Below are 57,671 nucleotides of genomic sequence, written 5' to 3'. Positions count from 1 at the left end.
CCTCGATTTTCTCCTCGCTTCCGATAACGCAGACCTGGTCCGCGGCCAGCATGGCTTCCACCACGCCGGCCAGGGCACGGATATCCTCCTGGGTGGCGTCCAGCACCTGAGCCCGCTCCTGGCGGATCATGTCCGCGCTGACATGGTTCATGTAGAGGTTCATGGACCGGTCGCCTCTGGAAGCCGGGGTCATGGGCTGATCCAGGTTACTGATGGTTCCGATAATGTACTTGTTCATATCCCGGTCGCTGACCGTAAAGCTCTTCAGATAGGCCACAACGCCCTCGTACACGTCCATGGTTCGCTTCAGGTGGGGATCCCGATAGGAGACGAGATACCCCTCCCCGATCCGGTTGAAGTTGCTCATGCAGCCGTAAGCGCCGCCCTTGACGCGGATATTCTGCCACAGATAGTCGTAGCTTAAGATCACCTTCAGGATCTGCAGGGCTCCTGTGTAGGACGCGCCGTGGTCGATGAAGTTGCCTGTGCGGGCCACATACTGGACCTTGGAGGCTGTCTTGAAGCCCTCGTTCTTCTTCTGGCAGTGGATCACACAGGGCGTCTCCGGCGCCTCGCCTGCAAAGAGGCCCTCCTTCATCTCCTTTACCAGCTCCTCCAGGCCGTCCAGCCCCTCCCGGGAGGCTGTGTAGCTGACCATCATATTGTCTCCCCGGAAGATCTGCCGGCCAAGCGCCTCAAGGGCCCGGGTCAGGTCCTCCTTTCTCTCCTCAAAGTGGTCTGTCAGGTCTGCCACGAACTGATAGAACTCAATGCCACCTGTCATGTCCTTGAATTTCGCCGAAGGCGAAGCGTAGGACAGAGCCCGCAGGGCAGCCGTTGTGTGCCCTGATGACTGGAAGCGCATGAGCAGGCGGGATTTCAGCATATCAAGGATCTCCCTGATCCGCTTTGTATCTCCCAGCTTTGACCTGGTGAGGATCTCCTTCATCATCCGGAAGGCAAAGGGAAGCTGGCCGTACATGGCTCTGGCCTTGATCTCAAAGGTAGCACGGAAGGCCTTCTCCTCCACCCTCGTCACGTCGTTGTAGAGCTCCAGTAAGGTGCCGATACCGCCGGTGTGACTGTTGATCTCATTGAACAGCTCCCCGTACTCATAGTTCTCTGTGTCGATAATGCCCAGCACGGACTGAAGGATGCCCACATAGCCCAGCATCTCCTCCGGCACGTCCGACAGGTCAAACATCAGGTCCACGTAGCCAATGCCGTTGGTCCATGTCTCGTGGAACACAGCTGGCACATCCGCCAGCGTCATCTCCTCATTGATGATGGGCGCAATATCCCGGGAAATATCTGTCCGCTTCAGCACCGGGATTTTCTCAATGTCCGACTGCCTGTCGGGCTGGGACTGGTAATCCTCCAGTTCCTTTGTCCGCTCCACCATGCGCTCCTTCTCGGCGTCGCTTAAGCTCTCCTTGTAGGCTTCAAGCTTCTCCTCCAGCTCACGGTCCATCCTGGCGGTGCGGCCCCGCTCCGGCTTCACCACGACGATGGCTCCGTGGGTGTTGTCCAGCAGGTATTTCCGGATCAGCTCTTCATAGTAGCCTGTCCCCACCTGCTTTTTCAGGAACTCAAAGGTAGCAAGGGCGTCAATGTGCATAAAGGGCTCATTCTCATCGTAGAGCCAGCTGTCCATCATCTGCAGCCCGTACATAAGTCCCTTTGGATAGCTGCCAAAATCCGCCTCCCTGTAGCGGAACTCATGGTAGTTGATGCCCGCCTCCAGGGCCTTCCTGTCCAGTCCCCTGTCCGCTATGCCGGTCAGCACGTCCTCGATAATGCGGACAAATTCTTCCTTCTGCTCCACGTTGGCATTTTTGGCGATCACAGAGAAGATAGGCTGGTAAATACCGTTGTCGTAGGAGCCCATAATGTCCTTTCCTATCCCGGCATCTGTCAGCGCCTTCTTAAGGGGCGCTCCCGGCGCAGACAAAAGGGCGTAGTCCAGGATCTGGAAGGCCAGATACAGCTCCCGGTCCAGGCTGGTGCCAATAACTTTATTGTAGGAGAGATAAGTGTTGTCCTCCTCCGGCTCATCGCTTGCTATGGAGTAGGGAATCTCCTTTTCCGCCATACTTGTAAAGGGCTTCTGCAGACGGATGGCAGAGTCCACCGGCTCATTTTCATACCGGCACAGGTACTCCTCATCCAGCCAGTTCAGCTTCTCCTCCATGTCCATATCCCCGTAGAGGTAAATGTAGCTGTTGGACGGATGGTAGTATCTCCGGTGAAAATCAAGAAACTGCTCATAGGTCAGCTCCGGGATCACGTCCGGGTCCCCGCCGGACTCATTTGCGTAGGAGGTGTCCGGGAACAGAGTGTTCAGCACCACTCTGTCCAGCACGCCCTCGGGGGAGGAAAAGGCCCCCTTCATCTCATTGTACACGACCCCGTTGTAGGTCAGCTTTCCGTCCTTCTCCTCCAGGTGGTAGCTCCAGCCCTCCTGGCGGAAGATCTCATCGTGCTCGTAAATGTTGGGGTACAGCACGGCATCCATGTACACATGCATTAGGTTCTGGAAATCCCTGTCATTGCAGCTGGCCACCGGATAGACCGTCTTGTCCGGGTAGGTCATGGCATTTAAAAAGGTATTCAGGGAGCCCTTCACCAGTTCCACAAAGGGATCCTTGGCCGGGAAATGCTTTGACCCGCAAAGAACCGAGTGCTCCATAATATGAGGCACTCCGGTGCTGTCTGAGGGGGGCGTTCTAAAGGCGATGCTGAACACCTTGTTGTCGTCGTCATTTTCAATGAGGACCACTCTGGCGCCGCTCTTTTTGTGTCTTAAAAGGTAACCTGTGGATTTGATCCCGTCCAGCTCCTCCCGGCGGATCAGCTCATAGGCTTTGCAGTTGTTTATCTCCATACTATCTATCCCCGTTTCTTTCTTAATCTCTTTTTATCTGAACATATATTATAGCAGTTTTCCCGCAAATAAGAAAGCTAATCATCTCTTTTTACCAGTCTGACAGGATGAAAAAAATCCTGGTATGTGTTATAGTCAATACATACTGCCAAAAAAATGATCGGAGGATACAAAAAATGACCACATTCAGACATTCCACCCCGGAGGATATAGAAGAAATCATGGAGATCATCGAGCGGGCCCGTGCCTTTCTCAGGTCTCAGGGGCTGGACCAGTGGCAGAAGGGTTACCCGGACCAGCAGATCTTCCTCTCCGACACAGCCACAGGCCTTGGCTATGTGCTGGAGGAGGAAGGGCGTATCGCGGCTGTGTGCGCCCTCACCTTCACGGAAGATCCATCCTACGGAAATATTTACGGCGGGCAGTGGCTGACCGAAAATAAAGGCGGCGCAGCCCCCGCCTACGCCGCCATCCACCGCATGGCTGTAAACGCCGCCCTGCGGGGAGAAGGGTACGCGGGCAGGCTCTTTGAAGAGGCCGCCGCCCTGGCCCGGGAGAGGGGTATGGAGAGCATCCGCATCGACACACACGCAGGCAACCTGCCCATGCAGCGGGCCCTGGAGAAATCCGGATTTTCCCGCTGCGGTACCATCTATCTGAAAGGCGGGGCCGAGGACGGGGATGCGAGGATCGCCTTTGAAAAAATCCTGTAAAATCCTTTACCCATAGCCCCGGAAACATATCCCCGGAACCGCAAAGGGAACCCGGAAGAGCTGCTCGCAGCCCCGCCGGGTTCCCTTTTCCTTTCACACTGCCAGTCGCTATTTTACTGCCAGGATTTTAAAGTCGTCTGCCTCTTTGCCGATCTGGCAGAGCAGACGGCGCATATTGCTCTCCTTCAGATTGCCGTCCAACGTCATGGTGATCTTCTGGAGGCCATCCTCTGTCGCCAGGTTCATGCTGTCTATGGTGATCTTGTTCAGCTTTGTCATATTGACAAAGAGATTGAGATCGCTTGTGGCAGAGGGACAGGTAAAGGAGATCTCTACCTGTGTGTGATCCGTATTCTCGTCCACGCCTGCCGCCTGCGCCGCGCCGTCCACTACCGTGTCCTGCATGGCTGTCAGCTTGCCGTACTGATACCTTCTGCTGACGCTCATGAGATGGCGCAGAAATGTGACATACTCATCATAGACCTCCTGATCCACGTCTCCGGCTCTCTTCTCGATAATGGAAAGCTCTCTCTCCAGGACGAACACATCGCCCCCTGTCTCGGCCTTCACCTCGGCCACCTTTTTGGCACATTCCATTCTCTTTAAAAATAAAGGTTTCATCTGTGTGTCCACAGCGTCAATATCCGCGCGTGCTTCCTCAAGTGTCATAATCCGTCTCCTTCCCTGTCTCTTTTACAAAATTTCCTAATGCCTTACAGCCGTGCTACAGCAGCGCTCCCTGCTTCCTGAGCTCCTCCCGGACAGTGTCTGCTTCCGCCTGTCCCCGGAGCGCCTGGCAGGCCGCCGCGACGCCTGCCGCATGTCCTGTGGCAAAGCAGGTTCCCATGACCCGGACCGCCGCGTGGGCCGTCTGCTCAGAGGACACCATCCTGCCGGCGCCGTAGAGATTGTCCAGGCTCTCGCACTGGAGCGCCCCCAAGGGCACGTCAAACCAGCTGCCCTCGGACACCTCGATGTAGGTTCCCATCTTGTTGGCGTCCATGTGGATCTCCGGCTTCCAGCCGGCTCTCGCCACACCGTCGGGCCGTTTTCTCCTTCCCAGCACATCCTGTGCGGTGATGATCTCTTTGCCCTTCATCCGCCTCGTCTCACGGAAGCCGATGGCCGGGCCGATGACTGTCAGCTCACAGTTCTCCATGCCGTGGAGATATTTCTTAAAGGCCTCCACATAGTAGAGCACCTGTCTCCTCGTATCCAGCTCCATTCTGGTCAGCTCCTGGCAGTCCAGGCCCGCGGGGATGGTGCTGGGAAGAAGGACTGCCACCTGATCCGAGCCCTCTCTTTTCAAGATAAAGCCTTTCTCCTTTGTCAGGTGGGGAATTCCCTCCTCCTTTGCCCGGATGACCGCCTTCTCAACAGCCTGGGGCGTCAGGTCACAGGAAGTGTCCACGCCGCTCAGCCGGAAGGGAAGAGTGGCCGCCTGCACGTTTCCGTTCTCATCTCCCCAGAGAGTAGGCGCGCCCGCCAGATGAACTACATTGGCATCTCCGGTTGTGTCCACAAAGGCCTTTGCCTCCACCAGAAAGCGGCCCTCATCGTCCACGCACTCAAGGGCTGTCACTGCCCGCCCCTCTGTGCGGACGCCGGTAATCCTCGTGTGGAAAAAGCAGGTGACACCTGCCTTCTCCAATACATTGTCCATGGCGCATTTCAGATACTCGGGATGAAAGTTAATATTTTTATTCCCAGTGGCAGACACCACATAGTTCCAGGAGGACTCGCTGAGGGCCTTCATCTCCTTCAGGATCAGCTCCCCCGCCCCCTCCACGACCCGCACAGGGTTTCCCCCGCAGGTGAAAAATCCGCAGAAGGCGGCCACGCCGGAGTGGGTGGCCTCCCCTCCCAGGTAAGGATTTCTCTCGATGAGCAGTGTCTTCGCCCCTGTCATGGCCGCACCGGCGGCAGCGGCCACACCGGCCGTGCCCCCGCCTGCCACAACAACATCATACTGATATTTTCTTTCCACGTGTAATTTCTCCTCTCACACAATAGACCAATAAACTGTCATCCGTATCTATGAGATGAACAGAGATCCAAGCGGGTAAGCGATAAAGCTGAGCACCAGGATACCCGCGATGGCAAACAGCGCGCCCCATACAAACATGGACTTGGTATCCGTCCATCCGGAACCAATGGCAACCGTGTTGACCGTACTCTGTCCTGCCGGTGTCATGTTGCAGATAGCAGCCGCAAATCCAACCATGCAGACTACAGCTCCCACATTGACAGACCCTGCTGGCAGAGCTGTCAGAACGGACAGGGCAACCGCACTTACTACTGTCGTGGTAACAATGTTGGATGAAAAGTTTGTCTCAATAACAGCCCATGTCATGAAGAACAGGATCAGGCCGATCACCGGGAGATTGGCTGTCAGCGGCTCCAGCGCGCCTGTCAGCCAGGCGCTGATGCCCACATCCTCGTTTGTCAGGCAGGTGCCAAGCTGTGTGGCTGCGGCTGTCATCAGCACGCTGCCCCAGAGCACGCCCTTGCTGACTGTCTCCTTGAAGTTCATGATGCTCTCGCCATCTGCCCGTACAACGAACAGGATGATACATCCGAGAAGCGGAGGCATAGCTGTGGACCAGCTGTTGACTGTGGCATAGAAGTCAGGCAGCACGTTCTGCACAAGGCTGGGAGCTACCCAGAGGAATACAGTGAGGGCCATAACGCCCAGGATCACCTTCTCCTTGAAGTCCGCTGCCGGAACTGTGCCGCGAAGGCTCATGGCCCTCTCAGGCTGGATATCCTTGATATCGTCCGGACGGTAGATAAATTTGAAGATCAGGATCAGGATCACGATCAGGATGATACCTGTGGGGATACCCATAGCCATGTACTGGAACTGGTTTACGTCATTTCCTGTAGCTGCTGTGTAGTATCCGATAGCCATTGTGGGCCACACATGTCCGATGGCTGTCATACCGGAGGAAAGGCTGATACAGAAGGCGGAGCCCATCATGATCATATTTCCTGCCTTGCCGCCCTTCTTCAGGCCGAGAACCTGGTAGATATCCTCCAGGAAGGGCATGAAGGCCACAAACAGTACGGACGGGGAAATGAAAAGTCCCATGAATGTCACGGCCGCAAGCAGGAAGCACACAAAATACCAGGGGCCTTTCCTTGCTATCCTGTTTGTGATAAAATAGATGGTACAGCGCCGCACAAAGTTTGTCTTTGACAGCGGGTATACCAACATGAAGGTAAACAGCAGGAAGGCCACGGTGGTATTTCCGAAGGCTCCCGCAAAGGTGCTTGAAAATCCGAATAACGGAAGCAGACCAAGGGCCAGCAGAGTGATCATACTCGGCCAGTCAATGGAAATCGTGATCCACATGATCAGTGAACCGAAGAATACGCCCAGCACAGCCCACGCGTCCTTGGAAAGTCCGCCCATCGCCGGCATGAACCGGGAGCCGATGATAACTACGAGGGCAAGTACCAGAAATGCTGTGTCTTTTACACTTTTCTTGTTTTGCATTTTCTTTCTCCTCTCATTCCTTTTACTTTATTACTTTGATGTGTTAAATCGCTCTATCATTATATACAATTTAATGCTATTTGTAAAGAAATAATATGTTATAATGTCTATAGGTTTTTCTTATATCATCTATCATTTATAGCAGGAGGTCATCCATATGCAGATCCAACAGATGCGCTACGTTCTGGCCGCAGCGGAGAAAAAGAGCTTCTCAGCCGCAGCCAAGGCCCTTTTCCTTTCCCAGCCCTCTCTTTCCCAGCAGATCCTCCACCTGGAAAAGGAGCTTGGCGTTCCCCTTTTTGTCCGCCACTCCAAGTCCGTCACCCTGACCGAGGCCGGTGAGCAGTTCGTCTCCTCAGCCCGCAGAATTCTCAATGAAGTGGACCAGCTCTCGGAAAACATGAAAAAGTACAGCGTTCTGGAGGCGGGAACGCTCCGCGTAGGTATGCTCTGGATCGCAGGGTATCTGCGGCTGCCAAGGGTCATCACGGACTATCACCGCCTCTTCCCGGGGATCCGGTACCAGCTCCACGTGGAGGGAAGCAACACCCTGCTTGCCATGCTGGACTCCCGGCAGATCAACGCCGCCTTTGTCATCGGCTCAGACACCATCTCCGCCCGGGAGGAGTACGACTGCCACAAGCTCATGGACGACTATTACGTGGCCGTCATGTCCAGAGAGCATCCTCTTGCCGGAAGACCGCTGCTGTCCATCAGCGATCTGGACGGCAAAGACATCCTGATGCCGGCAAAGGAGTCCGCCTTCCGCAGGGACATTGAGCAGGTGTTTTCCGACCACCACATCGTACCTAACGTCATCTGCGAGACAAGCCAGTCCGATATTGTCATGCAGCTGGCCTCCCAGAACCTGGCAGTGGGCTTTTCCTCCCGCTCCATCGCGGAGAAGTTGCTGATGCCGGAGTGCTGTATCGTGCCGCTGGAGGTAAGGCTGTCCCGCCCGATCTACTATGTGACCCTGCGGGAGCTGATGGACGTTCCCGCCGTCAGGTCCTTCACGGAATTTGTCCGCACATACCATTTTTAAAGCGGCAGAGCCTCGCAAAAAGAGACAGGCGTGTCCGGCACGGACACGCCTGTCTCTTTCTATTTTTCTCTACTCTTCTTTTCCATATATGTTCCTGAGCACCAGCAGCACCCCAAGGGTGATCACAATACCCACAGGCAGCGCGATCCACGCCGTCTGGACAAATCCCGCCACAATATATACCACAAAGGATATGGCCGCCACAGTGATGGCGTAGGGAAGCTGAGTCGTCACGTGGTTCACGTGGTTGCACTGAGCTCCCGCCGAGGACATGATGGTTGTGTCCGAGATGGGCGAGCAGTGGTCGCCGCACACAGCCCCTGCCATGCAGGCGGAGATGGAGATGATCATCATCGTCTCATTCTGTCCCTGGAATACCGCCACCACAATGGGGATCAGGATACCGAAGGTTCCCCAGGAGGTCCCTGTGGCAAAGGCCAGACAGCATCCCACCAGGAAGACAATGGCAGGCAGGAAGTTCATCAGGCTGCTGGCGCTGGACTGTACCAGATCAGCCACAAACACATCCGCCCCCAGGCTGTCCGTCATGGCCTTCAGTGTCCAGGCAAAGGTGAGGATCAGGATAGCCGGCACCATGGCCTTAAAGCCGTCCGGAATACAGCTCATGCACTCACTGAATTTGGTGACACGGCGGATAAGATAGAAAACAATGGTGATCACGTAGGCGCAGAAGCTGCCCAGCACCAGTCCCACAGAGGCATCGCTCTGGGAGAAGGAGGTGACAAAATCTGTCCCCGAGAAAAATCCTCCCGTGTAGATCATGCCGATGATACAGCAGATGATCAGCACAATAATGGGAAACACAAGGTCAATCACCTTCCCTTTTCCTGTCACAACCTCTTTTTCCGCATCCGCGTAGGGGCGGTCCGGCGTCGTGTAGATATCGCCCTTGATAGCGTTCAGCTCATGGGTGCGCATGGGGCCGTAATCCACCTTCAGCACCGCGATGCCAATCATCATGACGATGGTCAGCAGGGCGTAGAAATTGTAGGGGATGGCCCGGATAAAAACGGAGAACCCGTCCTCTCCGGGAACAAAACCGGTCACAGCCGCGGCCCAGGAGGAGATGGGGGCGATGATGCACACGGGGGCTGCCGTGGCGTCGATCAGGTAGGACAGCTTGGCCCTGGAGATGTTGTGCTTGTCTGTCACAGGACGCATAACGCTCCCCACTGTCAGGCAGTTAAAATAGTCGTCGATAAAGATCAGCACGCCCAGAAGGATGGTGGCAAGCTGGGCCCCTGTCCTCGTCTTGATGTGTTCCTTCGCCCACTCGCCGAAGGCGGCAGAGCCTCCCACCTTGTTCATCATGCAGACCATGATGCCAAGGATGACAAGGAACACGATAATCCCCACATTGTAGCTGTCGGAGAGCACAGAGATGATGCCTCCCTGGAAAACGTGAGTGATGGTTCCCTCAAAGGTAAATCCCGAGTAAAAAATGCCGCCGATCAGAATTCCGATAAACAGGGAGCTGTACACCTCCTTGGTGATCAGGGCCAGCACGATGGCCACAAGGGGCGGCAGCAGCGACCAGGGTGTGGCAAACATCCGGGGGACGTACTCTGTCTCCTCCCCAGCCGCAAAGCACAGGAGCGGACTGCAGGCCACAAAGAGCATGACAGCAGAGAGCGTCCACAAAACTTTTCTCTTTACATTCCTCATAAGTACCTTCCTCTCTTATACAAAGATAAATAGTAAAAGCCATGAACAAGCGCCGGGCGCACTCATTCATGGCATGTCATTCTCAAACGGTATACACTGCCTCTCCCTCCGGCCGGCAGTGTCATCCCCTCCTCATTCAACACTATGATAGCGCTCCACAGTTGTGACAGTCCACAGGATATTCTCACTGTGTCCCAGGGTACAGCTCCGGGTTCGTCTGTTCCCTTCGGCGGTCTTCCCTTTCCTCTGCGCGGCAGTCCTCCCGGGGACTGTGGCCGCGCGGTACTGATGAACACCGCGCCTCTATCCAGTCTTACTTATTCATATATACATTTCTATCATCTTTGGGTACGAAAGTCAACCGTTATTTATATATCAATATCCTCTGTCCGACGGTACCTCTCATAATAACAGGAGATCCCGCAGGCACATATGCACCTGCGGGATCTCTCTTATATCTTCCGGACTTCCTCTGTCCTGAAAATCTTTTATTCCTCTGTTCCGTAGAGAGTTACGAGCTTCTTCAGATAGTTGTATCTGTCTTTTGCCTCCTGCTCGTTCTTTGCGAACAGAACCTTTGCCTTCTCCGGGTTGGATCTTACAAGTGAATTGTAACGAACCTCGCCGTTCAGGAACTCCTGATAGCCATCCATCTTAGGCTCTTTGCTGTCCAGAGTAAACTTCGCGCCCTCTGCTGCCGGGTTGAACCGGAAGTTGTTCCAGTATCCGCACTCTACAGCCAGCGCTTCTTCCGTCTGAGCCTTGCTCATACCCTTCTTGATACCGTGGTTGATACACGGAGCGTATGCGATGATGAGTGACGGTCCCGGATATGCCTCAGCCTCGGAGATTGCCTTTACAGTCTGGTTGTAATCAGCACCCATAGCGATCTGAGCGACATATACGTAGCCGTAGCTCATTGCGATGCCGGCCAGGTCTTTCTTCTTTGTCTCTTTTCCGCCTGCAGCGAACTGAGCAACCGCACCGGTCTTTGTAGCCTTGGAGGACTGTCCGCCTGTGTTGGAGTAAACCTCAGTATCGAATACCATTACGTTGATGTCCTTGCCGCTTGCAAGCACGTGGTCAACGCCGCCAAATCCGATATCGTAAGCCCATCCGTCACCACCAAATACCCACTGGGATTTCTTGGCCAGGAAGTCCTTGTTGTTTACGATGTCCTTGCAAACCTCGCAGTCGCATCCTTCCAGAGCTTTTACAAGGTTGTCCGTAGCCGTTCCGTTTGTAGCGCCGCAGCTGTATGTGTCAAGCCACTCTTTGCAAGCAGCCTTCACTTCCTCAGAAGCCTTGTCAGACTCCATCACAGACTCAACCTTTGTCTTCAGGCCTGCTCTGATGGTGTTCTGAGCCAGCAGCATACCATAGCCGAACTCTGCGTTGTCCTCAAACAGAGAGTTGTCCCATGCCGGTCCCTTGCCCTCCGGTGTTACCGTGTAAGGTGTGGACGGTGAGGAGTTACCCCAGATAGAGGAGCATCCTGTAGCGTTGGCAATGTACATTCTGTCGCCAAACAGCTGTGTGATCAGTTTTGCGTAAGGTGTCTCGCCACATCCTGCACATGCGCCTGAGAACTCAAGCAGCGGCTGTTTGAACTGAGAACCTTTCACTGTATTTTCTTTGAATTTTGCAACTACTTCCGGTTTTACAGGAATCTCTCTTCCGAAGTCGAAGTATACCTGCTCGCCTGCGTTCTCCTCCATATTGCCCATAACGAGAGCCTTCTCGCCCTTCTTGCCCGGGCATACATTCGCACAGGAACCGCATCCTGTACAGTCATATGCGGAAACTGTCATTGTGAACTTCATGCCAGGCATACCGATCATATCCAGAGTCTTCAGTCCCTCCGGAGCCTTTGCAGCCTCTTCCTCTGTCAGGGCTACAGGACGGATAACTGCGTGCGGACATACATAGGCACAGCGGTTACACTGGATACAGTTGTCCGGATTCCAGATCGGGATATCTACCGCGATACCGCGCTTCTCGTATGCGGATGTACCGGACGGAGTGGAGCCGTCTACGTAATCCTTGAAAGCGGATACAGGCAGAGTGTTTCCTTCCTGAGCGTTTACCTTGGACTGGATATTCTTAACGAAGTCAACAACATCCTCTCTTCCGCCTTTGACCTCAGGTGAGAATAATCCCTCATCCTGGCAGTCTTTCCAGCTCTCGGGAACTGTCACTTCATGAACCTGTTTTGCTCCTGCATCGATGGCGTCGTAGTTCATCTGTACGATCTTGTCACCTTTTCTTCCGTAGGTAGCCTTTGCAGCGGCCTTCATCAGGTCGATGGCTTCCTCCTCCGGAATGATAGCTGCCAGCTTGAAGAATGCAGACTGAAGCACTGTGTTGATACGTCCGCCAAGTCCGATCTCCTTACCGATCTTGATACCGTCGATTGTATAGAATTTGATATTGTGGTTTGCGATAAATGCCTTTACCTGTCCCGGAAGGTGTTTCTCCAGTCCTTCCATATCCCACGGGCAGTTCAGAAGGAATGTTCCTCCGTCTACCAGCTCCTGTACCATGTTGTACTTGTTGATGTAGGACGGGTTGTGGCAGGCAACAAAGTTAGCCTTCTTGATCAGATATGTGGATTTGATCGGCTTCTTACCAAAGCGAAGGTGGGACATTGTCACACCGCCGGACTTCTTGGAGTCATAGTCAAAGTAAGCCTGTGCGTACATATCTGTGTTGTCGCCGATGATCTTGATGGAGTTCTTGTTTGCTCCTACAGTACCGTCAGCTCCAAGTCCCCAGAATTTACAGTTGATGGTTCCTTCCGGAGTTGTAACAAGCTGCTCGCCCTCCTCGAGGGAAAGTCCTGTCACGTCATCTACGATACCGATGGTGAATTTCTCTTTCTCTGTGTTATTGTATACAGCAACGATCTGAGCAGGTGTTGTGTCCTTGGAGCCTAATCCGTAGCGTCCGGAAAGGATCGGAACAGCGTCGAATTTTGTTCCCTTTAAGGCAGCTACAACATCCAGCCACAGAGGCTCACCGAGAGCTCCAGGCTCTTTTGTCCTGTCTAATACGGAAATTGTCTTAACTGTGTCAGGAATTGCGTCGATCAGTGCCTGTGCGCTGAACGGTCTGTACAGACGAACCTTTACAAGTCCGACCTTCTGTCCTGCTGCAAGGAGGTAGTCAACAGTCTCCTCGATGGTATCACATACGGATCCCATAGCGATGATAACCTTCTCTGCGTCCTCTGCTCCGTAGTAGTTGAACAGCTTGTAGTCTGTACCGATCTTGGCGTTAACCTTGTCCATGTACTCCTGAACGATAGCCGGCATAGCTGTGTAGTAGGGGTTGCTTGCCTCTCTTGCCTGGAAGAAGATATCCGGGTTCTGAGCGGAACCTCTCTGGCACGGATGGTTCGGGTTCAGGGCATGCTTTCTGAACGCGTCGATGGCATCCATGTCTACCAGGTCCTTCAGATCCTCGTAATCCCATGTCTCGATCTTCTGGATCTCGTGAGATGTACGGAAACCATCAAAGAAGTTGATGAAAGGAATACGTCCCTTGATCGCTGCACAATGTGCAACCGGTGTCAGGTCCATAACCTCCTGCACGCTGGACTCGCAGAGCATTGCGCATCCGGTCTGACGACAGGCATAAACGTCTGAATGATCACCGAAGATAGAAAGCGCATGGCTTGCAACTGCACGCGCGGATACGTTGAACACGCCCGGGAGCTGCTCACCGGCAATTTTGTAAAGGTTGGGGATCATAAGAAGCAGACCCTGGGAAGCTGTGTATGTTGTAGTCAGGGCACCTGCTGCCAGAGATCCGTGAACGGCACCTGCTGCGCCGGCCTCTGACTGCATCTCTGTCACCTGTACTTCCTGTCCAAAGATGTTCTTTCTTCCCTGTGTTGCCCACTCGTCTGTGGCTTCTGCCATAACGGATGAAGGCGTGATCGGGTAAATAGCCGCAACATCTGTATACGCATATGACGCGTGAGCTGCTGCATGATTACCATCCATGGTCTTCATTTTTCTTGCCATTTTCTTGTTCCTCCTTAGATTTTTGAAAAATAATAATTTAATTTTTCACATATATTAATATTATAGCCCGTGCCATTTTAAAAGTCCAGATTTTACTCTGTTTTCTTTTGTTTCTTTTTCGGTACAAGCCCCTTTCTCCCGCACACGATCCAGATCACGGACACCACCACCAGCACGCCTGCCAGCACCTGGGACACCGGGATTTCCGTGCCCGGGATCCACAGCTGGTCCGTCCGCAGGCCCTCGATCCAGAACCGGCCCGCGCCGTAGCCCGCCAGGTACAGAAGGAAAACCTCCCCCTCGAACTTCTTGTGGGTTCTGTAGAGGAGCAGGAGCACCAGCACCATGAGGCACCAGAGGGACTCGTAGAGAAAGGTGGGATGGACCTGGATGTAAGACACCCCGTCCACCACGTCGATGTGCTCCCGGATCTTCTCCGTCACGTCCGAGCTGCGCACCGCGTCCAGAGGCAGCCGCATGGCCAGAAGCCCATTGGTGTAGTCCCCGAAGGCCTCCCGGTTAAAGAAGTTGCCCCATCTGCCGATCATCTGCCCTGTCACAAGTCCCAGCACCGCCGTATCCAGCAGTCGGGTCACAGGCAGCTTTTTCACCCTCGCCACCACAAACACAGTGATCACCGCCGCTATGACGCCGCCGTAGATGGCCAGTCCCCCGTGGCGGGTGTTGAAGATCTCCAGCAGGTTGTCCTTGTACATATCCCAGGCAAAGACAACGTAGTAGATCCTGGCCCCGATAATACCGAATATGATGGCAAAGATGGCCAGGTCCAGGTAGTCCTCCTGGTTCTGGCCTGTTCTTTTCGCCTCCATCATGGCCATGCCAATGCCCGCCAGCATGCCGATGCCGATGACAATGCCGTAGTAGGCGATGTCAAACCCAAACACAGTCAGGGTCTTGCCCACATTTTCCAGATGGATGCCGATATTTGGGAATTCAATTGAAGTATGCATGACTTGTCCTGTCCTTTCCCGTCTCTTTTTCTGTCTATACGTTGAAGCGGAACAGCATGATGTCTCCGTCCTGCACCACGTAGTCCTTTCCCTCCAGGCGGATCAGCCCTTTCTCTTTCGCCGCATTGTGGGAGCCGCAGGCGATCAGGTCGTCGTAGGACACCACCTCGGCCCGGATAAATCCTCTTTCAAAGTCTGAGTGGATCTTTCCCGCCGCCTGGGGCGCCTTTGTTCCCTTTTTGATCGTCCATGCCCGCACCTCCGGCTCGCCTGCCGTCAGGTAGCTGATCAGTCCCAGGAGACGGTAGCTGGCCTTGATGAGCTTCTCAAGACCGGACTCGGAAAGCCCCAGATCCTCCAGGAACATCTTCTTCTCATCATCGTCCAGCTCCGCGATCTCCTGCTCGATCTGAGCGCATACGACAAACACCTCAAAGCCCTCCTTCGCCGCGTACTCCCGGACCGCCTGCACACCGGGGTTGGAAGCGCCGTCATCGGCCAGGTCGTCCTCCGCCACGTTGGCGGCAAAAATCACCGGCTTCCCGGTGAGAAGATTGTAGCTCTCCAGCCACGCCTGCTCCTCCTCGTCCTCGGCCCCGTCAAAGCTCTTGGCCAGCCTGCCCTCCTCCAGATGGGCCTTGATCTTCTCCAGAAGCTTCAGCTCCTTGGCCGCTGTCTTGTCATTTCTGGCCACCTTTGTGGTCTTGGCGATGCGCCGCTCCAGGATCTCCAGATCCGAGAAGATGAGCTCCAGGTTGATGGTCTCGATATCCCGCATGGGGTTGATGCTGCCGTCCACGTGGACAATGTTGCTGTCCTCAAAGCACCGCACCACATGAACGATGGCGTCCACCTCCCGGATGTTGGCCAGGAACTGGTTTCCGAGGCCCTCTCCCTTTGAGGCTCCTTTGACAAGCCCCGCGATATCTACAAATTCAATGGCTGCCGGGATGATCTTCTTTGTGTGGTACATCTCTCCCAGCACGTTCAGGCGCTCGTCCGGCACGGTCACCACGCCCACGTTGGGGTCGATGGTGCAGAAGGGGTAGTTTGCCGACTCCGCCCCTGCCTTTGTCAGTGAATTAAAAAGTGTGCTCTTGCCCACGTTGGGCAGGCCTACGATTCCTAATTTCATTTTATCCTCTACCTGTTCAAAAGCCCCTTCTCTCTGAGGGCTTCTGCCTTTCGTTATATTTACTGTGCGCTTTCTTTACTTCTGTTTTTCCTCTCTGTCCCGGGTCTCCATCAGGATGACGATCCCGCTGACGAAATCAATGACCACCTCGTCCTCCTCGATCTGATTGCTGACGCACAGGCTGTCGTAGGGGGTCAGAGTATGCTCTGTGAGGGGATATTTCGCTCCCCGGATGTTAAAGCCATAAACCACCTCGCCCAGAGGGAACACAGAAAAATAGTCCCCGAAGGCCTCCTCTTTTTTCAGATGGGTCTCCCCTCCGATGAGGCGGATACGGTTCTGCGGATCCAGGATCACCGCGTCCACCCCCGCCTTGAAGGGGATAGTCAGTGTCTGTATGTTCGCCCACAGGTGATCCACCCTGCTCCCGGTAGCGCCCAGGATCACCATCTCGTGGCACCCCAGGGTGATGGCAAGCCGAACCGCGATCTCTGTGTCCGAGGCATCCTTTACCGGATTGAACTCCCGCACGGAGACATGAGTCTCATTCTTATAGTAGTCTACGATCTCGTGGGACAGGCTGTCAAAGTCGCCCACGATATAGCTGGGCCGGATTTTGTGATGATACAGAAATTCCACCCCTTTGTCCACGCCGATAATGCATGGATCTTCGCACTCCCTGATGGTCTTTTCTATCAGCTCCTCATACAGAGTTCCCCCGCTGATGATCACTGCTCTCTTACTCATAGCTCTTAAGTATCTCCATGAAATTCTTTGTATTTTCTGCCGCACTGCCGTTAAAGACAGCAGAGCCGGCGACGATCACATTCGCCCCTGCATCCAGCACCTCACGGACGTTGGTCAGATACACGCCGCCGTCCACCTGGATATTCAGATCCATCCCTCTTTCCCGGGCCATCGCCCGCACAGTCCGGATCTTGTCCAGAGACTCAGGGATGAACTTCTGTCCGCCGAACCCGGGATGCACACACATGATGAGGATCATCTCCACATCGTCCAGGTATCTGTCCACCTCTTCCGCCGGCGTCTCCGGGCAGATGGAGAGCCCCGCCTTCATGCCGCACGCATGGATCTTATCCAGGGCTGCCTTCACGTCCGGGCAGGCTTCCAGGTGAACGGTCACGCCGTCCGCCCCCGCCTCCTGAAAGGCCTCCACATAGCGGATCGGATCCTGCACCATGAGGTGGGCGTCCATGAACTGCCCTGTGGCGTGGCGGATGGATTTCAGCACAGGCATGCCAAAAGAGATACTGGGGACAAACATGCCGTCCATGACGTCAAAATGGAGCCAGGCGGCGCCATTTTCCTCCGTCCTCCTGATCTCCTCTCCCAGCTCTGTGAAATCTGCCGCCAGAATAGACGGCGCCAAAATGTAATCCATATACTCAATACCTCCTCTTTGCCTTCAGCTCCTCATACATTTCCAGATAGCTGTCATACCTGGCCCTGTGGATCTCCCCTGACTCCACCGCCGCCTTCACGGCGCAGTCCGGCTCATGTACGTGGTCGCATCCATTGTATCTGCACTGCCCCTCATAGGGAAAGAATTCCGGGAAGCAGTGCTTCAGCTCTTCCTTCTCAAAATCATTGGTGTAGAGGGAGCTGAATCCCGGCGTATCCATAATATAGGAGTTCTCATCTATGGCGATGAGCTCGCTGTGGCGGGTGGTGTGCCGCCCCCTCTCGATCTTCTCGCTGATGGAGCCGGTCTCCATCTTAATCTCGCTCTGGAGAAGATTGATAAGGGAGGATTTCCCCACTCCGGAGGGACCGGCCACAGTGGTCGTCTTCCCCTCCAAAATCTCTCTCAGCTGCCGGATATTTTCTTTTTTCTCCGCGCTTGTAAAGAGGATCCGGCACCCGCAGTTCCGGTAAATATCCTTCAGGTCCGCAAGGCGCGGGTCATCAGCGATGTCCTTTTTGTTAAAGCAGAGCACCGCCGGAATGTCCTTTCTCTCCATCATGACGAGAAAGCGGTCCAGCAGATTCAGGTGGGGATCCGGCTTTGCCGCCGCGAACACCACAAGAGCCTGGTCCACATTGGCTACCGCCGGGCGGATCAGCTCGTTCTTCCTCGGAAGGATGCGGACCAGATTGCCCTCCATATCCTTCTCGTCCAGCACATCGATCTCCACGTTATCCCCCACAAGGGGCTTTTTGTTCTCTTTCCTGAAAATTCCTTTTGCCTTACATTCGTAAATACCGGATTCCGCTACATGGACGTAGTAGAACCCGGCAATACCTTTTATGATTTTTCCCTGCATGTATTACTGTCCTTCTTCTGTGTCCGGCTCCTCCGGCGTCTCAGTGCTGTCGCCTGGAGAAGACGACTGGCCCTGGCTTACCACGAGATTGACCGAAGCCCCCCTGGACACGCTGGCCCCCACGCCCGGGTCGCAGGAGATCACCTGTCCTGCCGGCGCGGAGTCCTCCCTGTAGGTCACGCTTCCCACGCTGAGCCCGGCGCTGGCAATCAGCTGGCGGGCGTTGCTCTCCGATACGCCCACGACAGAAGGCACGCTTACAGGCCTTGATCCAAGGCTCACCACGATATTGACGTTAGCGCCCGCGTCCACCTTTGTGCCGCCCGAGGGATCCTGGGAGATGACATTGCCCTGGGCCACGCTGTCGCTGTAGTCCGTGGTGACTGTCACATTCAGCCCGGCCCCTGAGAGGGTGCTCTTGGCTGTATTCTCATCCGTGCCCCGCACATCCGGGACGCTGATCTTCTGCTCTCCCTTGCTGACCTGTATGGTCACAGTAGAGCCCTTTGCGGCCTGGGTGCCTGCCTCCGGGTCGGTGGACACCACCTCGCCCTGGGGCTGGCTGCTGTAGACAGCGGCAGACTCTACCTTAAAGCCGGCGTCCTCCAGAGTCTTCTGGGCGTCCGCCTCGTCCTGGCCTACTACGTTGGGCACCTCCACCTGCTCATCCGTCTTGCCGGTGCTCACATCCAGAGTGATCTGCGTATTTTTCTTTACCTTTTCCCCGTTCTTCGGGTCCTGTGCCATGACATAGCCCTTCTCGTACTTGGCGGATTCCTCCTGCTTTCCAATTTTCCAGCCAAGTCCCGCGTTGTTCAGCTCTGCCTTGGCATCGTCTAGGGACATGCCCACCACGTTGGGCACCTTCACCTGGCCGCTGTCCTCCTCTTGTGTCGTTCCCGTGCCGCCAAACCGGAACAGTCCGGCCGCCCGGCCGATCACAAGGGCAAGCACCAAAATGATGATGACCGCCACGACGATGGTCATGATCTTGATGACCTTGTTCATGCGAGGATTGACTTCATCACTGTCGTGATCCTCCCCGTCCTCGTCATCTTCGTAATCCTCATCGTCTTCGCCGTAGTCGTCATCCTCGCCGTACTCATCGTCCTCGTCATCATCTCCATAGGAACTGCGGATATCGTCCAGATCATCCTCCGTGATGATCACTGTGTCCGCATTTCCTACAGGGACGATCTGGACGAAATCTCCGTCCGGATCCACAAGGGAGTGCTTCAGATCCTGGATCAGCTCGTCCACATCGCTGTATCTTCTCTCCGCGTTTTTCTGGGTACATTTCAAAATGATCTGCTCGAGACTGTAGGGGATGTCCGGCACCAGCTCGGAGGGAGGCGTGATCTCCTCCTGCAGATGCTTCATAGCCACCTCCACCGTAGTGTCCCCGTTGAAGGGAACCTGGCCTGTGACCATCTCGTACAGGGTGATACCGATGGAATAGATGTCGCTCTTCTCATCGCTGTAGCCGCCCCTCGCCTGCTCGGGAGAGGTATAGTGAACCGACCCCATGGCCACCGTGGTGGTGGTCTTGGAGGTCACCATCCTGGCGATGCCAAAATCCGTCACCTTCACTTTTCCATCGTTGGATATAATGATATTCTGGGGCTTGATGTCCCTGTGTATGATATGGTGCTTGTGGGCTTCCTCAATGCCCGAGCACATCTGGATCGCAATACTGATCACTTCTCTGGCGGAGAGGCGTTTCTTCCGGTCTATATACTCCTTCAGAGTGATGCCCTCCACAAGCTCCATGACCATATAGTAGAGTCCCCTGTCCTCCCCCACGTCGTAGACATTGACAATATTGGGGTTCAAAAGGCCGGCTGCGGCCTGGGCCTCGGAGCGGAACTTTTTCACAAAGGTCTCGTCCTCCCGGAACTCTTTTTTCAAAACCTTGATCGCGACGTAGCGGTTCAGCATTGTATCTCTGCCCTTGTAGACATCCGCCATGCCGCCTGAACCAATCTTCTCAATTACCTCATATCTGTTGCCTAAAAAAATACCATCTTTTACCATTTGCCTACCTCATCAGCGATGGGCTCCGCCATCACTACCCCTATATTATCTCTGCCTCCGTTTGCATTTGCCTTGTCGATCAGCATATGCACAGCCTCTATGATATCTCTGGAGCCCTTCACGATGCCGAACATGACTTCATCCTCCACCATGTTGCTCAGGCCGTCCGTGCACATCAGTATCTTGTCTCCCCTTCTGATGCGGAATTCATAGAAATCTGCCTCTGCCTCATCCTTTACTCCCATAGCCCTGGTGATAATGTTCTTGTCCGGGTGGTTCCTGGCCTCCTCGGCCTTGATCCCGCCCAGGCGCACCATCTCCTCCACCAGGGAGTGATCCTTGGACAGCTGCCGGATATTGTCGCTGATCAGATAGAGCCGGCTGTCTCCGATATTCGCAAAATGCAGTGTATTGTCAATGACCGTGGCCGCCACCAGGGTGGTGCCCATGCCCTCAAGCTTTATATCTCTTTGGGCCTCCTCGATCAGTCTGCGGTTGGCGGTGTCAATGGCAGCCTTGAAAATCTCATCCGGTCTGCCGGGCGCGCTTTTTTCCAGTTCTTTTTTCAGCGTCTCAACGGTAAATTTGGATGCGAAATCACCGGCCTTGTGGCCGCCCATTCCGTCCGCAACTACCAGAAGATTGGGGAACGGTCCGATGGGACTGTCTGTCGCGAACACATAGTCCTGATTTACCTCCCGTCTTCTCCCCACATCAGTCAGCGCGTAAAATTTCATCTGCCTTTTCCTTTCCCGCAGCCGCATAGCGTCTCCGTAATTGTCCACAGGCCCCGTCAATATCGGAACCTCTTTCCCTTCTTATAGTAACATTTATTCCGTTTTTTTCAAGTTTATTTTGGAATTTGAGGGCATTTTGACGGCTGGGACGCACATAGCTCCTCTCCCTCACCGGGTTCACCGGAATGAGGTTGATATGGCAGTTTCTGTGCCCTGCGATGCGGATCAGATCCGCCGCGTCCTCGTCCGTGTCGTTGACATCCTTCACCAGGCTGTACTCAAAGGTGATCCTTCTGCCCGTCTTCTCGAAATATGTATCGCAGGCCGCCAGCACCTCCGAGAGCTCGTATTTGTTTGCCACCGGCATGAGACTCTTCCTCTTTTCCTGCGTGCCCGCGTGGAGGGACAGGGCCAGGGTGATCTGAAAGCCCTCCTCCGCCAGCCTGAGAATCCCGGGCACGATACCGCAAGTGGAGGCGGTGATATTCCTCTGGCTGATGTTCAGCCCCTCAGGGGCGCTGACCATGCGGATAAAGCGGACAAAATTGTCATAGTTGTCCAGGGGCTCCCCGGTACCCATGACCACAATGTTGGACACCCTCTCCCCGGTTATCTTCTGGATCCTGTAGATCTGTCGGAGCATCTCCGAGGTCTTCAGGTTCCTTATGAGCCCGCCGATGGTGGAAGCGCAGAACCGGCATCCCATCCGGCACCCGGCCTGGGAGGAAATACAGACAGAATTTCCGTAGTCGTATTTCATCAGGACGCTCTCCACCATGTTGCCGTCCTCCAGCTCAAAAAGGAATTTCTCCGTGGGATCCGCCTTTGAGATCTGCCTCTCCACCAGCTCCACCGGGGCGATCTGGTACTCCTCGTCCAGCTTCTCCCGCAGGGACTTGGACAGGTTGGTCATCTCCTCAAAGCTGTCCGCCAGCTTTACGTGAAGCCACTGGTAGATCTGCTTTGCCCGGAAGGTCTTCTCCCCGGCCGCCTGCATCTCCTCCGCCAGCTCTTCATATGTATAGGAACAGATATCCTTCTTTTTCCTCACAGCCTTCTCCATAATTTCCCCCATATTCTCTCAGTCCTTTCTGTCAAAAAGGGCAATGTAAAATCCGTCTCCCGCCTGCTGCCCGGGGAGGATCTGCTCCTGGCTCACCAGCCGGAAATCCGGATGCTCCGCCTGGAACCAGGCCGCGTTCTCCTCGTTCTCCTCCCGGTTGATGGTGCAGGTGCTATAGACCAGCCTGCCGCCGGGCTTTACGTACCTCCACACCTGGGAGAGGATCCTTCTCTGGAGAGCCGCCAGCTCCCTCTCGTCCTCCCGGGTCATCCGGTATTTCAGGTCGCTCTTTCTCCCCAGGACTCCCAGCCCGGAGCAGGGAAGATCCGCGATCACAATGTCCGCCTTCTCCACAGACTCCTCGTCAGGAACCGTGGCATCCCAGCGGACGGCCCGGATATTTTCCATGCCGGACCGGCGGATGTTGTCCCATATGAGCTCCACCTTATAATCGCTGATATCCCTGGCCTCCACCATGCCTGTGCCCGCCAGCATATCCGCCAGGTGGAGCGCCTTCCCGCCGGGGGCGGCGCAGACGTCTATGACGTAGTCCCCCTCCTTCGGGTCCGCCCGCTGTGCCACCAGCATGGAGCTGATGTCCTGCACCTGGAAATCCCCCTCCTGAAAGCTGGGGAGGGCTGCCAGATAATCGTAGCCGGAGATCAGCAGGGCGCAGGATAGCTCCGGCACATCCTCCACCTTCACTCCCTCACGGATTAGCTTTTCTTTGAGCTCCTCCTTGGAGATCTGGTGTAGATTGCATCGGATGGAGGTGGGCTTCTCCTGAAGAAAATTCCGCAGCATCCTTTCCACCTGCTCCCGGCTATAGCAGCCGAGCCACTGCTCCAGTATCCACCGGGGCATGGAGTAGACCACGCTGAGATACTCCAGGGTTCCCTCCTCCGGATAGGGCACTGTATCCAGGTTTCTCGCGATGGAGCGGAGCACCCCGTTGACAAAGCCCCTCAGCCCGCCGAAGCCTCTTGAGGCCGCCAGCTTCACCGCCTCGCTGCAGACAGCACGATCAGGAACGCTGTCCATGTACTTCAGCTGATAGACCGCGCTCCTGATAATGGCCCGTATGACAGGCTTCATCTTCTTTACTTTTACCTTGGAAAACTGGTCCGTGATGTAGTCCAGCTCGATCATCCGCTCCAGGGTTCCCTCCACCACTCTCGTGATAAAGGCCCTGTCGCTTTTATCCAGGTACTGGTATTTCCCCAGCACCTGGTTCAGCGCAATATGGCTGTACTGCCCGTCCCTTGTGACAAGGAGAAGGATCTCCACCACCAGGTCCCTTGTGTTTATTTTTGTCATCGGTCCCTCCTCTTTCTCTCTTTTCTTTCTCCGTCCTCCGGCCTTCTATCTGCGCCTGTTGCCTGTCAGCAGGATGATACGCAGAAGCTGCAGGATAGAGGACGCCGCCCCTGCCACATAGGTGAGGGCCGCCGCCCCCAGCACCTTCTTCGTGCCCTGGATCTCATCCGGGTACATGATGCCGGAGCTGCCCAGGATGCGCACCGCCCTGCCCGAAGCATTGAACTCCACCGGCAGGGTCACAAGCTGAAACAGGACCGCCAGGGAGAAGGCAAGGATACCCAGGTTCAGGAACATCTCCGAGGACCGGCCTGTAAAGAGAAGTCCGATGAGGATCAGGGGCCAGGCAAGGGTGCTCCCCAGGTTAGCCAGGGGCACCAGGGATCCTCTGATTCTCAGGGGCATATACCCCTGGGCGTGCTGCATGGCGTGTCCGCACTCATGGGCCGCCACCCCCACCGCCGCCAGGGACGTGGAGTTGTAGGTGGCGTCAGAGAGCCGCAGCACCTTGGTCCTGGGATCATAGTGGTCGGTCAGATTGCCCGCCACCCTCTCGATCCGGACATCGTAGATGCCCGCCCGGCGCAGCACCTCGTATGCCGCCTCATGGCCGGTAAGGCCGCTGTGGCTGCGGACTCTGGAATATCTATTAAAGGTGGACCGCATTTTGGCGGAAGCCGCCAGACAGATGATCACACCCGCAATGACAAGTATATACGTAGGATCAAACCAGTAATACATTGGATACATCATAGTAATCAACCTCCTAGAGGAGTATTATATACGAAAAACAGGCTGCCAACCTGTTTTTCATATAAATTTAACACTTTTTTATTTATTCTTCCATTTCTTCTTCGCCAAGCCTTGTCCCCGGCTCCACCCGGTAGCCTCTCAGGAAGGCGTCCGCGTCCATACGCTTCTTTCCCGGGATCTGCAGCTGCCTGACCGCCAGAAGTCCTTTCCCTGTCTGGACGAGAAAGCTCTCCTTTGTCACCTCCGCCACGGTGCCGCAGGGCTGTCCGCTCTCCTTTTCCAACACGTCTGCCCCCCAGATCTTCATGGTCTTTCCTTCCCAGACAGTCCAGGCGCTGGGCCAGGGATTTAAGCCCCTCACAAGCCGCTCTATGGAAACCGCGTCCTCTGTCCAGTCGATCCTTCCCAGCTCCTTGGACAGCTGCCGCGCATACCGGGTGGGCGTCTCCCCCTGCTTTTCGGGGTGCAGGGTGCCGGCCTCCAGGGCCTTCAGGGTCTCCACACAGAGCTCTGCCCCGGCCTTCGCCAGCTTGTCATGGAGGCTGCCGCCGGTCTCATCCGCCTCGATAGGCACCTCTGTCCGCAGGAGCATATCTCCTGTGTCCAGCCCCTCGTCCATCTGCATGGTGGTCACGCCGGTGACTGTCTCCCCGTCAATGATGGACCACTGGATGGGCGCGGCTCCCCTGTACTTCGGCAGAAGGGAGGCGTGGACGTTGATGCACCCGCAGGGGGTGAGCTCCAGGATCTCTTTGGGGAGGATCTGTCCGAAAGCAATCACCACCATCACGTCCGCCCCATAGCGGGCCAGCTCCTCCACACAGCTCTTCTCCCTCACCTTCACGGGCTGAAAGACCGGGATGCCGTGTTCCAGAGCCTTCTCCTTTACCGGTGTATACTGCACCTTCCCGCCTCTTCCCTTTGGCTTGTCGGGCTGGGTCACGGCCAGCACCACCTCGTGCCCCGCCTGGATCAGGGCCTCCAGGGTCCCCACCGAAAAATCCGGGGTTCCCATAAAGATCACTCTCATCTACTCATCCTCCTCGTCGTAGGTCACATCGTGGAGCTCTCCCTCCACAAGATCCACGTACATCTTTCCATCCAGATGGTCGATCTCGTGGCAGAAGGCCCTTGCCAGAAGTCCGGTGCCCTCCAGCTCGATCTCTTCCATATCCTCGTTCAGAGCCCTCACCTTCACATAGTCAGGCCTTGTCACCTGGCCGGATTTGCCGGGCACGCTCAGGCACCCCTCCTCGCCGGTCTGCTCGCCGGAGGTCTCCAGGATCTCCGGGTTGATGAGGACGATGGGGCCCTCCCCCACATCGATGACGATGATCCTCTTGAGCACACCCACCTGGGGGGCCGCAAGCCCCACGCCCAGAGCCTCGTACATCGTATCCAGCATATCCTGGATCAGGATCTTTGTCCGCAGGGTCATCTTTGTCACTTCTTTGCACTGCTTTGTCAGCACTTCATCTCCAAGCTCTCTTATCTTTCTGGTTGCCATATGTCTTTAGCTCCTTCTATAAAAAATATTCTCTATCTGTCAAAAACGGCGTCCTGTCAGGAGTAGTCCCTGCCAAAAGGCCTCCTCCCGTCAGAAGGAATGTACAGGGTCAAAGTCGAACTGGATCCGGATATCCCGGAACCCCCGGTTCAACTCAATATACTGCTCCATTCGGTCCTTCGCCTTAACAAGCATACCATATTTTTCGGATTTTAGATAGAGGATCTTTCGGTAAACGTCGCTCACCTTTCCCACATGGGGGCTGGCCGGGCCGATCACCGCAAGCTGCCCCGAGGAGCCCAGTCTGGCCGCAAATTCCTTCAGATATGCGGAGGCGGTGGTCAGCTTCTCCTCGTCCTGCGCCGCCAGGAGGACGGCAAGGAGATGGGCAGCCGGCGGATACCCCATTATCTCCCGGTACCGGATCTCCTCCTCATAGAAGGCCTCGTAATCCTGCCTGGCGGCTGTCTCGATGCTGTAGTGCTCCGGGCTGTAGGTCTGGATCACCACCTCGCCTCCTCCCTCTCCTCTTCCCGCCCTGCCGGCGGCCTGTGTCAGAAGCTGAAAAGTGCGCTCCGCAGAGCGGTAATCATCAGTGTAGAGGGACATGTCCGCGGCCAGTACCCCCACCAGGGTCACATTGGGGAAATCGTGGCCCTTGACGATCATCTGGGTGCCCACAAGGATATCTGCCTCCCCGTCTCCGAAGGCGGAGAGGATCTTCTCGTGGCCGTCCTTTCTCCGGGTGGTGTCCGCGTCCATCCGGAGCACTCTGGCCCCCGGGAACTCCCGCTTTACCATCTCCTCGATCTGCTGGGTGCCCGCCTTAAAGCCCCCGATGTGGGGGGAGCCACATTCCGGGCAGGTTCGCACCATGGGCCTCTCATAGCCGCAGTAGTGGCAGACCAGCCTCCCTCCCCTGTGGGCGGACAGGGACACGTCGCAGTGGGGGCACTTGATCACGTGGCCGCAGGACCGGCAGGACACAAAGCCCGCGTAGCCTCGCCGGTTGATAAAGAGCATGGTCTGCTGCCCCTTCTGCAGCCGGTCCGCCATGAGCTCTCTCAGGCTGTCACTGAAGATAGAACGGTTCCCCTTCTTCAGCTCCTCCCGCATATCCGCCACCCGGACCCGGGGCAGAGTCCCGCTTCCGGCCCTGGAGGGCAGTCGCAGCAGCACATACTCTCCCCTCTCGCAGCGGTAGAAGGCCTCCAGGGAGGGAGTGGCCGATCCCAGCACCACACCGGCCCCCTCCAGGCGCGCCCTCTCCACAGCTGTCTCCCGGGCGTGATACCGGGGCACCTGCTCGCTCTTGTAGCTGCCCTCGTGCTCCTCGTCTATGACAATGAGCCCCAGCCTGGGAAAGGGGGTAAAAAGGGCGGACCTGGGGCCGATCATGACGTCAATCTCCCCCTTTTTCGCCCGCTGCATCTGGTCATACCTCTCCCCCGCCGACATCCGGGAGTTGAGGATGGACACCCGGTCCCCAAACATTCTCTGGAAGCGGAGCACAGTCTGCCAGGTAAGGGCGATCTCAGGGATGAGCACAATGGCCTGCCTGCCCGCCTCCACCACCTTTCGAATCATGGCCATGTAGACCTCCGTCTTGCCGCTGCCGGTAACGCCGTAGACCAGGTAGGTGCGCCGCAGTCCCCTGTCATAATCCTCTGAAAATCTCCGGATGGCCTCCGCCTGCTCTGTCGTGTACGCGATCTGTCTTCCCGCTTTCCTCCCGGCCTGCACCGGATTCCGGTACACCCGGGAGGACTCTGTGAGGAGAAGTCCATCCTCCTCCAGAGCCCGCACCACCGGAGGAGTGATATTCAGTTTCTCCCGGGCCAGGTCGTAGTCCAGCCTGGGGCTTGAGAGGAGGGCCTCAAGGAGACGGGCCCGGGCCTTCTGATTCTTCTTCTGATACCACCTTAATCTCTTCTCCCCCTCTTCCGGGGAGACGAGAAGGACCAGCGTCTTCTTCTCCCTCTCCCGCTCCTTTCTCTTGATGGGGAGGACGGTCTTCAGGGCCTGGATCATGGTGCCCCCGTAGGACTCCTTCATCCAGGCGGCCAGGGCCACCAGCCGGGTCTCGATGCCCACGCTCTCCCCCGGCACTGCCAGGATCTCCTTGATCTTTGCCGGGTCGTAGCCGGGGGTCTCGGAAAATCCCACAATATATCCCCTGGTCTCCTTATTTCCCTTTCCAAAGGGGACAAGCACCTCCGTCCCCACAGCCAGCTTCCCTTCCAGCTCTTTCGGAACCGTGTACTGAAATATTTTGTCCAGCTTTTCGTTTGTAATGTCAATGATAATATCTGCGTAAATCTTTTTTTCCGGCATCCTTACCTGTCCTTTTCTCCCCGGAGTGCCTCCAGTATGATCTCCCTGTCGTCCATGGGATAGCGCACTCCCTGTATTTCCTGGTATGTCTCGTGTCCCTTTCCCGCGATCAGGACCACGTCCCCTCTGCCGCTTCGGTCCACCGCATAGCGGATGGCCTCCCTGCGGTCCGGTATGACTGTGTAAAACCCTTCTGTCCGCCTCATGCCCTCCACAATGTCCGCGATGATGTCCTCCGGCCTTTCCTCCCTGGGATTGTCGCTGGTGATGACCGTCTCGTCCGCCATCCGCCCTGCCGTCTCTCCCATCTCATACCTTCTCTGCCTGGACCTGTTTCCCCCGCATCCGAAGAGGACGATGAGCCGGCTCTTCACAAAGCCCCTCAGAGTATCCAGGGCGCAGGAAAGGCTCATGGCATTGTGGGCGTAGTCCAGGAAGATAGTCCGCCCGCCTGCGCAAGAGATCTGCTCCATCCGGCCCGGGACCCTGACCCGGCTCAGAGCTTTTCGCACCGTCTCCTCCCGAATCCCCAGCTCAAAGGCCGCGGCGGCCGCCGCAAGGGCATTGTACACATTGTATCTCCCCGGAAGCGGGATAAAAAATCCTCCCTCTCTGCCCTCTATCCCAAAGCTCATGCCGGAGCGCCCGTCCCTTGTCTCTTCCTTAATCCTCACAGCCCGCCAGTCCGCTCCCTCCTCCGTACCGAAGGTAACTTTCCTGCACCCGGTCCGGTCAAAGATTTCCCCATAGCAGGGATCGTCTACATTCCCAAGCCCGGTCTCGCACTGGAGAAACAAAAGATGCTTGCACCACCGGTACTCCTCCGGGCTGGCATGCTCCCCGGGGCCGATGTGGTCCTCCCCCAGGTTGGTGAAGATCCCCATGCAGAAGGGAACGCAGGCAGTCCGCTCCAGCTTCAGCGCCTGGGAGGACACCTCCATCACTGCGCTTGTAAGCCCCGTCCCCCTCATCTCCTGAAAATACGCCATAAGCTGACAGGACTCAGGAGTTGTATGCGTGCTGGGGAAGCGGCGCAGTCCTGTGTCCGTCTCGATGGTTCCGATCAGTCCGCATGCCCCCTCCTCCCGCGCCAGGATATCCCGCAGCATCCAAGCGGTGGTTGTCTTCCCCTTTGTCCCGGTTATACCGATGACCCGCAGGTGCTCCGCCGGATACCCACAGGCAGCCGCGGACATGGCAGCCAGAGCCCACCGGGTATCCGCCACCCGGATTACCGTCACGCCAGGCGGGCAGGCGATCTCCTTTGACGCCACAATGGCCGCCGCTCCCTTTTCCACCGCCTCCGGGACAAACCTGTGTCCGTCCGTTCCGTACCCCTCAATGCAGACGTAGGCGTCTCCTCGTCTTAAATCTCTCGTGTCGTTCGTCACACCCTCAACCCGGGTGTGGACCGTACCTTGTATCACCTCGTATCTCACCTGTGAGAGCAGCCGGATCAGTTCCATATCTGCCTCCCGTGATATAGGCCTTATTTATAATTGTCACACAGCCGGGAGGTTCAGTCAACTGTTTCCGTGTGCCAAATTTCCCGGGAGGGTGACAAAAAGGATGCTCTTTTTAAAGCATCCTTCTACTCCCGCTCCGAAAATCCTTTCACAACCTTTTCCTGGATACGCAGCAGCGCCTCCGCATCCTGAGGGCCCAGAAATTCCAGCAGCCGGATCACATCCTCCAGCGTTTTTTCTCTCTTGTCTTCTATTTCATCTCTGCCTGCCAGAGTGATGGACACGATGACCTGCCTGTTGTCCTGGCAGTCCGCAGTCCGGGTCACCCAGCCCTTCATCTCCATATGCTTCAAAAGCGCGGCAATGCGGGCTGTGCTGACCTGCATCTTTCTGCTGAGATCCTTCGGGAAAGCTGTCCCTCCGTGTTTTTCCAGATAATTCAGCACAAAGAACTCTCCCTTTGTCAGTCTGGCCAGCTCCTCATTGACCGCCACATGAGGCCATTCAGAGCGCATTTTCAGGAGCTCCTCTGCTATCTCTTTGTAATTCATGATTCCTCCCCATCCGCAAATGCTATTAGTATTAGTAAATCATATGCCTCAGAGCAGAGTTTGTCAATCCTTGTTCCAAAGAGCTTACTTCCACATGGCTCAAAGAAGCCGTCTCAATGGAGATCCTTTCAGGCCAGACTGCCGATAAACGATGTCACCAGCCGCTCAAACTGATCCTTCACCCTGTCCGCCGTCTCCTGCACCTCCTGGTGGTCCAGGAGCCTGTCCAGTATGCCTGCTGCCATGTTGGTGATGCAGGATACGCCGCAGATCTCCATGCCCATGTGGCGGGCTGCGGTGGCCTCGCAGGCCGTGCTCATGCCTACGGCGTCCGCCCCCAGAGCGCGCAGCATCCGGATCTCTGCCGGCGTCTCATAGTTTGGCCCGGACAGCTGGGCGTAGACTCCCTCCCGCAAAGAGACCCTCTCCCGCCGGGCAGCCTCCCGCAGCTTCTCCATCAGCGCCCGGTCATAGACCTGGCTCATATCCGGGAAGCGTGTTCCCAGCTCTTCTATGTTCGTCCCTCTTAAGGGGCTAGGAACAAAGGAGGAGATCTGGTCTGTAATCATCATCAGATCCCCCGGCTCAAAGTCCAGATTGATCCCGCCCGCCGCGTTGGTAAGAAGGAGGGTGCGGGCCCCCAGCATACCCATAAGCCGGATGGGCAGGACCACCTCCTGCATGTCGTATCCCTCATAGTAGTGGACTCTTCCCTGCATCAGCACGACAGGCACGCCCTTCACTCTTCCAAAGAGGAAACGTCCCTGGTGTCCTGCCACAGTGGAGACGGGAAAGCCCTCCAGCCGGCTGTAGGGGATCTCCTCCTCCACCTGAATTCTCTCCCCGTATCCTCCAAGGCCGGATCCAAGCACAATGGCCGCCCTGGGCACAAAATCCGTTGTCTCCCTGATAGTATCCACATAGCGTTTCAGTCGTCTGTACATAGTCTTCCCCTTTCTCTGTCATTTTTTCCAGCTCTTCTTCCCCGGTCATCCTCTATCTCTAAAGCAGCTCTGCCAGGCGGGAGGTTCCGATGGTCCCCTCCGGCATCTCCAGGCCGAAATTGTCCGCCACAGTGGCTCCTATAACGGCAAAGGTGTCCGCCTCAGGCAGCGGCCCTCCCTTCCCCAGGGAGGGGGACCAGGCGATAAAGGGCACATACTCCCGGGTGTGGTCTGTCCCCGTGTAGGTGGGATCATTGCCGTGATCCGCCGTCAGGATCACCAGATCCTCCTCCCCCATAAGCTCCATCAGCCGTCCCAGGCCCACGTCAAATTTCTCGATCTCCCGGGCATACCCGCCAGGGTCTCTCCTGTGTCCCCACAGGGCGTCAAAATCCACCAGATTGGTAAAGCACAGCCCTGTGAAATCCTCCCGGCATATGTCACAGGTCTGCTCCATGCCATGGACGGAGCTGTCCGAGTGGAGGGAGCGGGTGATACCCTCGCCGGAGAAGATGTCGTGGATCTTTCCCACGGCGATCACATCCAGCCCCGCGTCTTTGAGCACGTTCATGGCAGTCCTGCCAAAGGGCTTTAAGGCATAGTCCCGGCGGTTGCTGGTGCGGACAAACTGGCCTCTCTTCTTTCCCACGTAGGGCCTGGCGATGACCCGCCCCACCTTCCACTCATCCCGCATGGTGAGCTCCCTGGCGATCTCACAGCAGCGGTACAGATTGGCCAGGTCAAAGGTCTCCTCATTGCCGGCGATCTGAAGCACCGAGTCAGCGGAGGTGTAAACGATCATGGATCCGTCCCGGATCTCCTCCTCCCCCAGCTCGTCCAGGATCTTCGTCCCGCTCTCGCTCCTGTTTCCGATCACCTTTTTGCCGCAGCGCCTTTCCAGCTCCCCGATCAGCTCCGGTGGAAAGCCGTGCTCCGTAAAGGTTTTAAAGGGCTTCTCCACTCTCAGCCCCATCATCTCCCAGTGGCCGGTCATGGTGTCCTTGCTCCTGCTGGCCTCCGCCATCCGCATGAAACGCCCCGCGGGAGCCGGGTCAGAGTCCATCTGCGGGCAGGGGTGCAGGTTCAGCATGCCAAGCCTTCGCAGATGGGGAATGGAAAGGGGACCCGCAGACTGAAGGATATGACCGAAGGTGTCCACGCCCACGTCCCCGTACTCCGGCGAGTCCGGCATAGCTCCTATTCCCAGAGAGTCCAGGACAATGACAAAAATTCTCTTATAGCGTTTCATAGTCTCCTCCTTTCGCGGCGCGTATCTGCCGGATCAGCTTCTCCTTTACACGGTCCGGCGCAAAGGATACTTCAGCGGCGTTCTCCATCAGCTGCCAGATTTCCTGATCCCGGATCCCCCAGGACTCCTGGACAAACTCCAGCTCCCCGGACAGGGTGCTGCCGCTGACCGTGCGGTTGTCCGTATTAATGGTGACCTTCAGCCTCTGATCCAGAAATTCCCGCAGAGGATACTCGCCGGGGCTCTCCACTGCCTTTGTCTGCAGGTTGCTGACAGGACACATCTCAATACCTATGTTCTTCTGCCTGCAAAGTCTCTCAAGCTCCGTCTGTCCCCCCATGGCGATTCCATGGCCGATCCGCAGGGCCCCGGCCTCCAGGGCATCCCGGATATTGGCGGCGCTGCCGCACTCCCCCGCATGGATGGTAAAGGGCAGGCCCAGCTCTCTTGCCCGGGCAAAAAGCTCCAGGAAATCCGCCATGGGGTAGGCCGCCTCATTGCCGGCTAAGTCCGCCGCGCACACGCCCTGTCCCAGAAATTCCCGGGCCGCCCGCATCATGGACAGATTTTGCTCAAAGGTGTGTCCCCGCATGGCGCACACGATGACGTTGTACTCTGTCCCAAAGTCCTTCCTGCCCCTCTCCAGCCCCTCCAGAAGAGACCGGATCACCTCCCGGCAGGTGAAAGAGCCGTGGGCCGAGAGGGAGGGGGCAAACCGCACCTCCGCGTATCTGACATTCTCCTCTGACACGGTTTTTATAAAATCATACCCTGCTCCCCGCAGTCCCTCCTCATCCTGAAGGCAGGCAAGCGGCAGGTCGAATTTTTCCAGGTACTGCGCCAGGCTTCGGCAGTCCCTGTCCACCTGCAGCTCCCGGAGAGACACCGGCCTTCCCAGCCTCTCTTCCACGAACTCCCGGCTCAGAGAGCCATCCAGGTGACAGTGGAGCTCCACCTTGGGAAACCTGGTCCACTTATTTTTCCCCATAGGTCCACCTCCTTTCTTTTTATTTTAGATATCCAGCGCTGCGTGATATCCCCAGTACACCGCGTTTGTAATGGTGGACACTCTGGACGCGTCGCCGGTCCTGTGCCGCTCTGCCCTCTACAGCTGTTTGGACTTCTCCGTGGCCACGTTGATGCACTCTATGACCGTACCTCTCATGCCGCCCTTTTCCAGCGCCTCGCAGCCCTCGATGGTGGTGCCTCCCGGGGAGGTGACCATATCCTTGAGCTGGCCCGGATGGATGTCCATGTCCAGAATCATCTTTGCCGTTCCAAGGCAGGTCTGGGCCGCCAGCCGGTAGGCTGTGGCGCGGGGCAGTCCCTGCTTCACGCCGCCGTCCGCCATGGCCTCGATGAACATGGCCACATAGGCCGGGCCGCCGCCGCTCAGGCCGCAGACCGCGTCGATGAGAGTTTCCGGCACCTTCTCCACCACGCCGATGGACCGGAAGAGCTCCTCCGCCGCAGCCATCTCTTCGCTGGCAAGGTCATTGTCCGCGCAGAGGGCAAAGGCCCCCTCAAATACCATGGCCGGCGTGTTTGGCATGACGCGCAGGATCCGGGCGTTTCCACTGATCATTCCCCGAAGCCTCTCCACTGTGACACCTGCCACGATGGAGATAAGAGCTTTCCCGTCCAGGGCCTCCCCGCACTGAGCCAGCGCCTCCTTCGCCTGCTGAGGCTTCACGGCCAGCAGCACAATGTCGCATTTTCCGCACACATCCGCATCGCTCTCTCCAAGAGCCGCTCCCCAGCCCTTCGCCTTATCCATCATCTCCTCTTTGATGTCGTAGACAATGGCATCGTCCTTTGAGATAACGCCGCTCTCCAGCGCTCCGTGGAGGATGGCTCCTCCCATATTACCGCATCCGATCCAGCCAATCTTCTTTGTGATCATTTTTCTTCCTCCTTTTTCCTTGTTTCTCAATCTGCTTTTTTGTCAATCCCTTTGTCCGCCGGGTCAGGTCTGTGGCGCTCCATCCACAGCTTCGTCCCCTCCGCCATGCAGCGGGCCGCGTACAGCATGCCCTTCTGGCCGATGCTCATGCCCGCCTGTCGGGCCGCCGCCCAGTGATGGAGGGGCGTCCCCCTGCACATGGTGGCCGCGCTGAGGGTAATGAGGGGCACCGTGTGGCTCACCTCCGCCGCGTCCGTCCCGATGGAGATGGGCACCGGCTCATCCTCCAGAGGCTCCAGTCCCCGGAAATACTCGCCCCCATTGTCCAGACCCGCCTCCTCTGTGATCCTGGCGGCAAAGTCCAGCTCCTCCTCCGTGTACTGCGGGGTGGGGATCTTTGTCATAGCTTCGTAATAGAGCTCTGTCAGCTCACGGTCGATCTTCATCTCCCGGCAGCTTGCCACCAGCTCGATCTCCACCGTGGTGCCCGTCATGAGGGCCGCTCCCCTGGCGCAGTCGTCCACTCTCTTGGAAGCGTCCTCCGTTCTCGCCCGCAGGCTGGAGCGGATAAAATAGTTGGTCTTCGCCAGGTCCGGCACCACGTTGGCGGGCTGTCCGTTGTCTTTGTAGGCGTAGTGCATGCGCACGTCCGTGGGTACATGCTCCCGCAGATAGTTGACGCCCACATTCATAAGCTCCGCCGCGTCCAGGGCGCTCCGCCCCTCCTCCGGGGAACGGGAGGCGTGGGCGCTGACTCCGTGGAAGGTATAATTTTTTATATCCTGCGCCTGCCATATGTCGTTGCTGACCCGGTTTCTGTCAAAGGGATGCCAGGTCACCGCAATGTCCAGGTCATCAAAGACTCCCGCCTTATTCATGACGATCTTTCCGGACATGATCTCCTCCGCGGGACAGCCGTAGACCCGCAAGATCCCGGCCACCCCCACCTTCTCCATGTACGCCTTCAGGGCGCAGGCCGCTGCCGCCGCTCCTGTACCCAGCAGATTGTGGCCGCAGGCGTGCCCCAGCTCCGGCAGTGCGTCGTACTCGGCCAGAAAGCCGATGACAGGCCGCCCCTCTCCCCACACGGCGGTAAATGCCGTGTCGATCCCGGCAGTCTTCTTCTCCACCCGGAAGCCATTTTCCTCCAGAAAGGAAGCCAGATATGCGCTGGAGAGCTCCTCTTTGTAAGCTGTCTCCGGATGCCGGAAAATGTAGTCCGCTGTCCGGACTACCTCCTCCTTGTGTTCCTCCAGCCAGTCTGCGATCAGATTTTCCTTCTCCCTGCCGCTCATACAAATGCCTCCTTCGGGTAAATCTCCTCCTCGGGAACTGTGTCCAGCACATCCAGACACTCCTGCCCGAACAGCTCCGCAAATTCCGCCAGCGCCCTGTCCACAGCTCTCTGCCCGTCATCTCCCAGATCCTCGATGAGGATTCGGCTGATGGTGGCTCTGAGATGAGCCGTGTGGAAGGTAAAATCCTTCATACAGGAGGCTTCCAGCTCCTTTTTCTTCGCCGCCAGGGCCTCGTTCTCCTCAGGCGTCAGAGGGCATCCCCAGTCGAACTCACAGCGCGGGCCGCCCCAGCTCATGGGCTCCGTCACCTGGGTACAGACATATTTGTCCTGATAGCCCTGGTACACCGCGTTGTCCACATTGACACAGTAGAGCCTTCCGTACTCAGTGAGGCCGTGCTTTTCCCAGGCATCACACCAGGCGCATTTTGCAATATAGGTCTGCAGGGTGGGCTGGGTGTGGATCTGCCCGAACTCCATCTGCCCGTCAAAGTCCGGCTTCCACTCGCCGTAGGCCTGATTGGTCATCGTGTTGATCTCATCCCCTCTTTTGCGGGCATTGCAGGCCATCCGCCGGCCCCTCTCCTTTCCGTACACGGTCATGCCCCGCAGGATGGACTCCTTTCCCTTTTCCCCGCACAGCTCCACCGCCTGTCTTGCCAGAAGCGCAAACAGCACCGCGTGGTGCTCGATCCGTAAGCATACTGTTTTCTTTGTCATCACTCTGTCTCCTTTCTGCTCATCCATGTCAGTCGATCTGCTAAAAATTTGCGGTCCCCAGCTGAAGGATATAGAAAGACACCATGATCCTCACCCGGTTCTCATTACTCAGTATATCATATCCAAGCACATCTTTGATCTTATTCAGCTTGTAGGTCAGCGTATTTTTGTGGCAGTACAGTGCCTCTGCCGCGCGCACTGTGCTGCAGTCATTTTCAAAATAGGCCTTCAGGATCCTCATATACTCCGTCCCGTGCTCCCTGTCATACTCCATCAGCCTTCCCAGCACCTCCCGGACAAAGTCCGGGTAAATGGCCGTCTCCTTTACGTCGGTGAGGATCTTGTAGATCCCCAGCTCGTCGTAGGCCAGAAAATTTTTCGGGATGGTAGTCTTCGTCAGCTGGTAGGCCGTGTAGGCATTTTCATAGGACCGGTGAATATCCTGTATCCGTTCTACCGTGGTGCCCGCTCCGATATAGAGGTTTGGATCCTCCCCGGACAGCCTGCGGAACTGATCCCGCAGCCAGTCTCCCCGGTAGCCTGCTGCCAGTATGATCAGACGCCCCTCCTCCTCGTAAAAGATGGTCTTCTCCATGGAAAAGTGGAGCTTTCTCTGGATATCCTCCAGAAGCCGGTTGCCCCTCTCTGTGTCGTAGGCGTGACAGCTCATAATGATGACCGTGTAGGAGAGGTCTCTTGGAAAGCCGTTTCTCTCCATATGGTTCATGTAGAGCTCCTCGTTGTCCGGATAGAAAATAGCATTTTTCATGGCCGTGACCAGGTTGGTCTCCCTCTGCTCATTCTTCAGCAGGATCTCCGAGAACTTCCGCATAATGTCAATGTAGGGCGTCTTCCAGGATGCGGAAAAGAGGGGAAGCCTTCTTTTATTGCACCAGTCGACAGCCTCCCGGGAAAACTGCTTTCCCTCCCCCAGCGCGATGATCACCCCGCCGGCCCCGGCCCGGTCCATGGCTGCCAGAAATTCCTTCAGCCATTCCTCTGACCTGTAATTCAGGCCGGAGTTGAAGACCAGCTCGTCCCCGTAAAGAAACTGGGCAAACTCGCTTCCCTCCACCATGTGGATCCAGCTGATCTTTCTGTCATAGCAGGAGTCTGTGTGGAGCTTCACTTCATATTCCGGCCGGATCTCCCTGTACAAATACTGTAATTCAACTGCCATAGAAAAAATCTCCTTTATACAGTAAAGAATACCATTTTTGTGCTCAGATCACAATTATTTTCCGAATATATGGTTTGAAAAAATATTTTCAAAGGGTTTTTCCTGTGATATATTGTATTCGAAATACAAAACATATTTAAAACCCCCGAATTTGTATTTCCATCACAATCTCTGGATTATAGAAAGAAGCAGCGTGCTGACCGCACGCTGCTTTTTCGTTCCATATAGACTTTATACCAGCAGTCCGGCAGCTATGACTGCTGCCGTCATGACAAGGATCACCAGGTAGGATCGGGATTTGTGTAAAGAAATTCTTAAGTTTTCGCACTTCGCTTGACCTGTGTTCCGCCCCATATTATGATGGTGAAAGTATCGGGACATCTTCTCCTTTATAGATGCCCTGATTATTCTACCGGGCAAAGAGCAAAGGATAAGCATTATGGAGTACACATTTACAGAAATCTTCTGGCTGTTCCTCATCTATTCCTTTATCGGATGGATTATAGAGACAGTCGTGGGAACAATCAAAAACAGGAAATTCATGAACCGGGGATTTTCGACAGGCCCCTTCTGTCTCGTATACGGGGCCGGCGCCGTCCTCATGTCCGTCACCCTGCCGGAGCTGATAGACAATCTTGTTCTGCTCTTCGTTGGCTGCGCCATACAGGCCACCGCTGTTGAGTGGATCACAGGCAAGACGCTGGAACGGCTGAACCGGCATAAATGGTGGGACTACTCGGATAAAAAATGGAATTTTGACGGCTATATCTGTTTCCAGTACACGGTTCTGTGGGGCGTGCTGGGCGTCATCTGTCTGAAATACGGCAATCCCCTCCTCTTCTCCCTGTACAGCCGGATACCGGGGCCCATCACCTCCATCATTGTGTGGGTCCTGATGGGATATGTACTTCTGGACACAGTGGTGTCCATGGCCGCGGCCCTGCGCCTGCGAACCTTTGAGGCCAGCCAGTCGCGTATTCCCCTCATGCGCTTTGTGGAGCGCCGGATGTCCAGGGCCTACCCGGTCATCCAGGAGAAGACGGAGGATATACTTCGGGAGGGAAAATTTGCCGAGGGCTGCGGATTTTACAAGCTGTTCTGGCTCTTTCTCATCGGCTCTCTTCTTGGAGACATCACGGAGACGCTCTACTGCCGCCTGGTAGGCGGAACATGGATATACCGCAGCAGCCTTGTGTGGGGTCCCTTCAGCGTGGTCTGGGGCTTTGCCATCGTGCTTGCCACTGCCCTTCTGTACAAGGACCGGGACAAGCCGGACCGCCATATTTTCCTCGTCGGCACCTTCCTGGGCGGAGCCTACGAGTACATATGCAGCGTCCTGTCAGAGCTGGTGTTCGGCCAGGTTTTCTGGGACTACAGCAATATCCCCTTCAACCTGGGAGGCCGCATCAATCTTCTGTACTGCTTCTTCTGGGGCATTGCTGCTGTTGTATGGATCAAGGGGCTGTACCCCCACTTTGCAGGGTGGATCGAGAAAATCCCGAAGGTAGCCGGCTACATCGCCACCTGGATCCTGGTGGTCTTTATGGCCGCCAACATCCTGGTCTCCGCCGCGGCGCTCATGCGCTACAGCGCCCGGGACGGCGGGCCTGCCGCCCCCTCCGGCTGGGAGCATATCATCGACACCCACTTTGACGACGCAACAATGAGACAGCTCTATCCCAACTCCGAGATGAGATAATGTGTCACACAGCATACACAATAGCGCACCAGTTAGTGTAAGTTCAGACGTAATACTTTTTAAAAGTGTTACGTCTCCTGTTAATTTTTTCACAGCTCAGTGAACATTTCCTGGAACGCTGTATCCGCGTATTTCTTCACTCTCTCCTCCAGAGCCCGGTAGCGCCTCACCAGGGAAATGCTCTCCGGGGTGAGGGAGCAGCTGCCGCCGCTCCTGCCGCCGTGGTGCCGGAGGATGAGGGCGTACCCCAGCTCGTTCTCGGCCCGGTTCACGATCTTCCATCCCTTGCTGTAGGACATGCCCATCCGGCCGCAGGCCTCCTTCATGGATCCGGTCTCCCCGACAAGCTCCAAAAGCTCAGCCACTCCGGGGCCAAGAACCGGCTCGTCTGTGCCAATCTGGAGCTTTACCCGCAGGCGGAATTCCTTCCGGTCTTTCTGTTCTTTTCTGTCTCCATCGGAATGGGTATATCCTGTCTGTTCTGCCTCTTTTCTGTTCAAATGAATTCCCCCCTGTCAGCACATTTTCTACTTTTTCACCATTCCACTATTCTTCCAGAAGCAGGATCTTCGATGGGTCTACGGTCACCTCATCGGGGATCTGATGCTGGCTCCGGTCACTCTTCATCCAGATGCCCGCCCCGGGGTGATCCCGGTTCTGAAAGATGAGCGTCCACTCAAAAGGCGAGGACACCTTCTCTGCCGGGAGCACCCGGATCCGGTTGGGGACGTCCTCTCCCCTAGCCGCAGGCAGGATGTCGTGGGCCCGGATCCCCACATGGGTAACTGTGTCGGACACCTTTGTCCCGGTGCGCAGCATGACATTCCAGTCATCGGCGTAGACCTGAAAATCCCCAGCCTTCTGTACGCGGGAAATATTCTTGCACCCGGTCAGCCTGGCCGCGGCCAGCTTCCGAGGCTGGTCAAAAAGCACCTGCGTCTGATCGCAGATCACATCTCTCCCCTTTTCCATGATCATGGTCCGGCCGCACAGGCGGTAAATCTCATCCCGGTCGTGGCTCACAAGAACCATGCAGCCTTCAAACTCCCGAATCATCCGGGCAAGCTCCATCTGCATCTCCTCCCGTAGGTAGCTGCCCATGGCGGAAAACGGCTCATCCAGGAGAATGCATTTTGCGTCCGACGCGAAGATCCTGGCCAGGGCGGTCCGCTGCTGCTGCCCGCCCGAGATGTGCGTGGGATACTGATTTTCCAGCCCCTCCAGGCGGAACCTTCGGATCAGCTTCTCCACCCGCTCCCTGCGGGCGCTTCTGTCCTGCCGGCTCCTCAGCAGCCCGGCCTCAATATTCTGCGCCACCGTCATATTGGGAAACAGGGCATAATGTTGGAACAGGTACCCGACCTTTCTTTTCTGTGGCGGCAGGTCGATTCCTCTGCCGCTGTCAAAGAGGACTCTATCGTCCCTTCGGATCTGCCCCCGGTCCGGCCGCACAAGCCCGGCCACAGCCTTGAGGGTCATGCTCTTCCCGCAGCCGGAGGGCCCCAGTATGCCCAGGCATCCGCCCTCCGCCTCAAAGCGAAGATCCAGGTCAAAATTTTTCAGCTTTTTTGAAATATCAGCTCTCAGCATCTTCAACGGCTCTCCCTCCGGGTAAATCTCTGAAATACATACGTCGCATAGCCCATGCCGGTGACCACTATAAAGGAGATGAGCACCAGAATCAGCACATATCGGCCCGCTGACTCCATGTTTCCCGCCGCCACATCGGAGTAGACGGCCAGGGGAAGAGTTCTCGTCCGCCCCTCAATATTCCCGGCGATCATGGCCGTGGCGCCAAACTCTCCCAATCCCCTGGCAAACGCCAGAATCCCCCCGGACAGAAGCCCCTGGACAGCCCCTGGCATGAGGACTCTGTGGAAAATCTGCCACTCCGACATGCCAAGCGTCCTCCCCGCGTCCATGAGATTTCGGTCCACCTGCTCAAACGCGCCTCTGGCCGACCGGTACATGAGAGGGAAGGAAATGGCCACTGCCGCCAGCACCGTAGCCCCCCAGGAAAACGCGATCTTCACCCCGAAATATTCCAGGAAAAAGGCACCCACCGGCCTCCTGACTCCGAAGATGTAGAGGAGGAAAAATCCAGCCACCGTGGGAGGCAGGACCAGGGGGAGGGTCAAAAGACCATCCCACAGTATTTTCCATCGTTCATGGCGCATCCGATAGACACAAAATGCCGCCCCTGTTCCAAGAAAAAATGTAAAGACAATAGAAACTGCCGCTGTCTTTGCCGATATCAGAATAGGCGAAAGATCCACCTTGTCCCCCTCCTTTCACTGCTACTAGGCATCCGCATGGCTGGTAAATCCATACTCCGCAAACACAGCCATGGCCTCATCGCTCTGCAGGAAATCAAGAAATGCCCGGGCCTCCTCCTGATGTGCGGATGACGCCACAAGTCCCGCCGGATAGATAGCCGGCTCCGCCAGACTTCCCACAGGCGCCTGGGCGATCACCCTTACCTTGTCTGTGGTGGCCGCGTCCGTGGCATAGACGATGCCCGCCTGGGCGCTTCCCTCTGCCACCCAGTTCAGCACCTCTGTCACATTTGTCCCGAGGCTGGATTTTGCCAGCACCTCGTCCCAGATCCTTAGATTGGTGAGGACCTCCCGGGCATACTGTCCCGCGGGAACGCTGGCCGGATCGCCGATGGCGATGGTGTCCGCCTTTGTGATATCCGTAAATTCCGCCAGGCCCAGCTCATTGTCCGCAGATGTGATGAGCACGATCTGGTTCTCCAGAAGATCCTTCACGCTGTCCCCGTCAATGAAGCCCTCCTCTGTGAGGGCGTCCATCTGCTGGGTGGCCGCTGACATGAACACGTCCGCCTCCAGCCCCTCCTCGATCTGCGTCTGCAGCTTACCTGAGCTGTCATAGGTTCCCTTCACAGCCACACCCGGATTTTGCTCCTCAAACATGGGGATCAGCTCCTCCTCATAGGCGTACTCCAGGCTGGCTGCCGCCGCCACAAGGATTTCTGTCTCTTCCCCGCTCTCCTGTGACGCGCCGTCCTTTGCCGCGTTCTCCTGCTCTGTCCGGTCTGCGCTGTCTCCCCCGGAAGAAGAACATCCTGCCAGTCCCACTGCCAGCAGGCACACGCTCATGGATACTGCCAGCAGGCGGCTGATCTTGTCTCTTTTCATTTTCATATTTCTCCCTGTCTTTATGTTTCATCCTGTCACTTTCATTTGAAGCACTCCCAGTATACATCAAGTTATTTTCAAAAACAATTCGCTTTGACAAAAAAGCTGCCCGGAAAAAGAACTACTTCCCCGGGCAGCGCCTGGCATCTTCTCATATCCCCCATCTTCTCTCCCACACTTCCTCCATGTCTTCCTTCCGGTCTATGTCCCGCAGCTCTGTCTCCCTGGACTCCACAATGTCGATCCTGTCCGGGTGCCGGGCCATCACGGCCCGGCCCCCCACGTCCCCCTCCAGGGCCATAAGCTCCGGGAAAAATGCTCTCGGCCACAACACCGGATTGCCCGGCCTTCCCTCATGGCCGGCGCAGATGATCCTTCCTCTTCTGACTGCCGCCCGGTTCCAGATCTTCTGGATGGTGGCCGCCTGGAGGCCGGGCTGGTCGCAGACGCAGAACAGGACGCCCTCCACCCCTGGCCTTTTCTCCAGCATAGCCCGAAGCCCCAGCTTCAGGGACCAGGAAATCCCCTGCTCCGGCTCCCGGTTCTCCACCGGCGTCACCCCCATCTGCCGGGCCGCCTCCATAATCCTCTCATTTCCGGTGACAATCAGTTTCTCCACCCCGGAAAAGGCAGCCGCCTTGTCCAGCATGTACTGGTAGACCGGCTTGTCATGGACAAGGCAGGACAGCTTGTCCCCGCCAAAGCGAAGGCCCCGGCCTGCTGCCAGAATGACAAGGCCGTATTTTCCCTTCATCCTCCCGTACAGCTCCACTGCCTCCAGGGCGGCTCCCCCCACGGCCAGCGCCTTGTCGGAGATGGTGTAGCAGTGGGAGAGCTCACACCGGGCGTCAATGTCCCCGATCTTCATGCCCTTTTTCACCATAGCCCCCTCCTGGAGCATGCCCCGCACAATGCCGGACATGGCCGCATAGACCGGCACGCCCCCTGTGTAGGCGGTGATCTGCCCCTTCTCCACCCTGCTGCCGATGGACACTGTGGGCCGGATCCGCCCGTCCCCGGCGGCCCGCAGAAGCCGCTCTATGGTGTAGCCTCCCACGTTGCCGGGCACCCCTGTGTTGGGAATGGCTGTCCCCTCCCAGATAAGTCTGCCAAGAGTGTGGCCCCGCTTTGTCTCGATGACGCAGTGGCAGTCAACTCCCGCTGTAAATCCGGGGCCAGTGCCGATGACAAGAGGCGCGTCGGTGATTGCCGTGCCCAGATTCTTCTTGGCGATGATAGCGTCGATGAGTACATCCGGCCGGAAGGCCTCCCGTACGGCGGCCCTCGCATCCACCAGCACCGAGATATTTCCCTCGCTCAGTATCTGCCTGGCCTCTGCCATATTGCCCGCAAGAACCGCCTCTATGTCCTCCACCTGTGCCCGCCCCTCATAGACGGCTCTGGAAAAGGCCACTGTCCGCCTCACGGTCATCGGCTCTTCTGTCTCTGTCATAAGGATCTCATGTCCGCAGCGGTACAGCCTGGCGGCAATGCCGGTTGCCAGATCTCCCGCGCCCCTGATCAGTATCTTCATGCTCTCCTGTCTCCATTCTCCTTCATTTGTCCTAAAATCAGTACTTCCGTCTCTGTCATCCGGCTGATCCGCCGGGCCGCCTCCAGCCCGCCCGGCAGGTCCGCCTGGGTAAGCGCCACAGTAAAATGCCATGCCTCCCGGACGCCCTTTCTTCCCCCCAGGGGATGGCCGGCCAGGAGGGCGATGTCCTCCTCTCTCACCAAGCCCTCTACAGACCGTCCCAGGATGGCCGCCGCCCTCTCAGGGCGGAAGCAGACCTCCCCCAGGCTGCGCCCCAGGGCGCCCATGCCGTATACATACACCACATGGGTCGTCTCCTCCGGGAAGACAGGCTCCCTCTCCCCCGGCGCCTTCAAGGGCAGCCTCCGGGAGCCATCGGCCTCCACAAGAACCGGGAAGGGCAGAGCCAGGATGTCCTTCATCCACTCCTTCTCCGGGGCTTTCATCTTGCCGTCCCTGTCTTTTCTACCCAGAAAGACCACACCCTCCCGCTCCAGAATCTCCCCCATTTTCACCGGGGAGGGCTCCAGCAGGAACCGGGGCTCCTCCTCCGCGTACATGCGGGTGGTGGTAGTCACCGCCACCGGGATGCCCCGCTCTTTGTACTCCGCCGCAAGCCGCTTCAGCAGGGTGGTCTTCCCTCCGGCCCCCGCCGCGCAGAGCCGCACATCCCTTCGATCCTCCAGTCCCAGTGCTTCTATAATAGAGGGAAATGCTCTGTAAGAGCTCTCTTCTTTCTTTAAGATCAATCTCCTGTCACCTCCAGCATGACCTGGATACGGCCTCCGCAGACCATCCCCTCTTCCTCCGCCTCCTGAGCCGTCATGTCCACTCCGGTGACAAGGAACCGGGGGCTTTCCGGGAGCCTCAGCATCTGGAGGGCCTTCTGCATGACCCTGCTCTCCGCGCAGCCTCCGCCGATGGTGCCAAGGGCAGTCCCATCCTCCCGTATGAGCATCTTGGTTCCCACGCCGCGGGGCGCAGAGCCCTGCCTGGATATGATGGTGGCAAGGACAGCCCTCCGTCCGCTCCCGTTCCTGTCGTGGCCGCTGTCGTAGCTCTCCTGGATAGCCTCCAGCAGTTCTTCGGGATACCCTTCTGTTTGCGCTTTTTCATTTTTTATCTGGATGATCTGGGCAAAAATGGAGACGGCAATCTCCTCCGGCGTCTCCGCCCCTATGGCAAGCCCGATGGGGGCGTGAAGGCGCCGGATCTCCTCCTCTGAAATCCCCAGCTCTCTCATCCGCTCCCGTACCATGGCGGTCCTCCGCCTGCTGCCCATCATCCCCACATAGGCGCAAGCCGTCCCCAGTTCCCGCTCCCGGGACAGGATGCCGTAAAGGCAGTCCTCATCGTACCGGTGTCCTCTCGTCACGATCACTGCATAGGTATCCGGCCCCAGCTCGGCCTGGGCAAGTCCCTGGGAGAAGGGCTCGCAGATCACCCGGTTCGCCCCTGCCCGCCTGGCCTGGTCCGCGAATTTGGGCCGATCCTCCAGCACGGTCACAGAAAAACGGAGCATTTTCCCGATTTTTATGATGGGCATGGATACATGGCCCACGCCGAAGACGAGAAGCCCTGGGCTGCCCCCCAGCCGCTCCATGAACACGCCTGTCCCTGCATGGCTCTCCCCGAACGCCCACGCCTCCTTTTCCCCCCTAAGGAGGAATTTTCCGCCGGCCTGGGGCCCGTCCAGGATGGTGGCTGCCGTCAGCTCAGGCGTCCCTGCTGCCCGCCTCTCTTTGATTGCCTGGTAAAACTCTCTTCCTTTCATTTCCTGTCCCATCCTGCGCTCCTTCCTTTTATTCTTTTTCATCTTAGTATGTCTCCCGCCTAAAATCAAGGCTTACCTCACAAAGCGCCCTCCCTGCATTCATGCTTCTCTCTTTGTGAATGAACAATATTCATTGACAAATCTGTTTCCCTGTGGTATGGTAATCCACAGATAAGGAAAGAAGGGATGACCATGACGCGGATCACGAAAGACCCCAAGGAGCGCAGGCAGGAAATCATCGACACTGCCATGAGGGTGTTCTATGAGAAGGGATATGAGAAGACCGCCATTGCGGACATCGCCCGGGAAATGCACGTGGCCCAGGGACTCTGCTACCGGTATTTCTCCTCCAAGGAGGAGCTCTTCGACACGGCCCTTGACCAGTACGCCCAGCGCCAGGTGGACCGGCTCCTGGCTGCCACCAACCTGAACCTGCCCCTTGCGCAGCTCATCGAGAGCATGCCCTCCTTCCCGGAGGTAGAGCTGGACGACAGCTACGCCCAGAAGCTCTGCCACCAGGAGGGCAATGCAAAATTTCACAACCAGCTCGCCCTGAAAATCTGCGCAAAGCTCCAGCCAGTGGTAGCCCGGCTCCTGGCCCGGGCCGGCGAGGGGGGAGAACTCCAGATAAAAGATCCTGACACCGCCGCCTCCTTCTGCGTGTACGGTCAGCTGGGAATCCTGCTGGACCAGAACATCCCCGCCAGTGAGCGGACGGAGCGGATCCACAGCTTTCTCTTGGAGCTGATCCGGCATTTTCAGGCTTAAACACAAAAAGAACTGCCTCAGGCAGTTTTTTTATAAAACACAAGTGAATGATATTCACTCATTAAGGAGGAATGAACAATGAACCTAAAACTTGACTTCATCAGCGGAGACACCAAAAAATGCCTGGCCGCCATGGCGCTGCCTCTCATGGCAGCCATGTTTCTCAATATGGCCTACAACCTTGTGGACAGTCTCTGGATCGGCAACCTGCTGGGAGAACGCGCCTACGCCGCCCTGACAAACGCGATTCCTGTCATCCTGATCCTGAACTCCATCGCCATGGGCGCCTCAAACGGCGTATCCATCCTTCTGTCCCAGGCTGTGGGGGCAGGAAAAAAAGAGACGGCGGAAAAGATGATCACCACCTCTCTTCTCGCCGCCATCGTCTTCTCCCTGGGCCTCACCCTGCTGCTGGAGCTTCTCCTTCGTCCCATCCTGGGCCTTCTTGGCACACCGGATGAGCTCATGCCCATGGCCTGGCAGTATCTGGCCATCTACCTGTCCGGCTATCTGGCCGTCTTCCTGTACTGCTACTTCACCGCCGTGCTCCGCAGCTTTGGCAACAGTGTCTTCCAGGTCGTTGCCATCCTGATCTGCACAGTCCTCAACGCGGTCCTGGACCCTGTCTTCATCCATCTGATGGGCTTCCGGGGAGCGGCCGTGGCCACGGTCCTGTCCCAGGCGCTCTGCCTTGTCTTCATGCTTGCCTATCTTGCGAGGAAGAAATTCTTCCATCTCCGGCTGCGGCAGTTTGACAAAAGCCTGCTTTTGCCCTTTATCGCAAAGGGCGTTCCCTCTGCCTTCCAGCAGAGCATTCCGGCCATCAGCACCAGCTTTCTCACTTCCCTTGTCACCGGCTACGGCATTTCCGCCCTGGCCGCCTACGGGATCACAGGGAAGCTGGAGACCATCCTGTTCTACCCGGCCATGGCCTTCAACATGGCACTCACAAGCATCGTCGGCCAATGCACCGGGGCAAAAAGATACGACCGGGCACGGGACTACATGAAGGCATCCCTTCTCTCCGGCACAGCCCTCCTTCTGGTGCTGTCCGCCCTGGTGACTGTATTTGCAAGGCCTCTTGCCCTGCTCTTTGTGGACAGCCTGCAGGCTGCAGAAATCGTGGCCGTGTATTTCAGGATCGTGGGGGCCGGCTACCTCTTAAACATCCTCACCAACTGTTTCCTTGGAAGCCTGAACGGCATGGGCAGGCCCTCCCAGAGTCTGCTGTGTATGGTCCTCTACTATCTGGTCGTGCGTATGCCGCTGGCCTGGCTCCTCTCACACCTGGGCTTTGGGCTTGAGGGCATCTGGACCGCAGTCCTTATGAGCCACGTGATTGCGGCAGCCGCCTCCGCCTTTGCAGCCCTGCGACAGCTTCACGCCCAGAAAACTGTACACATGGAGGTGGAGAAAAGGCACTGGTAGCCCCCCTGCTAAAAACGGTTGAAATCTTCTTGCGTCATTGCAGATTTTTATCAGATATGTTATAGTAAACATGTAAAAAGGAACAACCGCCAAAGTGGTTGACCTTATAACAGAGCTTTAGATTACCACCCTGCAACCGGTCAAAGTTTTAAGGGTGGTTTTCTACTGGCTAAAACACTACTTGACAAACATAAATACGAATGTCAGCAATGCCAGAATGAACATTCCAAAAGCCATCAGATCTTTAAAGTCAAACGGTTTTTTGTCCATCAGCATCACCCCCATTCTATGTAGAATAGAGGTCAGCCACCCTGTAACACAGTTGTTCCTTCTATAAGATAACATAATTCTATCTTCTTATCAATATACTTTCCAAAATTATGTTTGTGGAACTACTACTTATTTTTCTTGAATATTCGGTACGGATATGCTATATTGTAAACATAAAAAAGAAATTGAAAGCGGCTTCCCCTCAACAATGAAGCTATACCGCTAAAAGCGGCAAGCCGTCACTATTGCAGTAGTGGCGGCTATTTCTTTCCCCTGAAAATCTCATAACAGAGACCAACAAGAGCAACAATGAAAATCAACAACTGGATCAGAGGGTAAGCCAGGCAACCGTTTCTTTTCCATTTCTATTTCCCAAACCCACAGTTCGGAAATGTGCACACCGGGCAGGACAGGCACAGTCCGCCCTCTCCCATCCCTGTGAAATCCTCCAGGCTCAGCCGCTCTCCGGCCGCGATCCTTGGAAGCACCAGGTCAAAGATGGTCCGCTTCGCGTACATGACACAGCCGGGCAGTCCCAGCACCGGAATGTCAGGAATATCCTTGCCTTCCGCCCGCTTTTTATATCCAAGCATGAACATGGCGCCGGGCAGGACAGGCGCACCGTAGGTGATGACTTCATCTGAGACATTTCGGATGGCAAGGGGTGTCCTGTCGTCCGGGTCCACGCTCATGCCTCCTGTGCACACCACCAGGTCCATGCCTTTTCTGATCCACTCCCTGATGGCATCCTCCACCATGGAGGCGTCGTCGCTGCAGAGGATATTTCCCGGCACCTCCATGCCGTACTCCAGAAGCTTCTCCTTCACCACAGGAGTGAACTGGTCCTTGATCCGGCCGTGATAGACCTCGCTTCCCGTGGTCACAATGCCTGCCTTCATCTTTCGGAAGGGAAGGAGGGAAAAAATGCTCTCCTGGCCGCAGATTTCCTTTACCCTCTCCATCTTCTCCTCCTCAATGACAAGGGGGACCACCCGCATGCCGGCAATCTTGTCCCCCTTTTTCACCGGAAAATTTCCGTGGCGGGAGGCGATGACGAACTGGCCCAGGCCGTTGACCTGGTCAAGCTTTTCCCTGTCTACCTTCAAAAGCCCGTCCGTGTCCGCTGTCAGCTCAATCTTTCCCTCCTTCACGTCTGAGGGGCTCATATGCTCTCCCTGACAGACCTGGCGCAGGATTTCAGCCCCCTCATTTTCGTGGAGCATCCCCTCCTGCTTCTCCCACACATAGAGGTTCTCCTTGCCCACAGAGAGAAGGACCGGAATGTCCTCCTCCCGGACAACATGTCCTTTCCGGAACACCGGGCCTTTCACCTGCCCCGGTATGATCTGTGTGATATCGTGACAGAGCACGGTTCCCACTGCGTCCTCTGTCCGTATCAGCTTCATTCCCTTTTCTAATCCCATGTCTTCAGTCCCTTTCCTGTCTGCTCTCTGTATTCTGTCTGCCCTGCACGCTGCGGGGCTCTGGCCTTTTCGTTGCGTATCTCGCCGCTCTTGCCCCCTGTCTTGTGAACCAGGTAAACCTCCGTGATCTCCATACTCTTATCCAGAGCCTTGCACATGTCATAGATGGTGAGAAGGGCTGTGGTCACGCCGGTAAGGGCCTCCATCTCCACCCCCGTCTTCCCGGTCACCTTCACCGTGCAGGTGCAGTGGACCGCACAGGCCTCCTCGTCCATGTCAAACCGGATGCGGCATCCGGTGATGGGAAGGATATGGCACATGGGAATCAGCTCAAAGGTCCGCTTGGCCCCCATGATCCCGGCTGTCTGGGCCACTGCCAGCACGTCCCCCTTGCCGACCGTGCCCGCCTTTATGGCGTCAAACACCTGCCGGTTCACCAGGATCGTCCCCGTGGCCTCGGCCTCCCTTTCCGTATCCTTCTTCTCTGTCACATCCACCATGACAGCCCGTCCGCTCTCCTCGAAATGACTTAGCTCCATCCCATGTCCTCCTTCCTGGTCACAGGCCCCTCAAACCGCCCGCATACTGCAGGCTTTGGAAACCTCGATATCCCCATTATATAGGCAGAGGAGAAAAATAACAAGTTTCCATGTATGTGCCTACCTCTTTGTGCTATACTGAATACAGAAATACAGCCCGTCCTGCGCCGCAGGACTCTCAAAAAGAGGAGGAATAAAACCATGCTTGAGACACTTCTTACCCTGCCCGGATTTATCTACCAGGCAGACGGAAAATACTATTTCCTTGGAAAATGGATCTGCAGCGAGTGCACCGATGTGGACGCCACTGACTGCGTGACCATGTACCAGATGTCCCGGGACGCAAAGGAGGAAAAGGAGACATCCTTCTACTTCCAGAAAATCCGCGCCTACAGTGATTTTGCCCTGGAGGTCCCCTATGACCCGGAGAAGATCCGCGCCAATATGCAGACTCTTCTCGCCGGCCTCTCCGACCAGGCCGCGGCGGGGCTTAAGAAGCAGATCTGCCAGGTGCAGGAGGACATGCAGTAGACGTTCTGTATACAGCAGGCAGATTTTTTTTACTTGACATTTCTTTGGGAAATGCTATATTAGAAAGTACTTATACGACTGACGGAAGTGGAATGGACCACATGAAGTATAGGGAATGAAAAGAGCCGACCGTCTGGGCATAAAACATATGCCCGGAGGGTCGTTTTTTTGTGCGATACGCCGGAGGGGGCCCGCCGTGCCTGCACAAGCGGGCATCCGGCAACGCAGCGGATTTCGGGCAGCGTATGAAGGAGGAAAATCATATGATGCAGCAAACACAATGGAATGGCTTTGAGGGAAGGCTCTGGAGAGAAGAAATCAATGTGCGTGATTTCATCCAGCACAACTATACGCCCTACGAGGGGGACGCCTCTTTCCTGGAGGGGCCGGCAGACTCCACCCGGCTTCTCTGGGATGAGCTGCAAAGGCTCCAGAAGGAGGAGCGGGCAAAGGGTGGCGTCCTGGACATGGACACAGATATCGTCTCCACCATCACCTCCCACGGGCCGGGCTATATAAGCCAGACCTTGAAGGACCAGGAAAAGGTAGTGGGTCTGCAGACGGACAAGCCCCTGAAGCGGGCTTTCATGCCCTTTGGCGGCATCCGCATGGCAGAGGAGGCCTGTACTACCTACGGCTATACCCCGGACCCTGTGCTCCACAAATTTTTCAGCGAGTACCACACCACCCACAACCAAGGCGTGTTTGACACCTACACACCGGAGATCAAGAAGGCCCGCCACAGCAAGATCATCACCGGCCTGCCGGACACCTACGGCAGAGGCCGCATTGTGGGAGACTACCGGCGGGTGGCCCTCTACGGTATCGATCTTCTGATCCAGTCCAAAAAAGAGGATTTCGACCACTGCGGCTACGGCTCCATGCGGGACGACATCATCCGCCAGAGGGAGGAGCTGGCAAAGCAGATCCGGGCTCTGAGGCAGATGAAGGAGCTGGCAGCCTCCTACGGCTTTGACATTTCCCAGCCCGCCGCAAATGCCCGTGAGGCAGTGCAGTGGCTCTACTTCGGTTATCTGGCAGCCATCAAGACCCAAAACGGGGCGGCCATGAGCGTGGGGCGCATCTCCACCTTCCTGGATATCTACATCCAGAGGGACCTGGCAGCCGGCACACTGACAGAGAAGGAGGCCCAGGAGCTCATCGATCACCTGGCCATGAAGCTGCGCATGGTAAAATTCGCCCGCATTCCCTCCTACAACCAGCTCTTCTCCGGGGATCCGGTGTGGGCCACCCTGGAAGTAGCGGGCATGGGCCAGGACGGGCGCTCCATGGTGACAAAGACCGACTACCGCTTCCTCCACACCCTGGAAAATATGGGGCCCTCTCCGGAGCCCAACCTGACGGTTCTCTACTCCACCCGTCTGCCGGAGACCTTTAAGGCCTACGCTGCCCGCATTTCCATAGATACCAGCTCCATCCAGTATGAAAATGACGACGTGATGCGGCCCATCTGGGGAGACGACTACTCCATCTGCTGCTGCGTGTCCGCCACCCAGACCGGGAAGGAGATGCAGTTCTTCGGCGCCAGGGCCAACCTGGCAAAATGTCTCCTCTACGCCATCAACGGCGGTGTGGACGAGCGCACCAAGGAGCAGGTAGGGCCGGAAAGCAGGCCCATCACATCCGAATATCTGGACTACGACGAGGTGATGCACCGCTTTGACTCCATGATGGGATGGCTGGCAGGTCTCTACGTAAATGCCCTGAATCTGATCCAGTACATGCACGACAAATATTATTATGAGTCCGCCCTCATGGCCCTCATCGACACAGATGTGCGCCGCACCTTTGCCACAGGCATCGCCGGCTTCTCCCACGTGGTGGACTCCTTAAGCGCCATCAAGTACGCCAAAGTACGCACTATCCGGGACGAGGACGGCATCGTGACGGACTACGAGACCATTGGGGATTTCCCCAGGTATGGAAATGACGATGACCGGGCGGACGACATCGCGGTCTGGCTTTTAAAGACCTTTATGCAGAAAATCCGCCAGCACCACACCTACCGGGACTCCGAGCCCACTACCTCCATCCTCACCATCACCTCCAACGTGGTGTACGGCAAAGCCACCGGCTCCCTGCCTGACGGGCGCAAGGCCGGAGAGCCCCTCTCCCCCGGCGCAAACCCAAGCTATGGAGCGGAGAAGAGCGGTCTACTGGCCTCCCTCAACTCCCTGGCTAAGCTGCCCTATGAGTGGGCCCTGGACGGCATCTCCAATACCCAGACCATCCACCCGGACGCGCTGGGCCACTCCGTAGAGGAGAGAGTGGACAACCTCACCTCCATCCTGGACGGCTATTTCTACCAGGGCGCCCATCACCTCAACGTCAACGTCTTCGGCGTGGAGAAGCTCATCGACGCCATGGAGCATCCGGAGAAGGAGGAGTACGCCAACTTCACCATCCGGGTATCCGGCTACGCGGTGAAATTCATCAGCCTGACAAGAGAACAGCAGCTGGACGTGATCGCCCGGACCTGCCACAAGACCATGTAACCTAGCTATTGCACACAGGAGGAACTTGTAAGATGGAACACCTGTCAGAATACCCCTCACAGCCAGACTCACAGCCGGACATCAGCGGCGGCCATATCACAGGCCTTGTCCACTCCACAGAGAGCTTTGGCTCCGTGGACGGGCCGGGCATCCGGTTCCTCGTCTTTCTGCAGGGCTGTCCCCTGCGGTGCCGCTTCTGTCACAATCCGGACACCTGGGCGCTGACCTCCGGCCAGGCACTCAGGATACGCGCTGACGAGCTTCTCGCCCAGGCTCTCCGCTACCGCCCCTACTGGGGCAAAAGCGGCGGCATCACAGTCAGCGGCGGGGAGCCCCTGCTCCAGCTGGATTTCCTGATAGAGTTTTTCAGGAGGGCAAAGGAGGCCGGAGTCCACACTGCCCTGGACACCTCCGGCGCTCCCTTTGCCCGGGAAGAGCCATTTTACAGCCGGTTTCTGGAGCTGATGAAGTACGTGGACCTTGTGCTCCTTGACCTGAAACTGATGGACCCGGCAGGACATCGGAAGCTGACCGGCAGGGAAAATGACAACATCCTGGACATGGCCGGTCTCCTTGATACGCTTAGCGTGCCGGTCTGGATCCGCCACGTCCTTGTCCCCGGCCTCACAGATGAGGAGAGGGACCTGCGCGAGATGGACGCCTTTATCCGCTCCCTCTCCAATGTAGAGCGGGTGGAGGTGCTGCCCTACCACACGCTGGGAGTCTACAAGTGGAAGGAGCTGGGCATCCCCTACTCTCTGGAGGATGTCCTTCCCCCTTCCGCCGGGGAAATAGAAAAGGCAGGGCGCCTTCTGCATGCTGACCGCTAGCAGAGGGCGCCCTGCCTATTTCATGTCTTTTTCATTTGTCCGTACTTTTCCCGTACACTCCTTAATGTCCGCACCCGTGATGACCTTCTCCGTGCCCTCCGCACCCATGGTGTCCCTCGCCATGTCCTTGGCAGTCATGATGCCCTTCCCCGTGGCCGTGGTGGTCGCAGTTGGCCTTTGCGTTTGGCGAGAGCTTTCCTGCCAACAGCTCCTCCACCGCCTGGTCCGCGTCCCCTGACACTCCAGCGTAAAGCTGTATACCTGCGGCGGTCAGCGCCTGCACGGCGCCTCCGCCGATGCCTCCGCAGATAAGCGCCTCCGCTCCCAGGGCAGACAGCACGCCCGCCAGGGCTCCGTGTCCCTGGCCATCCGTGTCCGCCACCTCCGAGGCGATGACTTTCCCGTCCTCCACGTCATAAATCTTAAACTGCTCTGTGTGTCCGAAATGCTGGAACACCTGGCCGTCTTCGTAAGTAACTGCTATTCTCATGATCCCGTCTCCCTTCGGCTTTTCATATTTCCGGCTGATGGCGTATTTGTAGCATCCGCCGCAGGCCCTGCAGCCTCCGTCTCCCCGGCAGAGCTGATAATCTCCTCCGCCGATAGAGAGAGTCAGCCCCTCCACCAGCACCTTCGCCAGCTTCTTTCTGGCGGAGGCGTAGACAACCTGGACCGCGGTGCGGGAGATCTCCATCTGCCTTCCGCACTGCTCCTGGGAATATCCCTCCCCATCAATGAGACGGATCGTCTCATACTCATCCACAGTCATATTCACGGTCTCTTGCTTATTTCCTCCCACCGGAGCAAATACAAGAGTCTGTGGATAGTCACACACTCGCCTGCATTTTCTGGGTCTTGGCATTTCTCATCTCCTCCTGTCGCGTTTCTCTCTCCTTGTTCGGGTGGCTGCTGCCACTTCTTCTTTAAAGTATAGGCTTGTTTCGGGCATATGTCAATAATAATTTTGGGTATATGCCAAAAACCGGAAGGCCTACGGCACAGCCTTCCGGTAATAATCCGTCTCAATGATCAGCTCTCCCAGCCGCAGCCGGCAGTCCGCCACATACTTCTTGTTTTCCACATACACATTCTGCTCTTCCTCTGTCATCTCCACGCCCGGGGCAGGCTGAAACTCCTCCGTGTATCTGCTGTAGGTCCCCTGGTCCGTGATCCAGGACCTGGAAAAGAATATAGCCATGCCCTCCTGATCGGAAAACACATCCGTGCCGGCCAGCAGCCGGGAGTCATACTCCACCCCCAGAAGGTTGAGCATGGTGGGTAGGATATCTACCTGGGAGCAGATCTTTTCCACCTCCACAGGCTCCTTCATGCCGGCTGACCAGAGGATCCAGGTGTTCCGGTAGACATCCAGATCTACATTCTCCTCGTCCAGCGTCTCCACTGAGTCAGAGCCGAAATCCCGGCCTGCCAGCTCCTCCAGGATGTCCAGGTCCGAGTAGGGCACATGGTCCGGCGCCATGGCGATCAGCGTGTGGTCCGCGATCCCCGCCTCCTCCAGGTCCTCCAGCAAATGGGTCAGTCCCTTCTCCAGCTCCATCCCAGCAGCCATGTATGCCTTTGTCTTGTCGGAGTAGGGAAGATCCTCCACCTGCTCCCAGTTTCTCCTGGACATCTCATTGCTGTCATACCCGTAGGGCAGATGCATGCTGATAGTGAGGTAGTAGATATTGAAGGGCTCTCTGTCCACATAGTCCGCAAAGGTCTGCTCCACCATGTAGTCATCCGACTGAGGCCAGTACTCACGGCCGCTCTCATTTGTCTCCTTTGTGACCGGGCGCCCGCACGCGTCCGCCTGCCTCCACTCATAGCCCAGATTGGGGTGGGACAGCTCCCGCCCATACATATTCTGGTTAAAATGGTAGCCAATGGAAGTGTAGTCCTCCCCGTTCAGCGCATTTGCCAGCGTAAAGGGAAGGTAGGTGGACCGCTTTCCGCTCTCAGTCAGACTGACGGGAAAGCCTGCGCGGGGATAGAGGCCTGTCAGGTTTTGAAACTCTCCTCCCGATGTGCTTGTAAAGTGCAGGGGCGTGTAAAAATTTTTAAAGACAAATCCCTCGGTGGACATTTGATAGAGAGTGGGTGTCAGCTCCGGGTCGATCATATAGCCGCTGAAGCCCTCGGCTGTGATAAAGATCACATTGTATCCCTCAAACAGGCCGGTAAATTCGTTCTGCCGGACAGGCTGCAGGTGTTCCACATCTATATGGGGCTGGATATGGAGTACGCCCCTTTGTTTCTGTGCGCTGCGGCAGCCTGGGGGTTTCTGGCGTCTGCGGCGGTGTCTCTTCTGCCGGAGAGGGCCGGGCGGATCGTGGGAGCGATACTTACTCTGCTGATGTCTGTCGTCTATATGGCGGAATGTATATGCAAGCAAATCCTTCAGCAGTATTATCAGATCGTGGGCGGGCTGGACACAGCTGCCGGCAATCATCTGGGAGACTACAAAGACGCGGTGTGGCAGGCTCTGAGGGAGAATATGCCGGGTTTTTTCCTGCTGGTGGCGCTGCCCCTGGGAGTGTGGTTCTTTACAGTTAGCAGGACAGTGGAAAAGGAGCCGGGGGAGACGGAAGGTAGGATAGAAAGTAAGACGGGGAAGGCAAGACGCCGGAAGATGCCGTCGCTGTTTCTCGGGGCGGCAGTGGCTTTCCTCGTCTGCTTCCTGGCCGGAGTCTTCCTTCTGCCGTGGAAAGGGGAAATCACGCCCGCTTATCTGTACCGGACGGATCTCTACACAGACGACCAGGTGGAGCAGCTGGGACTTGGCACTATGCTCATCCAGGATCTACGCCACAGCCTGTTTGGTGTGCCGGAGCAGGAGATGCCCCAGGTGGAGGAGCAGGCAGAGACGGCGGAAGCGTCCGGGGAGGCGAAGGAAGAGGAGTTTGGATACAACATGCTGGACATAGACTTTGACGCTCTGGCGGCCTCCGCGTCCAGCGAGGAGGAAAAGTGGCTCAGCGAGTATTTCGGCACAAGCTCCATATAGACAGCCAGCGCTGCCAGAACAATCAACCTTTTTCTCATTCTCTTTATCTTCCGTAACGCATTATTTATGACTATTATACACCTGCCTGTCTCTGACTGCTAATAGTCTTTCTTAATAAAATAGAAAACCCGGAACTTTATCCGGGTTCCAGGTTTTCCATCTACTCTTGACAGCTCCATAATCTTAGCCTTGTGATAAATGCGTGGAAGAAATTTGTTCAGAAGATCCGCTGTCTTCAGCTTCAGATGATCCGTGTTGATCCCCGGATTACATCCGAACCATTCCGCGTCAGCCACTTCTTTGTCTATGATGAGCTGCACATACTCGTCCTCATCGTTGACCAGTCCCATGACAGAGGCGGAGCCCGGCTTTGCTCCCAGGTGCTTCTCCATCATCTCTGCCGATGCAAAGGACAGATGTCCCACACCCAGCTTTTTCTCCAGGGCGGACGTGTCCAGCTGCTTTGCGGCAGGCATAACTATGAGAAAAAAGCTGGTCTTCTTCTGGTTGCACAGAAAAATGCTCTTTCTTATCTCTGTGCCGAGAGCTCTGTCGATCTCCTCGCACTCTTCCATTGTCTCCACCACATCGTTTTCCACTCTCTCATAGGGGATGTGGAGCTTGTCCAGAAGCTGAAATACCTTTTTCCTTTCCCTTTGGCCTTTATCTATTAAACTTTTGCTGTCTACTATTCTATCAGTATTCGGCTCTGTTTTGCAAATAAAAAACAGTCTGCTTTCACAGACTGCTCAGACTGTAGACAAAGTCCCCGGTTTACCCCGGGGCTTTTCTATTGTAGTTATCAACATTTCAATGATCCTTCCGGTTTTTATCAAGAAAAATCCCCTACTTATCAACTCTAAAGTTAAGCGGTACGTTCCCTGCACAT

50 protein-coding genes and 2 riboswitches (1 of these 52 running past the window's edge) are annotated in these 57,671 nt (G+C 56.4%); of the genes, 9 read left to right on the top strand and 41 right to left on the bottom strand.

Translation table 11 applies throughout. The features are described 5' to 3' along the window. Nucleotides 1-2,884 carry the 5' portion of an insulinase family protein gene (locus H7U36_RS14000; RefSeq protein ID WP_205156357.1) on the bottom strand. The gene continues 38 nt to the left of window position 1, outside the view, so the window shows 2,884 of its 2,922 coding nt (coding positions 1-2,884); the start codon lies at nt 2,882-2,884; the stop codon falls past the left edge of the window. Nucleotides 2,885-3,060: 176 nt separating this feature from the next. Between H7U36_RS14000 and H7U36_RS13995 the strand changes: the two genes are divergently transcribed. Further along, nucleotides 3,061-3,597 (top strand): GNAT family N-acetyltransferase, encoded by a 537-nt coding sequence (locus tag H7U36_RS13995; RefSeq protein WP_205148850.1) that lies wholly within the window; start codon nt 3,061-3,063, stop codon nt 3,595-3,597. Nucleotides 3,598-3,705: 108 nt separating this feature from the next. On the opposite strand, the gene H7U36_RS13990 is transcribed toward H7U36_RS13995, so the two are convergent. The 3 genes from H7U36_RS13990 to H7U36_RS13980 are packed head-to-tail and all read right to left on the bottom strand — an operon-like array spanning nt 3,706 to nt 7,096. Next, a complete protein-coding gene (locus H7U36_RS13990) occupies nt 3,706-4,266 on the bottom strand; it encodes a chorismate mutase (RefSeq protein ID WP_205148851.1) in 561 nt (186 codons plus the stop codon). A gap of 55 nt (nt 4,267-4,321) precedes the next feature. After that, the gene (locus H7U36_RS13985) at nt 4,322-5,584 is read right to left on the bottom strand and encodes an FAD-dependent oxidoreductase (protein ID WP_205148852.1); all 1,263 of its coding nucleotides are present in this window, start codon (nt 5,582-5,584) and stop codon (nt 4,322-4,324) included. Between the two features lie 48 nt (nt 5,585-5,632). Next, entirely contained in the window at nt 5,633-7,096 is a 1,464-nt protein-coding gene (locus H7U36_RS13980; protein ID WP_033124378.1) for an SLC13 family permease, read from the bottom strand. Nucleotides 7,097-7,253: 157 nt separating this feature from the next. Here H7U36_RS13980 and H7U36_RS13975 point away from each other — a divergent pair, with 157 nt between their 5' ends. Further along, nucleotides 7,254-8,141: a LysR family transcriptional regulator gene (locus H7U36_RS13975; protein WP_205156356.1), complete on the top strand. Its 888-nt coding sequence runs from the start codon at nt 7,254-7,256 to the stop codon at nt 8,139-8,141. Nucleotides 8,142-8,210: 69 nt separating this feature from the next. Here H7U36_RS13975 and H7U36_RS13970 read toward each other — a convergent pair whose 3' ends face one another. The 25 genes from H7U36_RS13970 to H7U36_RS15330 form a co-directional block, all read right to left on the bottom strand. Then, nucleotides 8,211-9,827, bottom strand: a complete 1,617-nt coding sequence (locus H7U36_RS13970; protein WP_052083747.1) for a Na+/H+ antiporter NhaC family protein — start codon at nt 9,825-9,827, stop codon at nt 8,211-8,213. A gap of 140 nt (nt 9,828-9,967) precedes the next feature. Continuing rightward, a riboswitch (Lysine riboswitch) is annotated at nt 9,968-10,141 on the bottom strand. A 174-nt stretch (nt 10,142-10,315) separates the two neighbouring features. After that, nucleotides 10,316-13,855, bottom strand: coding sequence for a pyruvate:ferredoxin (flavodoxin) oxidoreductase (nifJ, locus tag H7U36_RS13965; protein ID WP_033124380.1), 3,540 nt, complete (start codon nt 13,853-13,855; stop codon nt 10,316-10,318). Between the two features lie 92 nt (nt 13,856-13,947). Then, nucleotides 13,948-14,826 (bottom strand): prolipoprotein diacylglyceryl transferase, encoded by an 879-nt coding sequence (gene lgt, locus H7U36_RS13960; protein ID WP_033124381.1) that lies wholly within the window; start codon nt 14,824-14,826, stop codon nt 13,948-13,950. Between the two features lie 34 nt (nt 14,827-14,860). Further along, nucleotides 14,861-15,961: a redox-regulated ATPase YchF gene (gene ychF, locus H7U36_RS13955; protein WP_033124382.1), complete on the bottom strand. Its 1,101-nt coding sequence runs from the start codon at nt 15,959-15,961 to the stop codon at nt 14,861-14,863. 75 nt (nt 15,962-16,036) lie between these two features. Beyond that, nucleotides 16,037-16,708, bottom strand: a complete 672-nt coding sequence (locus H7U36_RS13950; protein WP_033124383.1) for a thiamine diphosphokinase — start codon at nt 16,706-16,708, stop codon at nt 16,037-16,039. Beyond that, nucleotides 16,701-17,363, bottom strand: coding sequence for a ribulose-phosphate 3-epimerase (rpe, locus tag H7U36_RS13945; RefSeq protein WP_033124384.1), 663 nt, complete (start codon nt 17,361-17,363; stop codon nt 16,701-16,703). The genes H7U36_RS13950 and rpe overlap by 8 nt, the downstream gene beginning before the upstream one ends. 4 nt (nt 17,364-17,367) lie before the next feature. Then, nucleotides 17,368-18,246: a ribosome small subunit-dependent GTPase A gene (gene rsgA, locus H7U36_RS13940; protein WP_033124385.1), complete on the bottom strand. Its 879-nt coding sequence runs from the start codon at nt 18,244-18,246 to the stop codon at nt 17,368-17,370. A gap of 3 nt (nt 18,247-18,249) precedes the next feature. Then, complete coding sequence (pknB, locus tag H7U36_RS13935; RefSeq protein WP_033124386.1) at nt 18,250-20,280, bottom strand: Stk1 family PASTA domain-containing Ser/Thr kinase; 2,031 nt, start codon at nt 20,278-20,280, stop codon at nt 18,250-18,252. After that, a complete protein-coding gene (locus tag H7U36_RS13930; RefSeq protein WP_033124387.1) occupies nt 20,274-21,017 on the bottom strand; it encodes a Stp1/IreP family PP2C-type Ser/Thr phosphatase in 744 nt (247 codons plus the stop codon). Before H7U36_RS13930 ends, pknB begins: the two co-directional genes overlap by 7 nt. Continuing rightward, nucleotides 20,995-22,092, bottom strand: a complete 1,098-nt coding sequence (gene rlmN / locus H7U36_RS13925) for a dual-specificity RNA methyltransferase RlmN (RefSeq protein WP_052083749.1) — start codon at nt 22,090-22,092, stop codon at nt 20,995-20,997. The genes H7U36_RS13930 and rlmN overlap by 23 nt, the downstream gene beginning before the upstream one ends. A gap of 6 nt (nt 22,093-22,098) precedes the next feature. Continuing rightward, nucleotides 22,099-23,397 (bottom strand): 16S rRNA (cytosine(967)-C(5))-methyltransferase RsmB, encoded by a 1,299-nt coding sequence (rsmB, locus tag H7U36_RS13920; protein WP_033124388.1) that lies wholly within the window; start codon nt 23,395-23,397, stop codon nt 22,099-22,101. Nucleotides 23,398-23,442: 45 nt separating this feature from the next. Continuing rightward, nucleotides 23,443-24,147 carry a zinc metallopeptidase gene (locus H7U36_RS13915; RefSeq protein ID WP_033124399.1) on the bottom strand — a complete coding sequence of 235 codons (705 nt, stop codon included), beginning with the start codon at nt 24,145-24,147 and terminating at the stop codon, nt 23,443-23,445. Between the two features lie 85 nt (nt 24,148-24,232). After that, nucleotides 24,233-25,180, bottom strand: a complete 948-nt coding sequence (fmt, locus tag H7U36_RS13910; protein WP_033124389.1) for a methionyl-tRNA formyltransferase — start codon at nt 25,178-25,180, stop codon at nt 24,233-24,235. Then, nucleotides 25,181-25,657 carry a peptide deformylase gene (gene def, locus H7U36_RS13905; protein ID WP_138304199.1) on the bottom strand — a complete coding sequence of 159 codons (477 nt, stop codon included), beginning with the start codon at nt 25,655-25,657 and terminating at the stop codon, nt 25,181-25,183. It abuts the gene before it with no gap. A gap of 90 nt (nt 25,658-25,747) precedes the next feature. Beyond that, nucleotides 25,748-27,976 (bottom strand): replication restart helicase PriA, encoded by a 2,229-nt coding sequence (gene priA, locus H7U36_RS13900; protein WP_033124400.1) that lies wholly within the window; start codon nt 27,974-27,976, stop codon nt 25,748-25,750. A 17-nt stretch (nt 27,977-27,993) separates the two neighbouring features. Further along, the gene (locus H7U36_RS13895) at nt 27,994-29,457 is read right to left on the bottom strand and encodes a UDP-N-acetylmuramoyl-L-alanyl-D-glutamate--2,6-diaminopimelate ligase (protein WP_138304202.1); all 1,464 of its coding nucleotides are present in this window, start codon (nt 29,455-29,457) and stop codon (nt 27,994-27,996) included. Nucleotides 29,458-29,582: 125 nt separating this feature from the next. Then, complete coding sequence (locus H7U36_RS13890) at nt 29,583-30,008, bottom strand: MarR family winged helix-turn-helix transcriptional regulator (RefSeq protein WP_033124392.1); 426 nt, start codon at nt 30,006-30,008, stop codon at nt 29,583-29,585. A 128-nt stretch (nt 30,009-30,136) separates the two neighbouring features. Continuing rightward, nucleotides 30,137-30,952, bottom strand: a complete 816-nt coding sequence (locus H7U36_RS13885) for a purine-nucleoside phosphorylase (protein ID WP_205156355.1) — start codon at nt 30,950-30,952, stop codon at nt 30,137-30,139. Nucleotides 30,953-31,010: 58 nt separating this feature from the next. Then, nucleotides 31,011-32,201 carry a phosphopentomutase gene (locus H7U36_RS13880; RefSeq protein WP_205156354.1) on the bottom strand — a complete coding sequence of 397 codons (1,191 nt, stop codon included), beginning with the start codon at nt 32,199-32,201 and terminating at the stop codon, nt 31,011-31,013. After that, nucleotides 32,188-33,189, bottom strand: a complete 1,002-nt coding sequence (gene add / locus H7U36_RS13875) for an adenosine deaminase (RefSeq protein WP_205148754.1) — start codon at nt 33,187-33,189, stop codon at nt 32,188-32,190. Before add ends, H7U36_RS13880 begins: the two co-directional genes overlap by 14 nt. Before the next feature lie 117 nt (nt 33,190-33,306). Next, nucleotides 33,307-34,104, bottom strand: a complete 798-nt coding sequence (gene proC / locus H7U36_RS13870) for a pyrroline-5-carboxylate reductase (RefSeq protein WP_033126700.1) — start codon at nt 34,102-34,104, stop codon at nt 33,307-33,309. Between the two features lie 26 nt (nt 34,105-34,130). Continuing rightward, a complete protein-coding gene (locus H7U36_RS13865) occupies nt 34,131-35,399 on the bottom strand; it encodes an amidohydrolase (protein WP_205156353.1) in 1,269 nt (422 codons plus the stop codon). After that, complete coding sequence (locus H7U36_RS13860) at nt 35,396-36,121, bottom strand: L-2-amino-thiazoline-4-carboxylic acid hydrolase (RefSeq protein ID WP_205156352.1); 726 nt, start codon at nt 36,119-36,121, stop codon at nt 35,396-35,398. Before H7U36_RS13860 ends, H7U36_RS13865 begins: the two co-directional genes overlap by 4 nt. 40 nt (nt 36,122-36,161) lie before the next feature. Beyond that, nucleotides 36,162-37,301 carry a PucR family transcriptional regulator gene (locus tag H7U36_RS13855; RefSeq protein WP_205156351.1) on the bottom strand — a complete coding sequence of 380 codons (1,140 nt, stop codon included), beginning with the start codon at nt 37,299-37,301 and terminating at the stop codon, nt 36,162-36,164. A 231-nt stretch (nt 37,302-37,532) separates the two neighbouring features. Then, nucleotides 37,533-37,655, bottom strand: a complete 123-nt coding sequence (locus tag H7U36_RS15330; RefSeq protein ID WP_275951613.1) for a hypothetical protein — start codon at nt 37,653-37,655, stop codon at nt 37,533-37,535. 85 nt (nt 37,656-37,740) lie between these two features. On the opposite strand from H7U36_RS15330, the gene H7U36_RS13850 reads away from it, so the two are divergent. Next, entirely contained in the window at nt 37,741-39,000 is a 1,260-nt protein-coding gene (locus tag H7U36_RS13850; protein ID WP_033126702.1) for a putative ABC transporter permease, read from the top strand. A gap of 89 nt (nt 39,001-39,089) precedes the next feature. On the opposite strand, the gene H7U36_RS15255 is transcribed toward H7U36_RS13850, so the two are convergent. From H7U36_RS15255 to H7U36_RS13815, 7 genes are all read right to left on the bottom strand, one after another. Further along, nucleotides 39,090-39,500, bottom strand: coding sequence for a winged helix-turn-helix domain-containing protein (locus H7U36_RS15255; protein WP_243426776.1), 411 nt, complete (start codon nt 39,498-39,500; stop codon nt 39,090-39,092). Between the two features lie 46 nt (nt 39,501-39,546). Further along, entirely contained in the window at nt 39,547-40,590 is a 1,044-nt protein-coding gene (locus H7U36_RS13840) for a sulfate/molybdate ABC transporter ATP-binding protein (RefSeq protein WP_205156363.1), read from the bottom strand. Between the two features lie 2 nt (nt 40,591-40,592). Then, a complete protein-coding gene (gene modB / locus H7U36_RS13835) occupies nt 40,593-41,276 on the bottom strand; it encodes a molybdate ABC transporter permease subunit (protein ID WP_205148758.1) in 684 nt (227 codons plus the stop codon). A gap of 24 nt (nt 41,277-41,300) precedes the next feature. Further along, nucleotides 41,301-42,146 carry a molybdate ABC transporter substrate-binding protein gene (gene modA, locus H7U36_RS13830; protein ID WP_408610365.1) on the bottom strand — a complete coding sequence of 282 codons (846 nt, stop codon included), beginning with the start codon at nt 42,144-42,146 and terminating at the stop codon, nt 41,301-41,303. 166 nt (nt 42,147-42,312) lie between these two features. Next, entirely contained in the window at nt 42,313-43,695 is a 1,383-nt protein-coding gene (gene yqeB, locus H7U36_RS13825; protein ID WP_033126706.1) for a selenium-dependent molybdenum cofactor biosynthesis protein YqeB, read from the bottom strand. Further along, complete coding sequence (gene yqeC / locus H7U36_RS13820) at nt 43,692-44,444, bottom strand: selenium cofactor biosynthesis protein YqeC (protein ID WP_052084114.1); 753 nt, start codon at nt 44,442-44,444, stop codon at nt 43,692-43,694. Before yqeC ends, yqeB begins: the two co-directional genes overlap by 4 nt. Beyond that, nucleotides 44,441-45,511 carry an XdhC family protein gene (locus tag H7U36_RS13815; protein WP_243426775.1) on the bottom strand — a complete coding sequence of 357 codons (1,071 nt, stop codon included), beginning with the start codon at nt 45,509-45,511 and terminating at the stop codon, nt 44,441-44,443. Before H7U36_RS13815 ends, yqeC begins: the two co-directional genes overlap by 4 nt. 144 nt (nt 45,512-45,655) lie before the next feature. On the opposite strand from H7U36_RS13815, the gene H7U36_RS13810 reads away from it, so the two are divergent. Further along, nucleotides 45,656-46,237 carry a TetR/AcrR family transcriptional regulator gene (locus H7U36_RS13810; RefSeq protein ID WP_330637150.1) on the top strand — a complete coding sequence of 194 codons (582 nt, stop codon included), beginning with the start codon at nt 45,656-45,658 and terminating at the stop codon, nt 46,235-46,237. Between the two features lie 78 nt (nt 46,238-46,315). Then, nucleotides 46,316-47,665, top strand: a complete 1,350-nt coding sequence (locus H7U36_RS13805) for an MATE family efflux transporter (RefSeq protein ID WP_205156350.1) — start codon at nt 46,316-46,318, stop codon at nt 47,663-47,665. Between the two features lie 635 nt (nt 47,666-48,300). Here the strand turns inward: H7U36_RS13805 and H7U36_RS13800 are convergent. Together H7U36_RS13800 and moaC are read right to left on the bottom strand one after the other, a co-directional pair. Next, nucleotides 48,301-49,341: a molybdopterin-binding protein gene (locus tag H7U36_RS13800; RefSeq protein ID WP_205156360.1), complete on the bottom strand. Its 1,041-nt coding sequence runs from the start codon at nt 49,339-49,341 to the stop codon at nt 48,301-48,303. Nucleotides 49,342-49,349: 8 nt separating this feature from the next. Then, a complete protein-coding gene (gene moaC, locus H7U36_RS13795) occupies nt 49,350-49,898 on the bottom strand; it encodes a cyclic pyranopterin monophosphate synthase MoaC (protein ID WP_191428227.1) in 549 nt (182 codons plus the stop codon). Nucleotides 49,899-50,099: 201 nt separating this feature from the next. On the opposite strand from moaC, the gene H7U36_RS13790 reads away from it, so the two are divergent. The 3 genes from H7U36_RS13790 (at nt 50,100) to pflA (ending at nt 53,775) form a co-directional block, all read left to right on the top strand. Then, a complete protein-coding gene (locus H7U36_RS13790; RefSeq protein ID WP_033126708.1) occupies nt 50,100-50,429 on the top strand; it encodes a hypothetical protein in 330 nt (109 codons plus the stop codon). 64 nt (nt 50,430-50,493) lie between these two features. Further along, a riboswitch (ZMP/ZTP riboswitch) is annotated at nt 50,494-50,575 on the top strand. A gap of 117 nt (nt 50,576-50,692) precedes the next feature. Next, nucleotides 50,693-52,945, top strand: a complete 2,253-nt coding sequence (gene pflB / locus H7U36_RS13785) for a formate C-acetyltransferase (RefSeq protein ID WP_138304218.1) — start codon at nt 50,693-50,695, stop codon at nt 52,943-52,945. 95 nt (nt 52,946-53,040) lie between these two features. Continuing rightward, nucleotides 53,041-53,775 carry a pyruvate formate-lyase-activating protein gene (gene pflA / locus H7U36_RS13780; protein ID WP_242842881.1) on the top strand — a complete coding sequence of 245 codons (735 nt, stop codon included), beginning with the start codon at nt 53,041-53,043 and terminating at the stop codon, nt 53,773-53,775. A gap of 61 nt (nt 53,776-53,836) precedes the next feature. Here pflA and H7U36_RS13775 read toward each other — a convergent pair whose 3' ends face one another. After that, nucleotides 53,837-54,637, bottom strand: coding sequence for a NifB/NifX family molybdenum-iron cluster-binding protein (locus H7U36_RS13775; protein ID WP_205148763.1), 801 nt, complete (start codon nt 54,635-54,637; stop codon nt 53,837-53,839). A 129-nt stretch (nt 54,638-54,766) separates the two neighbouring features. Beyond that, complete coding sequence (locus H7U36_RS13770; protein WP_205156349.1) at nt 54,767-55,993, bottom strand: LTA synthase family protein; 1,227 nt, start codon at nt 55,991-55,993, stop codon at nt 54,767-54,769. On the opposite strand from H7U36_RS13770, the gene H7U36_RS13765 reads away from it, so the two are divergent. Beyond that, nucleotides 55,985-56,782: a hypothetical protein gene (locus tag H7U36_RS13765; RefSeq protein ID WP_205156348.1), complete on the top strand. Its 798-nt coding sequence runs from the start codon at nt 55,985-55,987 to the stop codon at nt 56,780-56,782. The two genes, H7U36_RS13770 and H7U36_RS13765, sit on opposite strands and share 9 nt — an antisense overlap. 98 nt (nt 56,783-56,880) lie before the next feature. On the opposite strand, the gene H7U36_RS13760 is transcribed toward H7U36_RS13765, so the two are convergent. Continuing rightward, nucleotides 56,881-57,381: a prolyl-tRNA synthetase associated domain-containing protein gene (locus H7U36_RS13760; RefSeq protein ID WP_330637147.1), complete on the bottom strand. Its 501-nt coding sequence runs from the start codon at nt 57,379-57,381 to the stop codon at nt 56,881-56,883. Nucleotides 57,382-57,671: the final 290 nt, after the last annotated feature.

Source organism: Faecalicatena fissicatena, from assembly GCF_016900595.1.
GTDB classification, from domain to species: Bacteria; Bacillota; Clostridia; order Lachnospirales; family Lachnospiraceae; genus Claveliimonas; species Claveliimonas intestinigallinarum.
This window is presented reverse-complemented; position numbering and strand designations above follow the sequence as displayed.

Coding starts and splice junctions, on each gene's coding strand:
- H7U36_RS13995 (WP_205148850.1), top strand. CDS start 3,061: ATGACCACATTCAGACATTCCACCCCGGAGGATATAGAAGAAATCATG.
- H7U36_RS13990 (WP_205148851.1), bottom strand. CDS start 4,266: ATGACACTTGAGGAAGCACGCGCGGATATTGACGCTGTGGACACACAG.
- H7U36_RS13980 (WP_033124378.1), bottom strand. CDS start 7,096: ATGCAAAACAAGAAAAGTGTAAAAGACACAGCATTTCTGGTACTTGCC.
- H7U36_RS13975 (WP_205156356.1), top strand. CDS start 7,254: ATGCAGATCCAACAGATGCGCTACGTTCTGGCCGCAGCGGAGAAAAAG.
- H7U36_RS13970 (WP_052083747.1), bottom strand. CDS start 9,827: ATGAGGAATGTAAAGAGAAAAGTTTTGTGGACGCTCTCTGCTGTCATG.
- nifJ (WP_033124380.1), bottom strand. CDS start 13,855: ATGGCAAGAAAAATGAAGACCATGGATGGTAATCATGCAGCAGCTCAC.
- lgt (WP_033124381.1), bottom strand. CDS start 14,826: ATGCATACTTCAATTGAATTCCCAAATATCGGCATCCATCTGGAAAAT.
- ychF (WP_033124382.1), bottom strand. CDS start 15,961: ATGAAATTAGGAATCGTAGGCCTGCCCAACGTGGGCAAGAGCACACTT.
- H7U36_RS13950 (WP_033124383.1), bottom strand. CDS start 16,708: ATGAGTAAGAGAGCAGTGATCATCAGCGGGGGAACTCTGTATGAGGAG.
- rpe (WP_033124384.1), bottom strand. CDS start 17,363: ATGGATTACATTTTGGCGCCGTCTATTCTGGCGGCAGATTTCACAGAG.
- rsgA (WP_033124385.1), bottom strand. CDS start 18,246: ATGCAGGGAAAAATCATAAAAGGTATTGCCGGGTTCTACTACGTCCAT.
- pknB (WP_033124386.1), bottom strand. CDS start 20,280: ATGGTAAAAGATGGTATTTTTTTAGGCAACAGATATGAGGTAATTGAG.
- H7U36_RS13930 (WP_033124387.1), bottom strand. CDS start 21,017: ATGAAATTTTACGCGCTGACTGATGTGGGGAGAAGACGGGAGGTAAAT.
- rlmN (WP_052083749.1), bottom strand. CDS start 22,092: ATGGGGGAAATTATGGAGAAGGCTGTGAGGAAAAAGAAGGATATCTGT.
- rsmB (WP_033124388.1), bottom strand. CDS start 23,397: ATGACAAAAATAAACACAAGGGACCTGGTGGTGGAGATCCTTCTCCTT.
- H7U36_RS13915 (WP_033124399.1), bottom strand. CDS start 24,147: ATGTATCCAATGTATTACTGGTTTGATCCTACGTATATACTTGTCATT.
- fmt (WP_033124389.1), bottom strand. CDS start 25,180: ATGAGAGTGATCTTTATGGGAACCCCGGATTTTTCGGTGGGGACCCTG.
- def (WP_138304199.1), bottom strand. CDS start 25,657: ATGGCAACCAGAAAGATAAGAGAGCTTGGAGATGAAGTGCTGACAAAG.
- H7U36_RS13895 (WP_138304202.1), bottom strand. CDS start 29,457: ATGGAACTGATCCGGCTGCTCTCACAGGTGAGATACGAGGTGATACAA.
- H7U36_RS13890 (WP_033124392.1), bottom strand. CDS start 30,008: ATGAATTACAAAGAGATAGCAGAGGAGCTCCTGAAAATGCGCTCTGAA.
- H7U36_RS13885 (WP_205156355.1), bottom strand. CDS start 30,952: ATGTACAGACGACTGAAACGCTATGTGGATACTATCAGGGAGACAACG.
- H7U36_RS13880 (WP_205156354.1), bottom strand. CDS start 32,201: ATGAAACGCTATAAGAGAATTTTTGTCATTGTCCTGGACTCTCTGGGA.
- add (WP_205148754.1), bottom strand. CDS start 33,189: ATGGGGAAAAATAAGTGGACCAGGTTTCCCAAGGTGGAGCTCCACTGT.
- proC (WP_033126700.1), bottom strand. CDS start 34,104: ATGATCACAAAGAAGATTGGCTGGATCGGATGCGGTAATATGGGAGGA.
- H7U36_RS13865 (WP_205156353.1), bottom strand. CDS start 35,399: ATGAGCGGCAGGGAGAAGGAAAATCTGATCGCAGACTGGCTGGAGGAA.
- H7U36_RS13860 (WP_205156352.1), bottom strand. CDS start 36,121: ATGACAAAGAAAACAGTATGCTTACGGATCGAGCACCACGCGGTGCTG.
- H7U36_RS13855 (WP_205156351.1), bottom strand. CDS start 37,301: ATGGCAGTTGAATTACAGTATTTGTACAGGGAGATCCGGCCGGAATAT.
- H7U36_RS15330 (WP_275951613.1), bottom strand. CDS start 37,655: ATGGGGCGGAACACAGGTCAAGCGAAGTGCGAAAACTTAAGAATTTCT.
- H7U36_RS13850 (WP_033126702.1), top strand. CDS start 37,741: ATGGAGTACACATTTACAGAAATCTTCTGGCTGTTCCTCATCTATTCC.
- H7U36_RS13840 (WP_205156363.1), bottom strand. CDS start 40,590: ATGCTGAGAGCTGATATTTCAAAAAAGCTGAAAAATTTTGACCTGGAT.
- yqeB (WP_033126706.1), bottom strand. CDS start 43,695: ATGAAGATACTGATCAGGGGCGCGGGAGATCTGGCAACCGGCATTGCC.
- H7U36_RS13815 (WP_243426775.1), bottom strand. CDS start 45,511: ATGAAAAAGAATAAAAGGAAGGAGCGCAGGATGGGACAGGAAATGAAA.
- H7U36_RS13810 (WP_330637150.1), top strand. CDS start 45,656: ATGACCATGACGCGGATCACGAAAGACCCCAAGGAGCGCAGGCAGGAA.
- H7U36_RS13805 (WP_205156350.1), top strand. CDS start 46,316: ATGAACCTAAAACTTGACTTCATCAGCGGAGACACCAAAAAATGCCTG.
- H7U36_RS13800 (WP_205156360.1), bottom strand. CDS start 49,341: ATGAAGCTGATACGGACAGAGGACGCAGTGGGAACCGTGCTCTGTCAC.
- moaC (WP_191428227.1), bottom strand. CDS start 49,898: ATGGAGCTAAGTCATTTCGAGGAGAGCGGACGGGCTGTCATGGTGGAT.
- H7U36_RS13790 (WP_033126708.1), top strand. CDS start 50,100: ATGCTTGAGACACTTCTTACCCTGCCCGGATTTATCTACCAGGCAGAC.
- pflB (WP_138304218.1), top strand. CDS start 50,693: ATGATGCAGCAAACACAATGGAATGGCTTTGAGGGAAGGCTCTGGAGA.
- H7U36_RS13775 (WP_205148763.1), bottom strand. CDS start 54,637: ATGCCAAGACCCAGAAAATGCAGGCGAGTGTGTGACTATCCACAGACT.